This is a genomic window from Petralouisia sp., from assembly GCF_056822245.1.
This window is the reverse complement of the sequence record NZ_JBQIOP010000002.1, coordinates 57,672-115,342: the sequence shown is the minus strand read 5'-3', so window position 1 is coordinate 115,342 and position 57,671 is coordinate 57,672. Positions and strand designations below refer to the sequence as shown.

Sequence of the window (57,671 nt, the reverse complement as noted above, 5' to 3'; positions counted from 1 at the left end):
CTGCCCCAGCAGTTCTTCATGGCTGCCCTGCTCCAGAATATGCCCGTCCTTCATCACCAGGATAATATCTGCCTCCTGAATGGTAGAAAGCCTGTGGGCCACAATAAAACTGGTGCGCCCCTCCATCATCCTTGCAAATGCATTCTGTATCTTCATTTCCGTTCTGGTGTCAATGGAAGATGTGGCTTCATCCAGAATCAACATAGGCGGCAGGCAGAGCATTACCCTTGCAATGCACAAAAGCTGTTTTTGCCCGGCGGACAAACTTCCTCCCTCCTCGCCAATCACCGTATCGTACCCATTAGGCAGACGTTTGATAAAACTGTGGGCATGGGCGGCCTTCGCCGCCGTTATCATTTCCTCTTCTGTGGCCTCCGGTTTGCCCATCACCAGGTTTTCACGGATAGTTCCCGCCTTCAGCCAGGTTTCCTGAAGCACCATTCCATAGCTTTCCCGCAGACTCCTTCTGGTCACATCCCGAATATCCAGCCCTTCCACCTGAATGCTGCCCGCATCCACATCATAAAACCGCATCAGCAGATTAATAATCGTAGTTTTCCCACATCCGGTAGGCCCTACAATGGCTACCCGCTGCCCCGGTTTTACTCTCAGGTTAAAGTTCTCAATCAGCTTCTGTTCCGGTTCGTAGGAAAAACAGACATGCTCCAACTCCACATTTCCCCTGACGTCCGTAAGCGTTTTCACATGCTCAGGCTCCGGAATCTGCGGTTTTTCTTCAATCAGATGAAAAATCCGCTCCGCACAGGCCAACGCATTCTGCAGTTCCGTCACCACTCCGGAAATCTCATTAAAAGGCTTGGTATACTGGTTGGCATAGCTGAGAAAACAGGTCAGCTGCCCTACCGTCAGCACTCTTTTCATGGCCAGAAACGCTCCTACCAGCCCCACTCCAGTGTATACCAGACTGTTGACAAACCGGGTACAGGGATTGGTCAGTGAGGAAAAAAAAGTTGCCTGCAAAGACGCTTTTTCCAGTCTGCCGTTGATTTCATCAAAGGTTTTCAATACATCCTTTTCCTTGGAAAATGCCTGCACTACCTTCTGGTTCTCTATCATTTCATTAATTAATGCGGTCTGTTCCCCTCTGGTGGCCGACTGCAGTATAAACATAGAAAACGTCCTTCTGGCAATAAAACTTGCCACAAAAAGCGAAACCGGCGTTATCAGCACCACCACTAACGTAATTTTCACATTGATTGCCAGCATAAACAGCAGCGTGCCGAGAATCCTTAACACACCTGTAAACAACTGGGAAAATCCCATCAAAAGGCCGTCCGCAAACTGATCCACATCTGCGATGACCCGGCTCACCAGTTCTCCATGGGAATGGCCGTCAATAAATTTCAACGGAAGGACTTCTATTTTGGCAAACGCTTCTCTTCGAATGTCCTGAATCACTTCGTAGGTAATCTTGTTATTGCACACATTCATCAGCCACTGAGCCAGCGCCGCCAATCCCGTAATCACGCCAATTTTGGCCAACAGCCGGAAAATCACCGGGAATTCCACCTGTCCCGGCGCCAGGATATGGTCAATCACATGCCCGGTGGCCACCGGAATGTAAAGGTTGGCTACCACAGCAGCCACTGCCAAAAATAACGATAAAATCAGAAAAATCTTATATTTTTCAATATATTTCAACACTTTTTTCAATGTTTCAGTCTGATGTTTTTTCTTTCTCTGTTCTTTCATGGCTGCCTCCTACTGCTTCTTATACTGGGATTCATAGATTTCCCTGTAAACTTTGCAGGTTTCCAATAATTGCTGATGGGTGCCAATACCGGCCATTTCACCGTCCTCCAATACAAGAATCTTATCCGCATGCTGAATGGAAGAGGTTCGCTGAGAAACGATAAATACCGTAGGACTGCCTTCCATTTCCCGAATGGCTCTGCGCAGTCTGGCATCTGTGGCATAATCCAGGGCCGAAGCGCTGTCGTCCAAAATGAGAATTTCCGGTTTGCGGGCCAATGCTCTTGCTATGGTAAGTCTCTGCTTCTGTCCGCCGGAAAAGTTCTTGCCTCCCTGCTCCACAAAAGCGTCTAATCCGCCCTCTTTTCCTTCCACGACTTCCTTTCCCTGGGCAATTTCCAATGCCTGATACAGTTCCTCTTCTGAAGCATCCCGGTTCCCCCAGCAGAGATTTTCCCGTATAGTCCCTTTGAAAAGCACAGCCCGCTGCATAACGATTCCCACCTTCTGCCGCAGCTCTTCCAGAGAGTATTCTTTCACGTTTCTTCCATTAATTAATACCTCTCCCCGGGTCACATCATAAAACCTGGGAATCAGGTGCACCAGCGATGTTTTTCCGGAGCCGGTTCCGCCGATAATTCCAATGGTTTCCCCTCTCTCCGCCGAAAAGTCAATATCCGACAAACTCTCTCCGCCGGCTCCCCGATACGTCAAGCCCACATGGGAAAATTGGACTGCCGGCATTTTCGTCTCACATCTCTCGCTCCCTGTCCTTTTTCCAGCTCCATCTGCCGGCATACTGCTTTGGATTTCCAACACAGACTCCACACGGTTCCCGCAGGCCACTGCTTTGGTGATAGTTACAATCAGATCGGCAAGCTTAATCAGTTCCACCAGAATCTGGGACATATAATTCACCAGCGCCACCACTTCCCCCTGGGTCAGAACTCCGGTGTCCACCTGAACTGCGCCGGTATATAAAAGAAAAATTGTCGCTCCATTGATAATCACAAAAGTGACCGGATTCATAAATGCACTGATTCTTCCCACATGGTTCTGCATGGAAGTCAGGCTTTCCAGACCTTCTTCAAATCTGGCCTTCTCTTCCTCTTCTTTATGAAATGCGCGGATTACCCGGGCGCCGGTGAGATTTTCCCTGGTAATGCCCAATACTTTATCCAGACGTTCCTGTACGTTCCGGTAAAGGGGAATGCTGACGGCCATCACTCCAAACACCACCAGAGACAGCAGCGGAATTGCAACAACAAAAATCAATGCGGCTTTTACATCAATGGTAAAGGCCATAATCATTGATCCAAACACAATAAAAGGAGAACGCAGAAACAGACGCAGCACCATATTAACGCCGGACTGCACCTGGTTAATGTCGCTGGTCATCCGGGTAATCAGTGTAGAGGTTCCCGCCTGATCGATTTCTGTAAAAGAAAAAGTCTGAATATGCGCAAATAACTGATGACGCACCCTGGTGCCGAATCCTGCCGCCGCTTTTGCCGCAAAATACTGGGCTGTCACAGAACACACAAGCCCAATCAGCCCCAATGCCACCATAACCAGACACATTTTCAAAATGTAGCCGCTGTTCCTGTCCGCAATACCCACATCTATGATTGCCGTTACCACCAACGGCACAATCAACTCAAAAGATGCCTCCAACATCTTAAACAACGGTGCAAGAACGCTTTCTTTTTTGTAATCTTTCAAATAAACCAATAATTTTTTCATAATCTTTTTACCCTGTTTTTTATTTTTTCATACTGCGGTGATTTGCAGGCAGAAGCCCAGTATTACAGCGAACTTTTTATATTTGGGTACGGACAGAACTGCCGGATTGCCCTTTGACACACAAACCAGGCAGCATTCCGGCAGTTCCTGTGTATCGAAATATAGATTGCTGGTTGTAATACTGGAGCGTGTTTGAAAAATGCTTTCCAGATTGCGGAAATGATTTTTCAAACACACTCTAAGCTTCAGATATCAGTTTTCTGCACAAAATCAAATCCTTTTTCAGTATATACAACAGGGTATATGCTGTCAATGGCTTTGCAGGGAAAAACAAAGCCTGAGATTTACTCCGCCCCAATACTTCTCCGGAAAAATCTGCCCTCATTCTGAAAAATTTTTCCAGGTTGCAGGCGGAAATCTGGCATGATATAATTAAATCCATGGAGCATCATCTTCGTCTTGGCAATCTGACAGAAGATGATACGATACATCTTCTGGATTTGGCATCTATGCTGTATCAGTATTTTTACAACAGTCTCTCAAATAAAATGAAAGGAGAAATGCAGAATATGAAACCAATCCCTCCCGGAATTCTTGAACTTCCCCATGACAAATATCTTCGTTATACAGATGAACTGAAAAAAGAAATTGCTAGATATGCAGATACATGAGCCAGAAAAAGGTCAGCCCGGAAATGATCTGTTCTCCGCAATAGATTACTCCGTCGGTTATATGTGATGCGATTTTTCCGTGCCGCAGTAATCTATTGCCAAAAATCTCATTTCCCGGCTGCTTTTTACAACTGACCGGCAGGCAAAATTACTTTGCCTTAATACTCTTTGCTTTGGATGCGCCGGAAACAAAATCGGCTTTCAGGCCGTTGGTTCCGACTGCAACTACTTTGTAGTAGTACTTTTTGCCCTTTTTCACTTTCTTGTCTGTAAAAGAAGTGGAATTCTTCTTGGTTGCGCCAATCTTCTCAAATCCTTTGTTCTTGTTGTCAGAACGATAAACTTCGTATTTGGAAGCGCCGTTTACTTTGGCAATTTTCACCGTAATCCTGCCCTTCTTGGCTGTCAGCTTCGTGATACTGGGACTAACCTTGTAGCAGATGGCTGCCGGTTTACTCAGCCCTGAAATGGTATCCCCGTTTTCACCGAATGCCTGAACATAATAGTAATAGGTTACGCCTGTGCGAAGGTTTCCACGATCTATTGCAGATGTGGCCATGATGGTATTATTTCTGAATTTGTATTCTTTATACAGAACTACATTTGCAGAGATTGATTCGTCGCTGTTGCTCTCTTTTGCAATGGGCTCCACTCTGCCGTTTGTCTCATATGACCTTTTATCTGTATTGTAGAAAGAAGCCGGACTGGTGGAACGCCATACCTTGTAATATTTTGCCCCGGAAACTTTCTTCCAGCTGATTTTTACAGCGGCGGCGCTTGTTCCTTTTGCATTTTTTTCCGTTATCTCCTTAGCTGTGACACTTTGGGCGATTCTCAGCTTCTCATTGCCGTTTTGTTCTGCTGTGGCATACTCGGACCATTTATTGCTGCCGTATGCACGGATGCGAATGGCGACGCTTTCATTTCCTGCAACATTTTGAATGGTATAACTGTTTTTCTTTATATTGTCAACTGTTTTCCAATGATCCTCATATGCGCCATAATATCCGCCGTCATAGTCGTCTCTGTTATCATATTTTCTGTAACTTATTTCGTATTTAGATGCAAATTTGTCTTTATCCCAGGTTACTTTTACATTCTTGCCGATTACACTGGTTCTCACGTTTTTAGGTTTTTCAACCTTCATAACAACAGAATCCACTGCATAAATCTGTTTTGTGAGCTTTTTCGACTGATAACTTGCCACCACCACATAAGTGTAGGAAGCATCCTTCTTCAGCTTTTTGTCCGTCCACGTTACGGTTTTCGCCTTTTTAATGGTCTTAACCAGCTCAAATTTCTTATTGGACTGCTGTTTCGGGTAATTTCCAAATCCATTTGATTTGGAAAAGCTGGTATCTGTGGAGCTGAGGTAAGCACGGTAAATATCATACTGAACTGCTCCGGAAACCTTCGTCCATTTCAGCGTTGCAGAAGTTTTGCTCTTTTTGGTCACCCTCAGGTCAATGTAATTGCTGTTGCCTGTTTCTGCTGAAAAATATACATAATCACTGTATACTTTCTTCGCCTTTGTCTCAGGATTATAGTAATATGCCCTGGCCCTGTAGTCATATACCGTGCTCTCGTTCAGTCCTTCATCTGTATATTCTGTGGACGAAATAGTTCTGATTTTCTTATATTTTTTGCCGTTCTTCCGATAAATTTCATACCCCGTAACCGCAGAATTGGTCTGTTCAAAAATCATTGTAATATTTTTCTTACCGGATTTGGTTGTGGGCGCTTCTATGCCAAGGCCAAGGGCTGCGTCTATTGTTTTGGATGACGCAACATCATTATAATTTACAAAAGTGACCTGCTCTGTTTTGCCGTTGACCACCACATTCGCTTTATAGGGACTGCCTGGCCGTGCCTCATCGTGCCTGGATGCGTCATAAGTTAAAACCACAAAATAATATTTCTTTCCCGGTTCAAGCTCCAGAACATTGCTTGAAATATAATTCTGGCTCGCCGAAACAGGATACTCTTTTACCTGCTTAGCCGCAAGTTCCATTTTATCCTTAAGGGCGGTCACGCTTGTCAAATCCTGGGTTCTTCCCAGGGAATCCACACCTGCGGCATTCAGATATTTATACATATATTCCGGAGATTTGAAAATCCCTTCATTTTTAGAATAAAGCACCACTGCATTTGTATTTACATCTATGGGATTCCATGCCAGGCGAAAGGTGCCGTCCTCCATATGCTCAGCCTTCAGCCCTGTAACTGTCGGAGCATTTATCTGTTTATTGTAAGTAATGACACAGGGCTGGCAATAATTGCCCTCCACATAATCTTCATTGCTGTCTACTACAACTGCACAAACCCTGAAATAAATATAGTTAGCCTCTTTCCGAATCTTGTTGCCTTCCCCGTCATACTTTATGTTGCCGTTTTCGTCACGTTCGTCTACATACTCCGTCTCTCTGTTGGCGCAGTCATAGTAAGTCCTCATTCCGGTTGTTCCTATGTCCGTCCACACTCCCTCTTTCAGCTTTGAGGGATCGACGGGAACTGCCGATTTATAACTCTGCACCTTATAGTTTGACGCCTCCAAAACGGCATTCCAGGAAATTCTTGCGTATTCCGCATTTTTCTGAACCCACTTCAGGCCCTTTACAACCGGAATATACACCTGCTCCTGGGCCCAGTGATAGGTCAATTCCGACCACTCTCCCGCTTTAACAATCTGCTTGCTAATCAGGCCGTTAAAATATTCAGAGGTTTCATCGGCTGCAGCTGCCATCTCTGTGTAATATACCGCTCTTACTTCATATTTCGCTTTATCTCCGGCGGCATAGGATTTGAAATTGTCACTGCAGTATCCTGTTGCTGTCTGAATCGGCTCCAGAACTTTCTGCTCCTGATTCAAAGCAAGATCCCCAAGCTCCGCCCACTGGCCGTCTATCTTCACCTGATAACCCACTTTCAGCAGCCTGCCGCCATTTTCCACCTGGGTTTCATTGGTAACTTTATTCCAGGAAATATTGTGATATTTCCTGTCAAAAGAAATTTCACTGCCTTTATAAGCGTAAATTGTCGCTGTATAAGTGCCGTCTGCATTGCCGGTAACGGTACAGTCCGCCGCTGCCCGCTGCCCGCCGTGCCATTCTTCCTTATAAGCTTTGCCATTGATCAAATAGTATTTCGCGTATTCATCCCCGGATAATTTTTTCTCCCAAGAGGGCAGTAATTTGTTCCAGGCTGCATATGCCGCATCCCAGTCGGCAAAAGGAGAGCCGGGCACTGTGCCCAAAATTTCAACTTCGCTGTTTGCCAGAATATAATATCCCAAAAGCGTTTCGCCTTCTGTAACAATTCCATTGGTATCAATTTTTTCATAGCTTGGATAGCAGTCTGCATACTTTCTTCCATCCACATCATAAAGACCGGCGCCATCCACATTCGGCTCCTGGGAACCTGGATAAAATTTTGCTACTCTGCCATACAAAAAACCATTCTCGCAGTGAAGATAATATGTACTGCCATTTTTATAAAGACCGCTTCCTGAATCATACATTGTATACTTTGTTCCTGTCACTGCAATTCTGTCGTTGTAATACTCAGGATATTTGTCATCCGGATCAGACGTGAGGCTGCTCCTCTGCACCAATACCGGATTTACGTAAGCATAGTCCAATTTCTCTGTACTGTCACTGCTTTGTATCCAGTCTGTACTGTACTTTCCCTCCAGTCCAATCACCTTAGACACACCGTTCACTGCACCCTTCTTGGCAGTTTCCACAGTCAAAGACCCGGCTGCAAAAGCAGGAACCGGAGCACTGACTGCCATTGCCGCTGTCAGAATTGCCGCGGCAATCCGTACAGTCATTCCACCTTTTCTCATACGAAAAACTCCTTCCATAACTGAATCGTTATTCATTATTTGTGAAGAATTTATCAAAAAAAGTCAGGCTTTTATTTACATTTTCACATTGATTTCATCAAATTTTCAACTTTTTTTCACATTTTCTTCACAAATAACTTTTTACATTCTAGTCCTGCAATTTTAAAAAGTCAATTGTAAAATATAATTTTTCTTAATTTTTGTCTATTTTGCACAAAAATATTATGGCAGCAATTTCTGTTCCGGTTCCATAGACAAATCAGCGTGCATCAGGCAAAAAAGAGAGCTGCTGCCCCGCAGGTAAATTACCTGCGGGGCAGCAGCTCCTTTTGTAATTTCAAGTAAAATTATTTTGCCTTAATGCTCTTCACTGCAGATGCGCCGGATGCGAAATCAGCTTTCAAGCCGTTGGTTCCAACTGCAACTACTTTGTAGTAATACTTCTTGCCCTTCTTAACTTTCTTGTCTACGAAAGAAGTAGAATTCTTCTTGGTGGTTCCAATCTTTTCGAAGCCTTTGCTCTTCTTAAGAGAACGATAGATTTCGTATTTGGAAGCGCCGTTTACTTTGTTAATCTTAATGGTTACTTTGCCCTTCTTAGCTGTCAGTTTCTTGATGCTTGGGCTAACCTTGTAGCAGATGCTTGCAGGCTTGCTGTAACCGGAAATTGTGTCACCGTTCTCGCCGAATGCCTGTACATAGTAATAATAAGTTACGCCTGTACGCAGGTTGCCGCGGTCAATTGCAGATGTGGCAACAATGGTATTATTCTGTGCTTTGTATTCTTTGTACAGAACTACATTTGCAGAAGTTGATTCATCATTATTGCTCTCTTTTGCAATGGCTTCTACTCTGCCGTTTGTCTCATATGATTTCTTATCTGCATTGTAGAAGGAAGCCGGGCTGGTGGAACGCCATACTTTGTAATATTTTGCACCGGAAACTTTCTTCCAGCTAATCTTTACAGCAGTAGATTTTACGCCTTTTGCATCTTTCTCAGTTACTTCTTTGACTTTTACGCTCTGTGCAACTTTCAGCTTTTCATTGCCTTCCTGACTTACTTCTACAGGAGCTGACCATTTCTTATTGCCGTATGCACGTACGCGAATTATAACGTATTCATTTCCGGCAACATTTTTAATTGTATAGCTGTTTTTCTTTACGCTGGCAATTGTCCAGTGATCTTCATAGCCACCATAATATCCACCTTCAAAATCACCTTCATAATAATTATTATCGTATTTCTTGTAGCTTACTTCATACTTGGTAGCAAACTTATCTTTGTCCCAGGTAACCTTTACATTTGTGCCGCTTACGCTGGTCTTTACATTCTTAGGTTCCTCTACCTTCATGATAACGGAATCTGTTGCATAAATCTGTTTTGTAACTTTTTTAGACTTATAGCTTGCCACTACCACATAGGTGTAGGAAGCGTCTTTCTTCAGCTTCTTGTCTGTCCAGGAAACTGTCTTTGCTTTCTTAATAGTCTTAACCAGTTCAAATTTCTGATTTGACTGCTGTCTTGCATAATTTCCAAATCCATTGGATTTAGAACGGTTGGTGTCTGTGGATGTCAGGTAAGCGCGGTAAATGTCGTACTGGGTTGCGCCGGAAACCTTCGTCCATTTCAGAGTTGCAGCAGTTTTGCTCTTCTTGGTAACTCTCAGGTCAATATAATTGCTGTTTCCTGTTTCTGCTGAGAAATATACATAATCGCTGTACACTTTCTTAGCTTTTGTTTCAGGATTGTAATAATATGCTCTTGCTCTGTAATCATATACAGTGCTTTCTTTCAGGCCTTCGTCTGTGTACTCTGTGGAAGAAACAGTTTTCACTTTCTTATATTTCTTGCCGCTCTTACGGTAAATCTCATATCCTGTCACCGCGTCATTACGCTCAAAAATCATTGTAATGCTCTTCTTGCCGGATTTGGTGCTGGGCGCGTCAATTCCAAGGGCAAGTGTTGCAGAAACTCTGGTGGATACAGAAACATCATTGTAATTTACAAACTGAACCGACTCTGCCTTGCCATTTACCATTACAGTCTGGGTAGTTAAAGCAGTCCTAATGTCGCCATGTTTGGAAGTATCATACGTCAAAACAGCGAAATAATATTTCTTCCCTGGTTCAAGATCCAAAGCGCTGCTTGAAATATAATTCTGGCCTGCAGGAACATCATAATCTTTTAATTGTTTATCAGCAAGCTCAATCTTATCTTTCAGTGCATTTATAGCAGTCAGCTTCTGGGTTCTTCCTAAAGAATCTTTACCAGTAGCATTCCGATATAAATAAGTGTATTCCTGTGACTGGAAAATCTTATCGCTCTTAGAGTAAAGCACCATTACATTTGCGTTCACATCCACCGGATTCCATACCAGACGGAAAGTGCCGTTATCATTGTTTTCAACTTTCAGGCCAGTAACTACAGGCGCATTTGTGTTTCTGTTGGCTGTAACAGCGCAGGGAGCGCAATAAGCGCCTTCCACTTCATTCTCATTACTGTCGATTACAACTGCGCATACTCTGAAGTAAATATAGTTCACTTCTTTGCGAATCTCTTCGCCTTCTGCATCTACTTTAATATTTCCATCTTCGTCATATTCATATACATATCCAGGGTTTGTATTATCATAATCGTAATAAGTTCTGGTTCCTGTACTGCCTACATTTGACCAGTCACTGTCTTTCAGTGTTGCAGTATTGACAGGATCTGCAGATTTATAACTCTGAATTTTATATTTGGAAGCATCCGGAACTGCATTCCAGGAAATTCTTGCCTTTTTAGCATTTTTCTGAACCCATTTCAGGCCGGTTACAACAGGAACGTTCACCTGTTTCTGAGACCAGTTGTATGTAAATTCAGACCAATCGCCTGTTTTCACAATCTGCTTTGATATTGCTCTTGTCCCATAATAGTAATAATCATCAACGTATTCATCAGAAGCAACAACTGTCTCGGTATAATATACGGCTCTTACTTCATATTTTGCTTTTTCTGCAGCCGTATAAGACTTGGAAGAAGAACTGTTGTAGCTATTCGCTGTCTGAATCGGTTCTACTGTTTTCTTATCCTGGCTCACTGCAAGGTCGCCAAGTTCTACCGCCTGTCCGTCTACTTTAACCTGGTATCCAACTTTCAGAAGTTTTCCGCCGCTTTCTACCTCTGTCTCATTGGTGACTTCATTCCAGGAAATATTATGGTATTTCCGGTCAAAGGAAATCTCAGCGCTTTTCTCTGCATATGCAGTCCCTGTGTATGAATATACATATTCACCAATTGTCTCATCCCATTTTCCATTGTCATTATACTTAATGCTTATTCCTCTATATGTTTTTCCATTTGCCAGATAATAACTTGCACTCGTATCTGCTGCTGCCACTTTCTGTCCATAAGCAGCTTCTACGGCGCTTTGCATTGCATCATAACTTGCAAACGGACCACCTGGAATTGCACCCAGAATTTCCACTTCGTCTCTTTCAAGGAAATAGTACGATAATACGGGTTTATCCCAATCGGTAGTTTCATTACCATATTCATCTTTTATCACTGGACGTTTTTCATAACAGCTATCATACTTTTTACCGTCTACATCATAAAATCCTGCCGTATCTGGCTTGGGCTGAAGCGTAGCCGGATAAACTTTCGCTACTTTACCGCTCAGAGTGCTGTTATCCTCGTCAAAGTATGCATAATACACATCACCCTTCTTATACAGCCCTGTCGCTGCATCCAGCAAAGTCTCCTTGGTGCCTGTTACCAGAACGCTGTCATATCTCAGCGCCGGATTCACATAAGCATAGTCCTTCTCCACCTGCCCGTCATCACTCCGCATCGTGTTGGAACTATACTTTCCTTCCAGTCCAATTATCCTGGACACGCCGCTCACTGCGCCCTTATCTGTGGTTTCCACAGTCACGTTCTCTGCCGCAAAAGCAGGAACTACGTCTGTCATCACCATTGCCGCTGCCAGTATGGCTGCTGCAACGCGTGCGGTCATTCCACCTTTCCTCATAAAAAAACTCCTTTCATAAATGAATAAAATTGTATCATTCTGTGACTCCTTTGCAAAAAGCTGCAGTTTTATCAATCCTACATGACAGATTCATAAAATCTTCAACTTTATTTCACAATCTCTTCACAAATGACCTTTCTCCATTCTAGACCCACTGACAGAAAAAGTCAATTGTTATCTGTTAATTTTTTCTATTTTGTTTATTTTGTATATTTTTACCCCCCCCCTATCACTTTCTGGCTTTATATAATTTTTATAATAATTTTCTGATAATTATTTCCCTTTTTACTTATATCTGATTTTTTAAAACAATATACACATTTCTCACCTTTGTTTCCCATGTTATCTTACAAATCTCCATCGTTGGAATTACACCGTGATACTGCGGGCCGTATTTGCAAATTCACACAGAATCCGAACTGCGCTCTCCCGTTGGGAATCGTCCAGATGATTTAACAGGCCCTGGATCAGTTCCGCCTGAATGCTTTCCTGCTCTCCGAAAATCAGATAGTCCACTGAAACATGGGAGCCTGTGCTGATTTTATAGAGAGTTTTGGAAGTAATACTTTTTTCTCCCCGCTCTACAGCAGCCAGAAAACTTTCTGAAATGCCGCATAATTTGCTGAATTCATCCCTGGTCATCCGAAGGGTTTCCCGCACCCGGCGGATGCGGCATCCCACCGACCGGTTAAAATCTTTCTCTATTTCTACCATAGTTTTCTCCATCATTGGCAATTCCTGTGTTTAAAACGCGCCAGAAGAGCTCTTCTGACGCGTCGGATCATTTCATTATTTCTTTACTGTAATCCTGCAGGCTGCTTTCTTGCCGCTGGATGTTTTTACCGTAATGGTAGCTGTTCCTTTTTTCACTGCAGTTACTTTGCCGTATTTGTCTACTTTTGCCACTTTCTTGTTGGAGCTGCTCCATTTCAGGGTATCAGTAGATTTTGCCGGTTTCATAGTTGCCTTTAAGGTAAGTGTCTTTTTCACCTTTAAGCTGGCTTTTTTCTTATTCAGAGTTACCTTGGTGGATTTCGTCGCTTTAGACGCAACATTTACCTTAACCGTTGCTTTTTTGCTTCCGGCTTTGGCGGTAATCGTTGCGGTTCCTTTTTTCTTTGCGCTGATTTTGCCATTCTTAACAGTTGCTACTTTCTTGTTGGAAGTAGACCATGTTACCTTGTCTGTGGTATTGGAAGGCGTAACGGTTGCTTTGACAGTAACGCTCTTGCCTTTTACCATATAAATTTTCTTGGTGTTTAAAGTAACTTTCTTAGCCGGAACTTTCTTCTCTGTCTGAGGCGCATTTACCGTCACTGTACAGGTTGCAGTTTTATCCCCTGCTTTGGCGATGATTGTGGCAGTTCCTTTTTCCACTGCGGTTACAGTGCCGTTTGATACGGTTGCAACTTTTGCGTCAGAAGTAGACCATGTCACAGTTTTGTTGGTGGCATTGGCAGGCGCTACGGTGGCTGTTAAAGTTTTGGTTTTTCCCTTGTCCAGGGTAATGGCAGTTGCGTCTAATTTGACTTCGGTAACTGCTATGACGGCGGGCGTGGTGGGCTTTTTGGGCGTTACAGTAACTTTACAGGCAGCCTGAGCATCTCCCACTTTGGCGGTGATTGTGGCAGGCCCTGCCTTAACCGCTGTTACAGTTCCATTTGATACGGTAGCTACCCTTGAATCACTGGTAAGCCACTGTACGGTCTGGTTCTTATTTGGCGTTACAGTTGCTGTTAAAACAGCTGTTGTACCTTCTTCCAGGGAAATTTCTTTCTTATTTAATGTAACTGTTGTTTGCTCCACAGGCGGCTTTTCTTCCGGTGTACTTCCGGGTGTGCTTCCCGGTGTGCTTCCTGGCGTACTGCCCGGTGTGCTTCCCGGCGTACTTCCGGGTGTGCTTCCCGGCGTACTGCCCGGTGTGCTTCCCGGCGTACTGCCCGGTGTGCTTCCTGGCGTGCTTCCGGGTGTGCTTCCCGGTGTACTTCCCGGCGTACTGCCCTCAGTTGCTTCCTGCGTCAACGCTGCTTTTCCGGATTCTGTATTTGCTGCTGCAACTACAGTAAAGCTTCCCAACACCATTGTCGCTGAAAGTAAGATTGCTACATTTTTCTTTGACAAAAACTTCATTTTCATTTTGTGTCTTTCCTCCTCTTTCTATTCCAAGTACATTCTGATTTTGTACTTTTGGTAGTTACGATTATATACCCTGTATTTCTTTGTGTCAATTATTTTACGATTAATTTTCATATTTTTTTTGACTTTTTGTATTTATTCATATATTATATGATTGAAAATAGAAACAGTAGGATTCCTGAAAAAAAGATTCACTCAGCAATCCAAACCTGTTCAGAACGAAAGGAATGCATGATTATTATGGAAATTACAACAAAAAATGTTTCAGTGATTTTAATTACACTGCTGTTTGCCGCTTTGTCTGCCTTTTTTTATTTTCTGCTGTTTGGGGAAAAAGAGAAACATCCTTTTTCTGAACCTGTCTCCAAAGAAGGCGCCGGAATGAATCTCCTGCTGATTCTGACAGTGGCATTATTTCTGCGGCTGCCATGTACGGTGCTAAGCCATGACGGCGATTTACGCTACTTTATGAATGCCTCGGAAGAATTTCTCACCCAGGGATTTTTCGGATTTTTTTCCAGATGGCACATTGTCTATCCTCCGTTTTTTGAATATTTACTGTTTCTCATTGGAAAAATCTCCTCTTTTTTGGGAATCACCTTTGTATTCGGCAGTAAACTGACTACTTTTATTTTCAAAATTCCCGGTATTATCTGTGATTTACTGACGGGCTATGCGCTTTATCATATGACGGCGAAGCAGCAATCCAGAGAACTGGCTCTGATCCTGTCACTTCTGTACCTGTTTTGTCCGGTTACAATTTTAGATTCCGCCTATATCGGACAGGTAGACTCTATTTACAGCCTTTTTACGCTGCTGACGGTTTATCTGATTTGTACCAAACGTCTGGAGTTGAGCTATTTTTCCTTTGCTGCAGGATTTCTGTTTAAATATCAGATTATTTTTATTACGCCTGTACTGATTTTTGGAATTGTAACTCAGGTGATTTTAACGGACTTCAGCTGGAAACGGTTTTATCATCATCTCCGGGCAGGTTTGGCCGCCATAGGATGTATTCTGCTGTCCTATCTTCCTTTCCTGTACAAGCCTTCCACCGGCGAATTCCGTCCCGGCGATTTATTGCTCACCTTCGGAAACTCCCTGGGCAGTTATGGAAGGGCCTCCTTGAATGCCTATAACTTCTGGACTTTAGCCGGATACAACCTTATGGATGAACAAACAGCATTCGGGCCCCTTTCCTGCAAAACCTGGGGCAGCATTGCAATCCTGGCCCTGGTCTGCGTTTCCATTGTTCTGTTCCTAAAATACAGGAAAGATACTTCTGCGTTTCCCATGATCGGGGCATTTTTGATTTTCGGCATGTACTGCTTTTCCACAAAGATGATGGGACGCTACCTGTTTCCGGCCCTGGGGCTTCTGTTTCTGGGATTTATTCTAAAGCCCGACAGGAAACGGTTCCTTTGCGCGCTGCTCCCTGCCAACCTGCTGTTTTGCTGCATAGTACTGGATTATCTGTATTATCCTTATTCTGCTTACCGGCCGGAGCTTTTAATGCCCAGAATACTGTCAATTCTGGTGCTCTTGTGCTTCGGATTTCTGATGTTTACGATGGTGGGAGAAATTCGTCATAAGTCTAAAGCAGATTAGAATCCCCGGCAGCCGGAATGAATTTCAAACAGACGGGGCAGTTGGTATTCTCATTTTCCAACTGCCCCATTTATTGCTTAATCATGAAGCACTGTCCGTTCCATGGACTTCACGATCCTATCAAACATCCTCTTCTCTCAGCGCTCCTTCCGTGAAAATATAGCTTCCCTCATAGATGACAAATTCCCCCTGCTTTTTCCCGTAATACTCTTTTCCATCCACTTCAAATTTCCCGGTCTGGCGAATTCCGTTTTTATAATAAAACCTGTAATCTCCAAGCTGATAAAATCCCGTATAGTTCTCCAGGCTTCTGTCAAATCCAAACTTGTATACACACACTAAATTCCCAATTTGATCCACATAATCTATTTTGGTTGCCCCATAGTCCATCAGCGTTGAAAAAAAAGCATCTGTATAACGATCCCAGACAAGCAGCTCCGGCTGATAATCCATCATAAAATATACATTGTCATTTTCAAATGTCCTCATGGACAATTCTTCTAATCCAAACTGTTTCAGTTTTTTATAATAAATATCTGAGCGCCAGTTGCTTCCTCCGAAAAACATGGCATTATTGGGTTTCTCTTCCAGATAAATCTCATCTTTATCCCCAGGCGCATAATTCCAGAGCATATGAATATAGATGTTTTCTTTATGCTCCAGTAAATATTCATTGATCTTTTTCGTATAGCTTTTATTCCATTCTGCCTGGGCAATCCGGCCCGGTGAATAGAGCGTTTCTCCGCAGGCCGTCCCTCCGTACAGCAGCGCGGCCAAAAGAATCAACTGTCCCACGCCTTTGCTTTTCGTTTCCATATGCAGCCAGTACTTAAGCAGAAAAAACCATAAAATTACAATTCCCGGTATCATAATTACACTGTAAACCCGGGTGGGAAGCCTGCCCTGTATACACAGGTACACTGTCAGCGCAATCGTCCCGGCAATATGAAAAACCACAAACACTGATTCCGGTTCGCCTATTCTGGTAAAATACATCAGACTTATCACTATAGCCGTATACATTAATATGGTAATTCCCAGAAAAAAACGGCTTCCATATACCTGTTTTGCCCAAACCAGCCAGATTGGTTCTCTGTTCCATAATTCCTTTCCGCGCTCTTTCGTTTTTTCAGCAATTGCCTGCAGGTTTTCTCCTGTCACCCGTTCATCCAGAAAACACCAGTTGCCCACCGACACTGCCAGCTTGCTGTCCCAGCCGATACTGTCGAAAAATTCTGGATCTTCCCCATACTGCAGGCGGGGATAATCCATATACTGAATCCTTCCCCTGTTAAATTCCCGGAATTCGTCTGTCTCTGTCTGACTGGCAACATACTTATCATATTGATGGCATCCCAAAAAAGACGCGCCGAACACAACCAGGTACACAACCAGGGCCGCAGCCATTTTCCGGTTCCAGCCTTCCTCTCTCACACAATAATAAAACACACACAAGCTCAGATAACAGGCCAGAACCATGCCCGTTTCATACCGGATCAGCGAGCCGAACAAACAGGCAAGGCAGGGAATCAGAATATCCCGAATCCTGATTCTGCCTTTGCCGGGCAGCAGAAGAGACGTCAAAAATCCCAGTGTAAAAATAGCCGGAACCACTGTAAAAGCGCTTCTGGACAAATAATAGGGCCAGAGAAAAAAAGAACAAAAAGCAATAGGAAGATAAGTCATAATCCTGCCTGCATCCTCTGTCCGGCACAAAATCAGCCAATTTCTGTACATATAATAAATTCCGGTCAGCATACACAGAATGCTCATTACATACCACCACTGAATCTGCGGAAGCATCCGGTAGAAAAAAGATAAAAGATACCCCAGAATACAGTTGATAAACTGATGGTATGGATAGGGCGTCCCTGTAGTGAAACCGGAAAGCGCATTCTGTATTCCATGATCATCATTTGTCATGTATCCCATTGGCAGTGCAATAGCTGTAAACAAATAAAGCAGCCCTGTCAAACCAAGGGCTATCATCGACTCTTTTCTATTTTTCTTCATATAAATCCTTTCTCAGTACAAACAAAAAGCAAAAAACGGTCATCAGGTTCAGAACCAGATATAACATTGCGGCCCCAACGATTCCGTAAAGCTTCAGAAGATATTTTCCGCCCAAAAAAGAACACAAGCTGATTAAGAGATAAACAAACGCCATCTCCTTCCTTCTCCCTGTCACAGTAAGCATCACTGTCAAAAAAGATGCTATGGCAAATATTGCCCCTCCTAAAAACAACAGCGAGAATTCCATCCTGTATGGATTTAAATTCACATCATACAAAATATTCAGCGCCGGAAGCCCCAGCCATACCCCTGCCGGAATTGCAGCTGCAGCAGCGCAAAGAATAAAAACGCTCTGTCCCGCTATCAGTTTTTTCAACTGTTTTGTTTCTTTTTTCTGCCATAAAAGTCCAATATCTCTTATCATTGGCTGATATACAAACCGGCTCAACAGTACAATACAAAAGGCCGGCATCATAAGGTATCCGAAAATTGCCTGTATCTCTTCTGTCATATACCAGTCAATCATATATTTTGGAATATTTCCAACGTACATCGACACTGTTCCGGCAATTGCCAGAGGAGTGCATTCCTTTAAAATTCTATTTATATTTGCTCTGCGCCACACTGACAAAGAAACGTTTCCCTTTTGAAATTGACTTCCAAACAGAACCACATCCAATGAAACACTGTAACCCACACTGATTTCCAATGCCGTTATTAAATCTCCCGTCATCAGAAGAACCGCACATAGAAGCCCAGTGGAACTAATCAGGCGGATTGCAGCAATTCTGGCGCCTGCAGACAATTTTCCCTGCTGCTGACAATATCCGATACAAACATCTTCCAACGCATCTGTCAGCTTATAAAGGCATATCATAAATACCGCCTGCGTTTTATATGCTCCGTATCCCAGAAATCGCCGGCAAAACATTAAGTATCCAACAACGCCTGCCAACGAGCCGAAAACCGTTATCACTCTTGCAAAAAAATAATCTGACAGCATACTTCCGGCATTTTTATCTGTCACCTGATAGTTCCGCCCTCCATATCTGCCAATCGTTGCCGCTAAATTTGCCAGGGCATATCCTATGGAAAAGATTCCGGCATTTTCTATCCCAAGCTTATATGCAATTGCACTGAGAATCACCGTGGACTGCAGAGCATCTGCCGAAACAGCAACCGTATTCCACCAGATATCTGCTTTCCTGCTGTATATGGCATTCCTTTTCCCTGTTTTCCACCCTTTTTCAAACACTTCTGCTTTCTTTTATCCTCCTTTGTATCCCAGGATACTTGCCAACTGTATCACACATCTGAATCACTCCCGTCCCCTGATCCGGATTCCCCTCAAGCAGCACAGGCCCATCCTTCGTAATTGCAACATCCCATCCTACAATGTTACGATCTGAAAGCCGCTGGGCGCTGCTTACTGCCAGTTCTTTCGCCTCGTTCCAGTAAGGAACCCGGAATCCCTGAAGCTTTTTCCCGCTGTAGGGATTGGCCTTAAAACGGTTAAAATCACCATCAATTCCCGATGAATTTACAATCCCATGGCAAATCTGGACATTTGCGCAGATTCCTCCAGCACAGAGATTATCCACACATCCCTCTGAAATTCCCATTCGAAGCCCGGCTGCAAACACCTCTGCCTTGCCATTGATGCAAAATGTTCCGATACGGAGCGTATTCACCACATTTGGATTAAATTCCTGCAATAGCTTATGCTGTTGGATACACTCCTCCAGAAGGCATCCTGAAAATATAGTCTCATCCGGCTTTTCGCCTTGATAATAATATTTGTGAACTTCTACCCCCCCCCTTCCAAATTTTGGCTTTACTATTACCATTTGATGTTTTTTCAAAAATTGCTCTATTTCATCTGTATCCGCACTGTCTGCGTCCAGCCATTCCCTCCCCAACTCCTTATTAAAAAATTCATTAAATTTCTGCTTATCATTTAAAATGTTTCTCACTCTCTCGCTGTTGTATCTCCTTTGCAGCTTCGCATGTCTGAGATAAGTCAGAAATGTTTTCCTCTCCTGTCTGTTTTTATGATAAAATTCAAACCAAAGATATTCCTCCGGGCTGCATCCATCTGTCACCACGCACCACAAAAATCGAAAATTCAGCAAAATACATTGACCCAAAGAAAATTTCTCACGCAATTTCTTCTGAAACCATATATAATTCGCAAAAAATTCTCTGATCCATTTCACAATTCTCTTTATCATGAATTTCCTTCCTTCATCCGGTTTATAATAAACCGCAGCTTTCCCGTTTTGTCCGCTTCTATTTCCCTTTTCCAGATATAATGATATACCATATGATAATCAGTAATTACCTTTTCCAGTTTCCCTGTGATCTCTTTTTCCAGGCTTTCCTTATTCACTTCTCTCAGCGGATCTGCCACAAGCTCCAGTTCAATCTCATGGTAATTATTCTGTATCACCCGGAAACTGAGAATTTCTTCTATATGTTCTGTCGCCGCATAAAAGGGATGATAATCATACTTCCTTCCATCTTCCAGCACAATCCAGTCGTTCATACGGCCCCGGATATTGGTAAGATACTCTATTCCATTCCTTCTGGTTATTTCTGCCCCGTCTCCAATGTCATAATTAATAATGGGGAATTCATGCAGAAACAAATTCGTAATCAGCATTCTTCCCTGTTCTGCCAACTGATTTTTTTCATCTACAATATTAATTACATGCGTATCATTTGTAATAATATGCTTCCGAATATTCCCTGCTCTTGTAAACGTACATGCCCCTGTTTCCATAGAGCCAAAGGACGTAAACAAGCGATCCCCCAGATATTTTCGAAAAAGCCTGATGGATGGCTCGGTCAATGTTTCGCTGATACTGGCATATGCTCTGGGATGATGCAGCTTTACATTCTGTCGCCTGGCATATTCCACAGTCTGCATTAATTTTGTACGGTGGGCATACAAAAAATCCGGCTTAACGCGATTAATCTCTTCCGCTATCACTTCTCCCTCTGCCAGAAAAGATACTTTATGCCGCCGTAATATTCCCAATTTTTGCCAAAAACTGTCCTTTCCCTTTGCCACGATTGCAGGATCTTTTAACGCCATTGTCTGATCCACCAGAGGATTCACTCCGTTTTCCATGGCAATTCTCAGCCAGTTTGCCGCAAAATAGGCATTTTCTTTTGGGGACGCGCATAATTTCAATGGCGTTCCGGTAGAGCCGCTGGTGGTATACACATGATAATACTGATATTTCTCCGGATTTTTCTTTAATTCTGCTGTAATCCATTCTTTGATTTCGCTTTTGGTCAAAACCGGAAATTTTATTAAATCCTCTCTGCAGTGAAAATCTTCCGGTACAGCCCCAACCGCCTCAAATTTTTTCCGGTAAACGGGTATTTCATAGGCGCGCTTCATAAGCTGTTCTATCTTGCGGTTCTGAATACGGTAAATCTTTTTCTGTTCCAAATCGTGGCTTTTTAATTCCAGAAGATATTTCAAAACAAACAGATTTTCCAGTTTCCTGTCCATGTACGCAGACATGTTCAATGCTCCTCCTCCACTTCAATCTCAATCTTCCCCAATGCTTCCTCCATCTTAGCCCTGGCTTCTTCCAATGTATCCGCCTTGACAACCACATGTCCAATCCGGTGAGGCCCTACCCGAAAAGCCTGCACCTGCTCTCCAGCCTGATAATCAAACTGAATCTCCACAATCTGTTTATCCTCTCTGTCATTTTTGTTCACAATCTTTCGGATACTTCCGGTTTTTTCACTGCGCAGCAGCATCCCCACATTGGGATTCGCCTCCTGGCTGGCAAAATCCACAGGAAGCCCCAGGGCAGCCTGAATGATTTTTTCATAATAGTTATAGCCGTAATAGAGGGAGACCAGTTCTGCCAGGCAGGTGGCTCCCGCCCTTCCGCCGATTTCCAGCACATAGGGCTTTCCGCCGGAGAGAATAAAGTCTGCGTTTAAAGCGCAGTTGTCAAGTCCCATGGCAATCACCGCCTTCTGCAGCTGCTCTTTGGCGTCCTCAATCACCGACTGCTCCAGTTCATAAGGCGCCCAGTGGCCGATGGGCACTCCGGTATCTCCCTGAAACACATAGTCTCCGTGGGGCAGAATAAACTGGATTTTTCCCTGGGATACAAAAGACTGAGCGCCGAATTCCTCTCCTTCCAGGAATTCTTCCACAATAAAATAATCTTTTCTGGTGTTCTCCCTGACCCTTTGGTAAGCCTCTGCAAATTTACTGCTGTTTTCTGCTTTTACAATTCCCCGGCTTCCGGAAGTATCCACCGCCTTGAATATCAATGGAAACTCCAGGCCTGCCAGTTCTTGTTCCAGACATTTTATGATCTGAAAGTCTTTATTTCCTTCTGCCGCTCCATTTTCCTTAGAATCTTCTTCCAGGGAAATCCTGCGGTATCTTGCGGTCCGCACTCCATGTTTCTCGTAATTCTGCTTCATCAGCATCTTATCTGTGGCCACCTTTCCCGCTTTAAAGGACAGGCCCGGCAGCCCAAGGGCATCACAGACTTTTCCAATGGTCACCACTGCCACATCTGTGCCCGTTGTCACTATTCCGTCTATCTTCTCTGCCCTGGCAATTTCCAGAATTTTTTCATAATCTCTGGTATCCTCATAGCAGATTTTATCCCCGAAGGCAAACCCCGGATAATTCCCCGGAACGCTCACCACCAAAGTTTCGATCCCCATGCGTCTGGCCTGTTGGATCAGGGGAACCTGATACACTCCCGCCCCCAATATCATTAATTTTTTCTTCTGTCTGTTCAACGTCCTTCTCCTTTCCTGTTTCGCACAAATGTCTGTCACTGCCTGTGAGCGCCTGGCGCACCACATACTGGGGCTGGCGGTTGTCCGCTAAAAACATCCTCCCCACATATTCTCCAATCAGGCCCATAAACAAAAGCATAATCCCTGAAAAAAAGCAAATTGCAATCATCAGAGAAGTCCATCCCGCCACGCTTGCCTGAAAAATAATTTTCTTTACAAATACCCCGAAGGCCCCGGCAATCCCAATCAGGGAAAAGCAGAGTCCCAGCCAGATTGCCATACGCAGGGGAACCACCGAAAATCCCAGTACATTAGACCAGAGCCTAATCAATGCTTTCAGATTATAATTGGATGTTCCCTCCGCCCGTTCAAAATGCTCTACCGGAACGCAGGTAATCTTCTGGGTTGTCCGAAGAAACAATCCCTGCAAATAGGCGTACGGGTTCTGGTACTGAATCACGTAATCCCGGACAAATTTCCGGATTACCCAAAAGCTGGAAGTCTTTAAATCTCTGGGCTTGCCAATGAGTTTGCGAACGGTCCAGAAATTAACCGCGCTTCCCACGTTCCGATACCAGCTGTGTTTTTTTCTGGGATAATATGCATATACAATGTCCCATCCCTGTTCCATTTCTTCCAGTAATTTGTGAATCTGACTGGGATGGGTCTGCATATCGTCATCCATTGCGATGATATAATCGCCACGGGCATAATTCAGCCCCGCCATTACCGCATTGTGCTGCCCTGCATTTTTGGCAAGATCAATGACGGTTACATTGTCATAAGTCTCCGTCAGTTCTGAAAGGACACGGAAGGTTGCTCCCCCATCCGGCGATGCATCATTTACCAGAATAAATTCCGCTTCCTTCCCCTGCATTTCCCCCATGGTCAGCTCCACTACTTTGGAAATGGTTTTGCTGGATTTATAACAGGGTATTACAATTGAATATTTCATTTTTTCCACTCACTTTTTCTCCATATTCCAATCAAAGCTTCTGCTGTATTCCGCGAATCGTAAATTTTCCACGGCCCAGCCTTCAGAATTACCGATAGAAATTCTTTATTTCGGAAACCACATAGCGGATCTGCTCTTCTTTCAGCCCATCGTACATGGGCAGACGCAGCAGCCGGTCGCTCTCTTTGGTGGTATGTTTATCCTGGCCGTGGAATCTTCCGTATTTCCGCCCTGCTTCGGAAGAATGGAGCGGTACATAATGGAATACGGCAGAAATTCCTTTTTCTTTCAGATGCTTCAGCAGCGCTGTCCGCTCCTTGAGATCTCCGGCTTTGATATAAAACATATGGCCGTTATGAACACAGCCCTCTGGCACAACGGGAAGCTCCACCGTTCCCGCCTCCTTCAAATCCTGCAGCAATTCATAATACAAGTTCCAGTTTTCCATGCGCCTTTGGTTCACCGCGTCCGCTTCTTCCAACTGAGCCCAGAGATACGCGGCGTTCAAATCACTGGGCAGATAGGAGGAGCCTGCTTCTTTCCAGGAATATTTGTCAATTTCTCCCCGGAAAAACTGGCTCCGGTTGGTGCCTTTCTCCCGTATAATCTCTGCAGCCAGAATTTCTTCCTGATGTTTCAGAAGAATTGCGCCTCCTTCTCCCATACTGTAATTTTTCGTCTCATGGAAGCTGTAGCAGCCGTAATCCCCGATGGTTCCCAAAGGTCTGCCATGGTAGGCGCACATCATGGCCTGGGCTGCGTCTTCAATGATTTTTAACCGGTATTTTTCTGCAATCTGACAGATTTTGTCCATCTCGCAGGAAACCCCGGCATAATGTACCACGGCAATTGCTTTTGTCCTGGATGTAACGGCATCTTCAATGAGCGTTTCATCCAGATTCATAGTGTCTTTGCGGATATCCACAAAGACTGCTTCTGCGCCCCGCAGCACAAAAGCGTCCGCCGTTGAAACAAACGTATAGGAGGGCATAATTACCTCATCCCCAGGCCCGATGCCCGACAAAAGCGCCGCCAACTCCAGCGCATGGGTACAGGATGTGGTCAGTAATGCTCCCGCCGCTTTGGTCCGGGCTTTCATCCACTCTGTACATTTTCCGGTATAAAATCCATCTCCGCATATTTTTTGACGGGCCACGGCGTCCTCCATATACCCGAAGGCTTTGGGATGAAAGGGCGGAATATTAAAATGGACTTTCTGTTCCTCCATGATTCGTCACCTTATTCCTCTAATTTATCTTTTTTGCAAATATAATCCTTATAGTATTCCTAAATTTTATGATTGTCAATGATTAATTCATAAATATTTAGAATTAATTCCCCGGATTTAGGATTTTCAAAGGAAAAATTCACAAATATGGATTTCAATGATTTTATGATTTTTTCATTACTTTTCTACTTAATTGGGATAGTATTCATGATTTTCTACTTATTATCTTTAAAATAAGGATTTTCAATATATTTAGGATTTTTTTGTCTATAATATACTTGCCCGGGTCTTTTGAGCGACAGATTTCCTAATTGCGGAAACTCAGGCGAATCTGCTTTTCTTAGAAATGACACACGATTTCATATACGAGGTATTAACATGCAGCTTGGAGATCATTTACGAAATATCAGAGAATCCAGAGATTTAAAACAAACGGATGTAGCCAAAGCCACCCATATCAGCAATAAAATTTTGTCCAATTATGAGCGGAATATCTGCTATCCTACCATTGATAATCTGATTGAGCTGTGCAGGTTTTATCAGATTTCCGCTGATTATCTGCTGATGCTGACTGATAAGAAAACAGAACCGAAAACGGTGGAGCATGATTTTCCCATCAGTTCTGACGAGAAACGGGTCATACAGTATTACCGCAGGCTGAATGAGGAAAACCGGGACTGTATCCGCGGGCTTATGGTGTCTTATTACAAAGAACAGAAATCGGATGCCCAGTCTCTGCCCCATTTGCGGGAAAATGATTTTATTCCGTGATATTTTTGAACATGAAAAAGGGGCTGTCCCATTAAGAAGTAAACATACAAGATTCTGTAAATAGAATTTATACCATATCTTGTAGTTGTATTTCTTAACGCGACAGCCCCGGTTTTAAATTATTTTTCATCCAGATATCCTTTTAATTCTTCCACCAATTGATACACAGTGGTTCCCGGATCGTATTCCGACGGCTTCTTTTTGTCTTTCTCATAGTCTGCCATTCTTCTTTTTGCATGTTTGATTGCTGTATTTACTCCGTCATAAATATCTACCATCTGATAAATATCTTCATAATTCTTCTTATATTTTTGTTCCCCCAACTGATATTTTCGGAAAATTTCACTCAGCTTTTCATTCCATTCTTCCCGGTGAAGGGCCGAATCACTGTAAGAAAAATGCAGGTACAGCCAATATTCGAAAGACTGATTGCTCCAGGCAATTTTATACCCCTTCCTCTGTCCGGCAGCTACCGCCTGATCAAAATCCTCGAAATCGTCTTTATCAAATACCACCCATATATTCTGGTAAAAATTCCTGGCTTCTTTCACAATCCGTTCTGTAATCTCTATCAGCCTGCCGGTTCCGCAGCCTTCTCCGCGGATTACAATTTCCGGCACCTCCACTACCTCAATATTTCCCCCTATTTTTTCTTCTATCAGCTTCTGCAGTCCTTTAAAATACAGCGGCTCCGTCCTCTCTCCTTCTGTCACAATTAGAAAAGAATTCGTTTTCGGATTCCGGTATTCATACTTTCTCTGCTTTCTGGCCAATTTGCGCTTTTTGAAAAGATCATCTGAGCCCATGTGATTCCCCCGTTTTCATCTCAAACTCTTTTAAAAAAGGAATTCCTCCGTATACACCGGCCAGATAATCTTTTTCAAAAGAAGCGTCCGCCCTGATTTTGTAATCTGACAATGCCGACAACGTGGAATAGCCATATTCATCCTTCTGCACAAACCAAATCTGATCTCTCCGGAAAAACTTTTTATCCATCAGAGTTGTATCATGGGTAGTGTAAATCAGCTGTGCAGACGAATTCTGATCATAAAATAAATCAATGACAAATTTTAACAATAAGGGATGCAGTTTTATATTCAGTTCATCCACAAACATGGATTTATTACTTAAAATGGCCTTCCTTGCCACAATAAAAAGTATAATGCTCTTGATTGTCCCCTCTGATTCAGAGAGCAGATTCAACGTATAATCCTTTCCGTCTCTTCCCTTATGCTCCGTGTAAAATTCCATCTTCTGCCCGTTCTCTTCACAGGTAATGTCCTGAATTCCCGTGTCGATTGCATTTAAAAATTCCAGAAGCTCTTGTTTGCGGGCAAAAAGCATCTCAGGAAGCTCCCTTTCCAAAATACTCTGATTTTCCCAGAATCCGCTGGAAACCACTAACGTATCCATAATACCCGCGTACACTTTTCTGAAAATATCGGTTTTTAATTTCAATTTATTAAAAAACGACATTACCAACGTCTCTGCCGGAATCTGTTCTTTATAAAGATCACACTCCTGTCTGACAACCGGCCCGAACACTGCTGCTTCTGTTGTCCGTTCAAAAATAGTGGTCTGCCTGTTGGTTTTCAGGCTTTTTCTGTACAGCCACTCTGACACAATGCATTCCGCATTATATTCAAAACCATAGGTATATTCAAACTCACCCAGAATCTCAACAATTTGAAATTCTGAATTTTCCTCATCCTCTTCAAAGGAAAACGGGAAATAGTATTCATCTATTGCAGTTTCGGCGTCAATGCCCACATTGTTCAGTGACTTGCGGATAATGCTCTGAAAGTAATCCATAGCCAGATGTAAATTCGATTTTCCGCTTGCATTTGCGCCATAAATTGCCGCTACTTTAAGAAACTTTTCTTTCATTCCAATATTAATCAAATTGCATGGATGTTCTTTATAAGCATTAATTGCCGTCATGTCTAAAATGGTTTCTTCTTTAAAAGACAGAACATTTTTTACCATAAACTGTACTAACATATTTCCGCACCCCCTTTTTCTATATAATATACTGATTTTCTGATTATATGTCAATATTTTAGAGAATTTTTCACAATTTATCCTGTTTTATACTGAGATTTTTAGTTCTTCAAACGCGCTCTAATCATGCATCTGTTTATCCAGCCGTTTGATTACCATTGCGGCCAATATGCCAATCACTGTCCCTGCAAGGGTTCCGGACAGAACCAGAACGGGAAAATAGTACAATAATTTCGCATTTTCCACCACAAGAGCCGCCGCCAGGATTTGTCCCAAATTATGAAACACTCCTCCCAGAACACTGACGCCTGTAACAGAAAACAGCTTTATCTTTTGAGCCGCCGCCATTGCCAGAAGGCTTAAAAATCCTCCGGCCAGACTGTACAGCATGGCTGCAGGAGTTCCAAACGTAAAGCTGTTCAGTACAATCCGCGCCAGAGACAGCGTGCAGGCTTCTTTTATTCCCATGGTATACAGAGCAACGATTGTCACCAGATTTGCCAGTCCCAGTTTCACACCGGGAATTCCAAGATTAATGGGAATCAGAAATTCAAGATAAGAAAAGACAAATGCCAATGCTGTAAACATTCCCATATAAGCTGCTTTTTTTGCCATTTTACTCCTCCTGATTCCGCATTATTTACCGGACGCTTCCGTCCACTTCTGCTTCGCCGCCGTTTTCAATTTCCACCACCAGTTTGTTGGGCAGGCAGACCAGGCTTTCTCCCGGATTCTTTACCGGGCGGTGATTGACACATATTTTATCCGGGCAGGAAGCCTCCGTTATATCGGCTGTTCCTGCCCGGATTTCCAGAATGTTATATCCGTCGGATGCTGACTGTATTTTCACAGACGCATCCTGATTCAGAGGATAACTGCCCTGTTTTTCACCGTCCAGATAGACCACTGCTTCCGGATCTTTGCCGCTTTTAGCTGAAAACAGAGAGATTCCTCCAAAGACTGCCAATGCAGCCGCTAACAGAACCACAATTAAAATCACATCATTTTTTTTCATGAAATTCAAATCCGCTGCTGCAGCGGACTCCTCCGTCTTTCATCACCCACAGGGCCTCTGTTTCCGGCAGTGTTTCCACCAATTCCAGGCCGGTTTCTATCTCCATATTAAACAGGGCCGTTGACCATGCGTCTGCCATGCCGGAATTTTCCGTCAGCACTGATACAGAGGGAACATACTCCGGGGGCATGCCCGTCTCCGGATCGATAATATGACAGTACCGCTTCCCGTCCGCCACATAGAAACGCTGATAATCCCCGCTTGTAACAATGGTCTGGTCTGCAAGCTCCACCGTGCCGATATAAGGCTCAGGGCTTTCCAGATCCGGATTTTCAATTCCTACCCGCCAGGGGGTATTGTCTGCCTTGGCGCCCACTGCGCTGACATTTCCTCCTACGCTGATCAGCAGGTGATCCATTCCCAGTTCTCTGGCATATTCTGAGATTTTCTGCACGGCATAGCCTTTACCAATGCTTCCCACGTCCAAAGACATTTCGCCATCCTCCAGAAAGACTGTCCCATCTCTTATCACCACCTTGGAAATATCCGTATGGGCTGCCTTTTCCTGGATCAGAGCTTTGGGCGGCACTTTCGCATGTTCCGGATCAGCCGTTCCCTGTTCCCGGTATTCATGCCAGAGAGACAATACGCTTCCGTAGGCAATGTTAACTGCTCCATTTGTTTTCCGGTGCATCTCTATTCCCAGTTTCAGCAATTCTATAATGTCCTGATCCACTGAAAGCGGCGATTTGCCGGCAGCGTCATTGATGCTCTTCAGATTATTCATTCCTTCGTAAGTATGATAAATGTCAAAAAGCTGATGGTAATGCATCAGCTTTTCCTGCAGCAGCTTTGTCTGCTCCTCAAACTCTTCCTGGCTTTTTGCATATCCGGTAATCGTTGTTATAGTATCAAAGCTGTCGAAAAATCTTACTTCGTAACGGGTTGGCTGAGTGTTGTTTTGCTGCAGAGCGGCAGCTCCCATCAGGAGTATGACTGCCAGAAGGAGAATTACTGCGTGATGTTTTCTTTTCATAATATTCTACTGTTTTATATTTTGGTGACGGACGGAAATTCCAGATTGGACTTCCTCACATTTGCATGTTTATATTTTGGTGACGGACGGAAATTCCGGATTGGACTTCCCCACGCAAACCGGGCATCGTTGCGGCGAACTAACCGCTAACGGAGATTAAGAAAGTCAGGAAAGCCTTCCTTTCTAAATCTCCGTAACCGGTGGATTTCGCCTGCACGAAAAACGCCCGTGAACTGTTTACTTAGAGGAAGTCCAATCCGGAATTTCCTGGGTATCAAAATATACCGTTTCCGAAACCCTACTCTTCTGTATCTTTGCTGTCTCCGGTTTCTTCTCCGCTGTCCTTAGCAGGATCGCTGTCTCCGGTTTCTCCGCCGTCCTCTGCAGAGTCACTGTCTTGGGCTTCTTCTCCGCTGTCCTCGGCAGGATCGCTGTCTCCGGTCTCTTCTCCGCTGTCTTCGGCAGGATCACTGTCTTCGGCTTCTTCTCCGTTGTCCTCGGCCTCTGCCTGTTTAATGGTAAACAGATCGTCAAATTTTACTTTGGCCCATTCTTTTTCATTTACTTCATATTTGACGCCTTCTTTATAGCCGTCGCACACTTCTTTGTAATGGTCGCTCTGGCGTTTTTCCACAATTTCTGTTTTCTTCTTTTCGGTGGCTTCTTTATCGAAGGTACTGTCCATACGGGCTACGAAAAAGGCTTCTTCGCCTACAAGAACCGGGCTGATTTCTCCTTCTTTCAGCTTATCTGCTCCTTCGGTCAGGGCTTTATCCAGGGTTTCATCGTCTTTGCCGTAAGATCCTTCGGAAACGGTATAGCCTGCCGTCTCTGCCGCAGCCTTAAAATCATCTTTGGCGGAGGCTGCAAATGCTTCCACTTCTTTTTTCAGATTTTCTTTCTCTTCTTCGGTATACTCCTTGGTTTTCCCTTCATCGTCCGTGGTGGATTTGCTGTTTACCTTCACATAGCTGATGGTCTTTTGGGCTGCTTCCTCATCGGAAACCTCTGTATCCGTTTCCGCTTCAATGGCTGCCTGCATTTTGGCCTGAATGGTATTCAGCCGAAGCATTTCTTTTACATATTCCTGGGTTGCGCCCATCTGGCTGATGGCTTCTTTGGTGTTATCCTCTATAAATTTTGCGGCTGCCTTATCCATTTCTGCAATCTCTTCTTCTGTGATTTCCACATTGTAATCTCCCATATGGTCCTCTAAGAGATACAAAATCTCGATATTTTCCGCCACATTTTTTTTGACAGAGGTGACCATATCCGTGCCCTCTCCGAACAAATCCTGAGACCAGAAGCCAGTTCCGAACATGCCGGTAAACTGTCCGTCATAGATGGCCTGCTGATACCGCGCCATAAAATTCATAAATCCAAGGGAAATTTCTTCCCCCTCTAAGGTTGCTCCTGTTTTCTTCCCATCTATGGAACCGCCGCATCCGGTCAGAACAGATACGCCCATTGCTGCTGCAAGCAATAAGGGAACTAATCGTTTTGCTTTCATATTATCCTCCTGTGTATTCTCCTTTTTCAGACATACTGTTGATATTATAATTCTTTTTTTCTCCGGTATCAACTATTTTCACAAGATTTTCAAGTTTCCTCCCCAGACTGTCATCATTCATTGTCCGGGGGTTTTCTCCACCAGCAGCTCCAGGGTATCTTTTAAAACCCGTTCTGTGATTTCCAGTGCGCCGACATTTTTCTGCCTGGTGCTGTGGGCCTTCTGATACTCAAAGCAGGGCGCTTTTGCGTCCCTGATAAACTTAAGGGCGCCCTGATAGTTCTCTGTGATCCTGGCAATGTTTGCCGGATGGATCTTGGCCTGATAATAAAAGGTAAACCGAATCTTATCTGCCAGTTCCTTGATTTCCGTATAATAGCACTGATGGGCTCTGGCCTTTAACAGCGCAATCTCCAACAGATTTTCCACGGATTTGGGGGGCTCTCCGAAACGGTCAATCAGCTCCTCTAACATCTCTTCTTTTTCTTCCTGGTTCTCAATCACTGCAATCCGCTTGTAAATGTCCAGCTTCTGGAATTCATTGGGGATGTAGGAGGGAGGAATAAACGCGTTGACATCCAGCTCCATAGTGGTGTCAAACTGCTCCGGAGGCGCTTCTCCTTTCAGGGATTTCACGGCCTCATTCAGCATCTTGCAGTACAAGTCATAGCCTACCGCCTCCATATGGCCGTGCTGCTGCGCGCCCAGCAGATTTCCGGCTCCCCGGATTTCCAGATCCCGCATGGCAATCTTAAATCCGCTGCCCAGCTCCGTAAATTCCCGGATGGCGGACAGCCGTTTTTCCGCCACCTCTTTGAGCATTTTATTCTGCCGGTACATCAGAAATGCGTAAGCGGTGCGGTTGGATCTTCCCACCCTTCCTCTGAGCTGATACAGCTGGGAAAGGCCCATGTTGTCCGCATCCTGGATAATCATAGTGTTGACATTGGAGATATCCAGGCCCGTTTCAATAATGGTGGTGGATACCAGAACGTCAATTTCTCCATTGATAAACTGATACATAATATTTTCCAGCTCCCGCTCCCGCATCTGCCCGTGGGCAAAGGCGACGTTGGCCTCCGGCACAAATTCCGCAATTCTGGAAGCCACTTCCGCAATCTGATTGACCCGGTTAAATACGTAATAGACCTGCCCCTCCCTGGCCAGTTCCCGGTGAATGGCTTCCCGGACAATTTCTTCGTTGTATTCCATCACATACGTCTGAATGGGCATCCGGTCCATGGGCGGCTCTTCCAACACGCTCATATCCCGAATTCCAATCAGGCTCATATGAAGGGTTCTGGGAATCGGAGTGGCTGTCAGCGTCAACACATCCACATTTTTCTTCATCTGCTTGATTTTTTCCTTATGCGCCACCCCAAACCGCTGTTCCTCATCTATAATCAAAAGTCCCAGATCCTTAAATTCCACGTCCTTGGACAGTACCCGGTGGGTGCCGATGACAATATCCACGATCCCCCGTTTTAAATCCTCCACGGTCTTTTTTACCTGTCCGGGGGTGCAGAACCGGCACATTAAATCCACCCTTACCGGAAAATCTTTCATCCGCTGGACAAAATTATTATAATGCTGCTGGGCCAAAATAGTGGTCGGCACCAGATAAACCACCTGTTTGCTGTCCTGAACAGCCTTAAAAGCCGCCCGGATGGCAATTTCCGTCTTGCCGTATCCCACATCCCCGCAAATCAGCCGGTCCATAATTTTCCTGCTCTCCATATCCCGCTTGGTGGCTTCAATGGCAAGTTCCTGATCTTCTGTTTCTTCAAAGGGAAACAGCTCTTCAAATTCCTTCTGCCACACCGTATCTTCTCCGTAGGAAAAGCCTGCCGTCCGCTGTCTTTCTGCATAAAGCTCCACCAGTTCTCTGGCGATCTCTTTGACGGCTCCTTTCACCCGGTTTCTGGTTTTCTTCCATTCCGGCCCGTCCAGCCGGTTGATTTTGGGCTTTTTCGCATCCGCTCCGGCATATTTCTGAATGGCTTCCAGCTGAGTGGCAAGCACATAGAGGGTGCTGCCCTTATCGTATTCAATTTTCACATAATCTTTGGCTGTTTTCTGAATCTCAACCTTTTCAATGCCCCGGTAAATCCCCACGCCGTAACGCTCATGAACCACATAATCTCCGATGCTCAGATCTGTAAAGCTCTGGATCTTTTCTCCCTCATAGATTCTGCGCTTTTTCTTCCGCTTCTGCTGGCCGCCGAAAATGTCGCTTTCTGAGATTACCACAAATTTAATATCCGGATATTCAAACCCCTTATTCAGTTTGCCGTAAGCGGCCATCACCTCGCCCGGCTGCACCGGATGATCATAATCCTCACTGTAAAAACAGTTCAGTCCCTCCTGCTGCAAATCCTCCGCCAGATGGACAGCGCGGGTTTTCGAACCGGATAACAGAATCACCTGGTATTTATTTTTCCGGTACTGCTGCAAATCTTTAATTAAAAGCTCAAAGCTGCGGTTATAGGAATTCACCGGCCTTGCGGAAACGTTATAGCGATGTTTGATTTCCAGTTCGCTGAATTTCATGTCAAGCGTGGTCAAAGCCACACCCTTCTGACGCTGAATTTTACCAAAAATCTCTTTCCCGGTACAGAGGGCCTGCATCTGGCCCGGCAGAAGATATCCTTTTTCCAGGCGGTGGGCCATGCTTTCAGAAAATTCCTGCTCCACCACCCTGCCTTTTTCCGCCAGGCGGGCCGGCTCATCCAGAAACAGAAGGGTCTGCCCCGGATCAAAGTAATCCAGAAATGAAACAGCCGTCTCTATAAAATACATCAGATAGCTTTCCAGATTTGTACTGTGCTCCAGCTCTGTAAGCTCTTCCTCCAAAGCCTTTACCATTGTTTTCAGGCGGTGGGCCTCTTCTGTTTTCATCTCTTTCCGGAAGGTTTCGTACAGCTCTTTTTCTTCTTTTTTCAAAGCTGCAAGACCCCGCTCTAACATTTCCGGAAGCAGCACCAGTTCACTGGCAGGATAAATCCGCACCTGCTCCAGATTTTCAATGGAACGCTGACTCTCCACGTCAAAGCTGCGCATGGAATCAATCTCGTCGCCCCACAGTTCAATCCGGTAAGGATTGTCCTCCGTCAGCGGAAAAATATCCAGAATTCCGCCCCGGACGGCAAACTGCCCGGCAATCTCCACCTGATAATTCCGCTCATATCCCATCTGCACCAGACGTTTCCGAACCTGCTCCAAATCCAGAACATCCCCCAGGGCATATTCCAGAATGGACTCCCGGATATGGGAAAGGGGCACAATCCGGTCCATCAATGCGTCAAAGGTGGTAATTACCGTGACCCGCTCCTGTTCCAGAATCGACTTCACGGCCGTCAGCCGTTCTCCTGTCAGCAGATTTCCCCGGATGTCCGACTGATAAAACAGAATATCCCGGGCCGGGTAATAGACTGCCTGGCGGTCAAAAAAACGGTAGCTTTCATACAATTCTCTGGCTTTTTGCTCCTGAAAGGTCACAATCAGGCAGTTTCTTTCCGTTCCTGCAAGACTATAGATGAAATGAGGCTTCTGGGTATCAATACACCCGGAAACCTGCACCACTTCCTTTCCATTCTTTAATTGTGCCTTTAAGTCCGAATATTCTTTCAGTCCGGATAAAGGCTCTGTAAAGCTCTTCATAGTTTCCTCCATTACTGAGATAAATTTATCACATGATAACGCTGCTGAAAATAACCTATGGGTTGGATACGAACGGAAATACAGGATTGCCCTTTGGCACACAAACCGGGCTGCGTTCCGGCGAACTAACTGCTAACTTCGCCTAAGAAAGTCAGGAATGCCTTCCTTCCTAAGTCTCCGTAAGCAGTGGATTTCACCTACACGAAAAACGCCCATGAATCGTTTGCTTAGCCAAAGGGCAATCCTGTATTTCCTGTGTATCGAAGTAATAGTTCTTTACTGCATCAGTTAAACAGGTTCATGGCCCGATCCGTTTCGCCCTTTACCATCAGGGCCGCTGCATCGCAGGCTTTCTCAAAGGCTTCCTCTGCCAGTCCTCTGTCCTCTTTGGAAAAACGTCCCAGTACATAGTCTGCCAGATCGCTGCCCTGGGGCTTTTCTCCCACGCCGATTTTAATCCGCAGAAATTCCTGGGTGCCTGCATGGCTGATAATGCTCTTTATGCCGTTATGCCCTCCGGCGCTGCCTTTTTTCCGGATTCTGAGCTTTCCCGGGGAGAGGCTGATATCGTCATAAATCACAATCAGATTGGTCTCCGGCTCCAATTTATAAAAATGCAGAATCGCCCCGATGCTTTCTCCGCTTAAATTCATAAAAGTCTGGGGTTTTGCCAGAAGCACCTTCTGCCCTTCTATGATTCCTGTTCCGCACAGCGCTTTATGCTTTTTCTCTGTTACTCTGATATTATATTTGTCCGCCAACCGGTCAATGACATCAAATCCCGCATTATGGCGGGTTTTCTCATACTTGCTGGAAGGATTGCCCAGCCCTGCAATGATAAACATGATGTTCTCCTCTTCTTTTTCCCTCCGTAATTTCTGAAATAATCTTATCATGCCGCAATCACGCCAAAATACAGCAGCACCACTGCGCCAAGAACAATCCGGTACCATCCGAATACTTTAAAATCATGTTTCTTAATATACCCCATCAGGAAACGGATTACCACAATAGACACCACAAAAGATACAATCATTCCGGTAAACAGAATTCCAAGCTCCATGCCGGTGAAAACAAAGCCGAACTTTAATAATTTCAGAAAACTTGCGCCGAACATCACAGGAATTGCCAGGTAAAAGGTGAATTCCGCCGCCACGGTACGGGACACCCCAATCATCAGCGCGCCGATAATGGTTGCGCCGGAACGGGAGGTTCCCGGAAAAACTGCCGCTGCCAGCTGAAACATTCCGATGAGAAGAGCCACTTTGTAATCCAGCTCATCGGTGGTGCGGATCATGGGCTTCACGCCGCGGTTGTGGTTTTCTACCAGAATAAAGATAATTCCCACCGCTATGAGCATTACTGCAACCACCCAGAAATTATACAGATGTTCCTCCAGCCAGTCGTCAAAAAGCACGCCTACAATAGCCGCCGGGATACATGCCGCAACAATCTTGCCCCACAGATTCATAATATCCCAGTCAATCTTTAACTGCCTTCTCCGGTTTCTCTTCAGAGGAAAAATTTTATTCCAGAACAGCAAAACCACCGCCAGAATCGCCCCCAGCTGAACCACCACAAGAAACATGTTCCAAAAGTCCTGAGAAACCTTCATGGGCATGATTTCCTCCAGCAAAATCATATGCCCGGTGCTGCTGACCGGAAGCCATTCAGTGATGCCCTCTACAATTCCGTATACTACCGCTTTTAAAATTTCTAACATAATCCTTTATCCTTTCTGGAAACCTATCCAAAGCTTCTTTGGACAGGTTCAAATAAAACTCCGTTACAGTATATCACACTATGGGAGAATTTAGGAATAAATATGTTCAAAATTTTATTAAATTTTTATTTTAGATGGAACTATAAATTGTTCCCTCTCACTCCCTATCCCCTGATATTCACATCAATCTTCATTTCCATTTCCAGTTTCATCACCCTGGGGTTTGTTACAGCTTCTAATTTGGAAAAATTATGCAGCGCCAGCTCTTTCACCTGTGAATCAACCTCCTGGGCCTCTTCTTCATTCACCAGGTTTCCGTTTTCCGGTTTGAGAACATTATCAATGACCGCAGAAGTATTTTTCGGTATCTCTAACTTATTTTGGCTCTCTTCGGAGCTGTTCACCTTATGATCCCGGTAACATAAATACCCCAAAAATCCCACCATAGGCCCTGTTACCAGTAATGCGATCAGCACCGGGCTGTTTTTGGTTATCTGCCTTAACCGGATCTGGGTATTTGATTCCTCGCCGTTTTTAAACATCTGATCCGCATTTATAATTTCTATGGCATGTCCGTCCTGATGGTAAACACCCACAACCGGCCGCTCCAGTCTGTTGTATATACTGGAAAAAAACGTTTTGCTCTCTTCCTTTGCTTTTTCAAATTTCTTTCGGTCCCTTTTTAAAGAATTCTCTTTTTGTCTCCTGAGCTCCTCAAGCATTTTATTGTATTTTTCCATTTCATCAGCGCCGGCTCTTTTGATTCTTTCCCAGACTTGTTCCAATACGCCGTCCAGCAGCGTTTCAAAAGCAGTCTCCAAAGATTCCTGAAACAACACGGAAAAACTTTCAGCTAAATAGCGCCCCCGCACCCTGCATCTTAAATTATGATTGACAATGGAATTTATTTTTTTATAAAACTCAAAAAGACAATTGATTTTAAAGATATCCTCGTTTGGCTCCATCGTATATAAACGTCCCAGACTGCACATTTTCAGTATATCCCACCGGTTTGCAGAAAGCATGTTTCCTTCTTCGAAGTAAGTTTTATAACTGGTGGAAATCAGAAAAGATCGGTCGGCTATAAAGATATTCTTCTTGTCCACCCCATGTTCCAACAGCCTGTTAATTTCAGACAAAATGACGAATTTATTATTCACCATCGTCATCAAATCTACTGTTTTTGTGATCTGCCAGTTTGACATATTGATATCCGCTGTACTTTCCAATGTTACTTCATATGTTTTATCATTTGAAAACATTTTAATTCCCCCCGTTTTTTTTCATATCCTTTATCTTTATTTCTGCAGCCCATTGTCCTGCAAATGTAAAAAATAACGCCAGCAGCAACAGCACATTTGTATCCAGTACGTCCATAATTTTTTGGAGAAAACTGAAATCTTTCAGGTTTGGGAGCAAAACCACCGACAATAATGCCAGAAACTCCAGAATAAAAGAAATACGCTCTGCTGTTTTATTTTCGCCTGCAAAAGTATCCACTGTCATTGCCATGCTGAATATCAGCGCAGCCAGCGTAAATGCAAAATTCGTGGTATCTGAAATCTCTACCACGCCCATCATATACATAAACAGCATGACAATCAGAACTATCATAACTGACAATCTGTACTTATTTTCCATTCCTATTATCTCTCCTCATTCTTATCCGCGGATCAGCGACGCACTTATTTCAATATATGGCTAAAAAGATTTACGGTTCATACAGGAAAGGCAGGAGTGTCCTTTTTCTCCTGCCTTTGCCTGTTTGTGTATTTATACTAGCATATTTTGACTGCAAGCGCAATCGTTTGATGATGTGATTTTAAGGTTCTTTTTTCTTAACCAGCGCAATTTTACACCGCCGAACAAATCCCCTTATTTCATGATTTTCTCTATCTGTTTTTATTCCCGACAGACAGGCTCCGTTTGTTTCCATCACCTGCTGATACCAGTAAGCGGAATCCTTAGGGATACGTTTCTGGGTGGCAAAATCCACATACACCAGTCCGAACCGCTCGTGATAGCCCTTCTCCCATTCAAAATTATCCATAAATGTCCAGGCAAAATATCCGCGCAAATCCACGCCTTCCTCAAATACGTGAGACAGTCTGCTCAAATATGCATCCAGAAAATCAGTCCGTAAAAGAAAAACAGAAAACATCTGGAAGAAACGCAGGCCGCATGCTATAATTATACCAAGCGTCGAAAAAACTGACGTTTCGTATAACAATACGCACACAGCCGCACAAAAGAAAATTGCCGCTTTGCGGCGTGCGGCCGGCGCAGCTGCACGGCAAATCTTTTTACCGTGCAGTATACTTCAGACAGAATGGCAAAACAGAAAGGAATGCAGGAATATGGGAATATTTTTAAACAGCAAAGCTCCCTACGAGGCATATAAAAAATGACACAGAATCCTTATTTTGTTGATAAGTCTCTGCTGCTGACAGAATTAATCCCTTCTTTCGGCAGCGTAAACTGTTATTGCTGCATCACCAGACCCCGCCGCTTTGGGAAAACAGTCATGGCGAATATGATTGGCGCATTCTTTGGAAAAACGGACAAATCAGACTGTATCTTCCAGCATCTTGCTGTTTCAGAACATAATGCATCCCGTACCCACCGAAACAGATATGATGTTATCTATATTGATTTCAGCAGGGCCCCAAAAGGCTGCAGCAGCTATGTACAGTATATCCGGCGTATTGAAAACAGTCTTGTCAGGGACTTGCTGAACGCCTTTACAGACTGCGGCGTCAGTGCAGATGATTCTCCCTGGGACGCCCTGCAGAAAATATATGAGGAAAAAGAGCATAATTTTCTATTTGTATTAGATGAATGGGATGCGGCTTTCCACATGCCCTTTGTTTCTGCCTAAAATCAGAAAGAATATCTCCTGTTTTTAAAATGCCTCCTCAAGGATCAGCCTTATGTAGAATTTGCATATATGGCAGCCTCAGAGAAATTCAGCGAATATTTCGGTTTTTCTGATACGGAAGTAGATAACCTCTATGAAATCTACAAGAAAAACACGGAGTTCCCAAAATTCACCCGCCAGGAACTCCGTATCTGGTATGATGGTTACTATACCGCTGCCGGAACCCGGCTCTATAACCCGCGTTCTGTTGTTTTGGCCCTGACAGACAATCAGCTTCGGAATTATTGGATTAGTTCCGGACCCTATGATGAATTATTCTATTATATCAGGCACAATGTTGAAGATGTAAAAGACGACTTAGTCCTAATGATTTCCGGAGAACGGGTTTCTGCAGACATTGGTCAATTTGCCGCTTCCTCTATGGAAATACATTCCAGAGAGCATATTTACTCCGCTATGGTAGTTTATGGACTTCTGACTTATGAGAACGGAAAAATTGCGATCCCAAATAAAGAACTGATGGATAAATTTAATGAACTGCTGCTGACCAAAGATTCTCTGGGATATGTTTACCAGCTTGCCAGAAAATCAGAACAAATGCTTCAGGCAACCATAGCAGGCAATACAATGCAAATGGAAGAAATCCTTGAGTTCGCACACAATACAGAATCTCCCATCCTGTCATATAACAATGAAATTGAACTGTCAGCTATTGTAAACCTGTGTTACCTTTCCGCACGCAATAAATACCGGATAGAACGGGAAGATAAAGCTGGAAAAGGATTTGCAGATTTTATATTTTATCCTGAACGGAAAAGAGAGGCCGTATACCGGACGGATACTGGCTGTAGGCATTAGCTACAGTAAGCAGACCAAAGAACATCACTGCAGGATAGAGTTATTGAAATCATAAAATTCAGCATTTATATCTACCGGCTAATCAAAGGGAAAAACGGCATAGCCCGCAAGTTATGCCGTTTTTTCCGTAAACCCGTCCTAAATTTCCTATTCCACTTTCACCAGTGAAAAATCTGACAGCGTAATCTCAGAAGCCGGAGTAGAAACTTCATTTCCTTCCCCATCTTTGATAAGCCCCATGGAAACCACCAGAGTAGCTGCTGAATCTGTTTCTTCTCCCATGGTAAATTCAACGGCAACCTCTTTCTCCTGATTTTCCTCCAGTAAAATATCCTCTCCTCCGTACCATGTATAGCTCTGGCTTAACATAGCCAGCTTAATGGTGCGGGCTTTCGTGGAAGCTGCCCGGAAGGTGATACGGTATTTTTTGCCCTGTTCCAGAGTGATTCCTTCCTGCTTTAACTGTACATTCCAATCCTCTGTTCCAACATTTTCAATGTGATACACTGCTTTATTCTCTGCAAAAGATACTTCGGCTTCTCCCGGAGCGGTAACTGCCTTCACCCATCCTTCTTCTCCGGAAGCAAAATCGCCGTTTACCATCAGATTTTCTCCGGCCGGTTTTTCCGGTACTGCAGGAGCCTCTATTTTCTCCAGATTGATATTGTCGATGCAGATACGATGTTTTTCTGTAATCTGGACATCTCCCACTGCGCCCATAGAAATGCTGAGCACTGCTTTGGAATCTGAGGGATTCTTCATCTGAAACTGGATTTCATAGGTATTATAACCATTTTCCAGTTCTACGATTTTTTCCCCGGAATAGGGAGTCCAGTCATCATCGCTGGTTCCGTCCCTCTGGATTGCAAACATCAGTTTTCTTGCCAGGCTTGATTTAGCGTCAAGGGTAAGTTTGTACCATTGATCCTTTTCAAGCTCAATATTGTTCTGTTTCAATTGAATCTTCCAGGCCGCATCTCCAGTGTTGTTGATGGTAAAGTCTGCCGCATTGTCTTCGGTCAGGCTGTCCACCACATAAGAAGCGTCCGCACTGCTGTCTACATATGCCTCATATCCGGCAAACCCGGCGTTAAAGCTTCCGTTTTTAATTAGGCTGTCTTCCTCGATCCGTACATCATCAATGTAAAATACTCCCGGCTCTTTGATATAAAATGCAAGATTGGTATCCGGCAGTTCCTGCCCCAACACAAGCTTGTCACTGTATTTCTTCTCTTCGCCTGTCATTGGGAACTCAAAGTTCTGTCCGGCTGCTATCAGGCTGACGCTTTTTCCGGCTTCCCCTTCCGCCGTAAAGCTCAAGGCATAGGTCTGTCCTCCGGTCAATGCCAGTTCCTCCTGAGAGACAATCACCGGATTTTCTGCAGTGGTTCCCTCCGGAGCCTTTATCATCAGCCGCCGGATATTATCCTCATTTGTCACCCTGACTTCGGAACCCTGATTCCCGGTTACCGTCCAGTAGCCCAAACGTCCCTGGCCTTCCTGGAAGCTGCCGTTATAGACATAATTTCCATCCGCCAGAATCCCCTTTTTATCCTCGGTAATGTCAATTTCCTTTGTCTTTTTCAGAACTACATTGCTGATCTTGATTCCTGCCGTTGATTCCGCGTCGCCCATATTGAATTCCAGGCGTCCGTTGGCGTCATCGCTGTCTTTCATGGTAAATTCATAGGAGTATGTCTTCTTTTCCGTTGTAAGCTCTACCACTGTATCGTTAAGATACCGGCGGTAAGATCTGTCCGGAGCCGACACATCCACCTTCATTGTCCTTGCGCTTTCCGCAGACGCGTCAAAGGAAAGCTGATACACTCCGCCTTTTTTCATAGGCAGATTCGGCTGCACAAGCTGAATGCTGTAATCTGCAGTTCCGGCTTCTTCTGTGGCAATGGTTATCTCATTGTTTTGAATCGCTGCCGTTCCCTTTCCTCCAAGGGCAGTCAGGAAACTCCAGTCTTTGCCGTCTGTAAGATCTTCCTGTACTGCGAAGTCTCCGTTTATCACATAATTTCCATTTGCATCCGGCTCCCTTAAAACAACGTCTTTGACAGGTTTATCCACATTTTCATCATAGCTGCTTTTCTGGTACGCTTTTACATAATCCACATAAAATGCTGAATTTGCAATATCTGTCGTCTCATCGGGGTTTCCCGGCCAGCTTCCGCCAACAGCCAGATTCAGAATCATATAAAATGGCTGATCAAACGGCGCCGGATAACTGATTTCTCCCTGCCCTTCTGTGGCAGAATACCAGTCATTTTCTGTATGAATAAGCTTTCCGTCTACATACCAGCTGATTTTTCCTGGTATCCATTCCACTTGAAATACATGATATTCTTCTGAGAAATCCCCGCTGGGTAAGGTATATTTTCCCTGGCTCTCGCTGTGGGGATTCCCATAATGGATGGTTCCGTAAGAAGTGTTTGTCTCATGTCCAAGCACTTCCATAATGTCGATTTCCCCGCACCGGGGCCATTGGCCGTACAGGTTCTCATTGGCGGGCATCATCCAGAATGCAGGCAAGAACCCCTGTCCTTTGGGAACCTTCACCCTGGCTTCAAACAGGCCATATTTAAAGTTATGCTTATTCTGCGTATTAATGCGCCCGGAAGTATAGGATACGGTTCCGTCTTCCTGCTTCGTTTCCACAGGCTGTATCACCAGGTTTCCGTCTTTCAGGAAAATGTTTTCTTCCGAATCCACATATGCCTGCAGCTCGCTGTTTACCCATCCGGGATCGTGGGTTTCCACATTCCAGTCTTCCCGGTTCAGGGACGTTCCGTCGAAGGAATCTTCCCATTTCAGCTCATATCCGTCATAGGATAAATCCGGCTGTTCCGCTGCAGGTTCTTCTACCACCGTCAATGTCACATCTGCTGTTTTGCCATTTGCGGATTTTACGGTTATTTTAGCCGTACCGGCACCGATTCCTGTCACTTTTCCTGTGCCGTCTACAGAGGCCACAGATTTGCTGCTTGTGGAATAAGTAAGAGTTTTTTGCGTTGCGTTGTCCGGTTTTACCACCGCGCGTACCTGAGCTGTTTCGCCTACTTTAATGGATGAAGGCGAAACGGTTGCTGATATGCCGGATACAGGAATCTCATTTGACGGATTCTGATCCGGATTCTGATCTGGATTCTGATCATTTTTAGTTTTTACTGTCAAATAAATATATTTTTTTGTTTTCTTTTTATTTTTTCCGGTAACTGTCACTGTAATTTTGGCAGTCCCGGCAGATCTTGCGGTAATTTTGCCGCCTTTATCCACTGCCGCAACCTGTGCCTTGCCAGATTTAAAGGTTACGCTCTTTTTCGCCGCCTTAGGCGTAACTGTTACATTGACTTTCGCCTCCTGGCCAACTGTCATGGCATAGTTCTTATTTGTAACTGCCTTTGATCCGATCTTTAACTTAACGCTTTTAACTGCCGTTGCTTTTTTTACCACCAGATTAATATATTTCTTCGTTTTCTTCTTATCCTTTCCGGTAACAGTAATTGTTATCTTTGCCTTTCCAGCCGCTTTTGCTGCAATCGTTCCCTTTTTGCTCACTGTTGCAATCTTTTTTCTGCTGGATTTGAAGGTGACGCTTTTGCGGGCCGCTTTTGGCGAAGTTATGACTTTTATTTTCTTTTTCTGGCCCGCTGTCATAGTATACTTTTTGTTTGTTACCGTCTTTGCTCCAATTTTCAGTTTCACGCTTTTTACCGTTTTCCCTGACGCCGCCTCCGCCGGGACAGACGGTATCGTTACAGAAGTAACCGCCATGGCAGCTGCCATTGCAAAAGTCAGCATTTTTTTCTTCATCGAATTCTTCATTTTGCTTTCCCTCCTTATGAAATATAATTTAGTAAGGGAATTATATACAATTTTTAATCCTGCGTATATTAACAATCTAGAAAAAATATCAGATTTATGACTGTAATTTCTACAATTTTTAGGCACTCAGATTTCAGGGAACGCTTGAAAAAAAGGCGCCGTATACCGGACGGACACTGGCTGTGAGAATCTGCTGCAGCAAGAATACAAAAGAGCATAGATGCAAAATAGAAATATTGGAATTGTCCTGATATAAATCAGCAATTTCTAAAAAGCAGTTGAGGTATCACCGTTTTCCTGCCAGAAAAACAACGGACGGTAAAGCAGAAAAGCTGTCCTCATTATCCGACAGCTTTTCCTGATTCAGCATTTTTTATTTTTCCATTATCAAACTTTGCTGATACTTATTCTCAGTATCATAGCCGAGTTTATACCCTGTGTCCAAATACCACTCTACTGCCTCTGCAGCGTTGTCACGCTCACTGACAATTAGAACAAATCCCATGTCGAAGCCTTCATTTGTATATCTTTTTTCGCTATCTGGTATTGTATAATACCAAAAATGCTGCCAGTATGCAATAGCATTGGTTTTGGCATCCCCATACGCTTCCAAAAGATCCCCATTTTTGTCCGCAAATCTTTCCGCATGAAACATTTTGTGAAGCGCTGCCGCACTGTCACTGGAAGATGCTACTCTGGATTCAGCACATCCCCAATTTACATAATGGTATACTAAATCTGAAGGAGTTTTTCCTTGTAAATCTTCGTAAGATTCTTTGTAATACAAAAGATTCAAAAAAGGACTGACGTCACGAAATTCATTCCCATGTAATACATAATTCACCCAATGACAGTACGCTTTCACATAATCATTTCCGCATAATTTTTTGATATCGCTATTTGAAGAAACATTTAAGTAATATACCGGATCAAATGCTGCAGAACAAGCATAACCTTTGGCAAGTCCCCTGGTATACCAATCTTTTATAAGTTTTCCATAATTTCTTCCTATGGACTTCACCGTAGCATCGGACGAACTGTAACGCCCATAATAAAAGGCTGCATCAAACAAAGGCGCATCCATTTTTACCGCACTGAAATTCCCCTTATAAATTTCCTTATATTCATTTGATGAGGTGTATGCCCTGACAATCAACTGGTTGCTCCCATGCATAACCTGTGTAGGATCAATCCTGAGGCGGAATCCGGCTTTAGAAGTGTCATAGGCAGGATAAACCTTTTTTACATCATCTCTCTTAAATCTTTCTGGTTCATATTGTTTTCCATTAATGAGAATCACAACTTTTTGCGGCGTATCTGTAATCACCCAGCCTCCCACCGTCCCATCTGTCACCAAATTGTTAGGCAAATATTCCATGTTGGAAATTAATGGTTTCTTCGGTATATGATTTATTGTTCGATGTCCAAAATCAGTAATTATCTGGGTATTATGATTTGTATATGCCCGGAAAAAAATCTGGTTCTGCCCGTCCCGCAAGAGACTTTCACTTATTTTACAGCGGAATCCCTCGTTGCCAGTGGGATAACCAGGAAATGCACTCGCAACATCACCTCTTTTAACTCTTTCACAGTTGCAGACAGGAACTCCATTCAAATATGTTACCACTTCCGAAACTCCATTTCCATAAATTGCCCAGCCTTCTATCTGAAGATCGCCTGATTGCCTTAAACCATCCGCGGGCTTCTCCACATTTGCCTGAAAAGCTTTCACATCTGCCCTGGTCAACGTACCTGACTGATTCACTGAGCTTGATTCTGCTTTAACGTTTTTCACAGTTCCCGTCATCCCAAAGACGATTACCATTCCAATTACCAGTAAAACATATCTTTTTAATTTTTTCAAAATACTTCCCCCTTCTTCACTAAAAATTATTTTTATCCTGCAAGCGTACAAAACATATTATAATACTTTTAGTATAACATCTCTTTTTGTCATTTTATGAGGAAAATTGTCATCTTAATATCTGCTTTTCCAATCTGTCAAATAAACAGATGCATTTCAGCAGTTCCTATTCCAACACTTGCTTGCTGTCAAAACCCCATAGAAAAAGCCAGCGCAAAGGTTCAATTTCACCCTCTGCACTGGCTTTGCCGCTTCTTTTTCTTTCTCCTAACACATCTTATGCACCAGCTCTCTTATCAATCTGCTGTAGGCTCGGTTTCCATTCGATATTTATCCAGAATAATCTGCTGAATCGTCTCTCGGGTCTGCGAATTGATTGGATGTGCAATGTCCCTGTATTCGCCGTCTGCCGCTTTTCTGCTTGGCATTGCGATAAACAGGCCCTTTTCACCTTCAATCACTTTTATGTCATGAACAACAAATTCTTCGTCAATGGTAATGGATACCACCGCCCTCATCTTACCTTCTTTCTCTACTTTTCTGATTCTCACATCTGTTATCTGCATAAATTCCCTGCCCCTTTCATAGCCACCTAACCTGAAGGTTAAATTACATATCTTTCGTTATGTTCATATACTACTTTAATTCCATCGCCGCCGCTGAAGTAAGTATTGGCACGTAAGGTATCACGGCTTTCTACAATACAGTTTTCTATATGTGTGTTATCTCCTATGTATACGTCATTCAATATAATGGAATTCTTGATCACACAATTCTTGCCTACAAATGCTTTCTTGAATAAAATGGAATTCTCCACCTTGCTGTTAATAATGCAGCCGCTGGAAATCAGGCTGTTGCGCACTTCTGAACCCACATTATACTTGGCTGGAGGAAGATCATCCACCTTGGAATAAATCTTCGGCTCATTGCTGAAGTACTTGCGAACTTCCGGCCTCAGGAAATCCATGTTGGTCCGGTAATAGGATTCCACTGTGGCAATATTGCTCCAGTATTCCTCCATCTTATAGCCGTAAATGCGTTTCAGGTTCTTATAGCGGATTAAAATATCCGTTACAAAATCATGCCGGTTCTCTTCTGCACAGCGTTCCAGCATCTCAATTAACTGCCTTCTGCGGACAATGTAAATTCCTGCTGAAATGGTATTGGACTGAGCAACCATCGGCTTTTCCTCAAATTCCACAATTCTGGAATCCTCATTCATCCGAATAACTCCGAACCGGCTCACATCCTCGCCCACCGGCATGTCCTTGCAGACAATGGTGATATCCGCCTTCTTCTCAATATGGTACTCCAGAATCCGGTTGTAATCCATCTTATAAACACAGTCTCCCGCCGCGATAATCACATAGGGCTCATGGCTCTTTTTCAGGAAATCAATGTTCCGGAACATAGCGTCTGCCGTTCCCCGGTACCACCAGGCATTGTCTGAAGTAACCGTGGGGTTAAATACATATAAGCCGCCCTGTTTTCTTCCGAAATCCCACCATTTGGAGGAACTCAGATGTTCATTCAGGCTTCTTGCATTATACTGGGTCAGCACTGCCACTTTCTGAATATGGGAATTGCTCATATTGCTGAGAGCGAAATCAATGCACCGGTAACTTCCGCCAATGGGCATTGCTGCAATTGCTCTCTTACTGGAAAGCTCCTGCATCTTGCTGTTGTTGCCGCCTGCTAAAATTATACCTAATGCCTTCATATTATGTCACCTGCCTTAATAATTGATTCCCCGCTTGCCAGAATGCCTTCTGGATAATCCCCTGGTTCCGTGTCGCCGGATATGGCCGTATTCTTGCCTACCTTCACTCCGGACGGAATCACCGAGTTCTCCCCGACGGTCACAAGTCCGAAGGAATAAACGCTTTCATTCAGTTTATTCGGGGCTTCTTCACCGATTCCCAGTTCCACACGGTCGCCAATCTTCACGTTCTCAGCGATGATTGACTTATTGATGGTAACGTTGTCCCCAATCCTGGTATTCTGCATGATAATGGAGTCCCGCACCACCGAATCCTTACCGATAATTACGCCGGGCCCTATAACAGAGCCATAGACCTTGCCGTAAATCCCGGCTCCCTCACCGATAATGCAACGCTCTGTCACTGCTTCCGCTGCAACATACTGAGGTTCTATTGCCTCGCTCTTGGTGTAAATCTTCCAGTATTCTTCATACAGGTTAAATTCGGGAATCAAATCAATCAGTTCCATATTTGCTTCCCAGTAAGAACCAAGAGTTCCCACATCCTTCCAATAGCCGTTGTACTCATAAGCAAACAGCCGTCTGCTGTTCTCCCGGCAGTAAGGAATGATATGTTTTCCAAAATCGCAATTGCTCTGCTCTGACATAGTTACCAGGGCTTCCCGCAGCACGCTCCAGTTAAAAATATAAATACCCATGGAAGCCAGATTGCTTCTGGGATTCTCGGGCTTCTCCTCAAATTCCAGAATCTGCTTATTCTCATCGGTAATCACAAGACCAAAGCGGCTTGCCTCCTCCCAGGGTACCGGCATGGCTGCAATGGTAACATCAGCATTATTTTCTTTGTGGAAATCAAGCATTACTTCATAATTCATCTTGTAAATGTGATCTCCTGAAAGAATCAGGACATATTCGGGATGGTAGCTTTCAATGTAATTCAGGTTCTGATAAATCGCATTGGCCGTCCCTGTGTACCATTCGCTGTTGTCACTCTTCTCATATGGCGGCAGCACCGTCACCCCGCCGTGGTTGCGGTCTAAATCCCACGGAATTCCAATCCCGATGTGAGTATTTAACTGCAGCGGCTGATATTGTGTCAATACACCTACCGTATCTATCCCAGAATTCACGCAGTTGCTTAATGGAAAATCAATAATTCGATACTTGCCGCCGAATGCAACTGCAGGCTTAGCCACTTTGGAAGTCAGTACTCCCAGGCGGCTTCCCTGTCCGCCTGCCAGAAGCATGGCAATCATTTCTTTACGAATCATGTCTCTCACCTCTCGTCAATTAATTTCTTGTTCCTTGTAGACCAATTATATCATAAAAGAATCTTTTAGTACACATTTTTCACAATTTTTTTCGCAGATTTTAGGTTTATTTGTCATTTCATACAATATTTTTCCCGAATCCCCTTTTTTCCGCTATTATTTTCTCCTGTTCTCACTCATTTTCAATTTGCAAAATACTGTATCTTGTTATAAAATGAAAGTAATAATCAATATAGAGTGGGCAGGTAATATGATATGTACAAAATTAATTTCGAAAAACCAATTCATCTTCATTTCATCGGCATCGGCGGCATCAGCATGAGCGGCCTGGCTGAGATTCTGCTGAAGGAAAATTTCCGCATTTCCGGCTCTGACGCAAGAGCCTCTGAACTGACCGACAAATTAACCAAACTGGGAGCCTCCATTGTGTTCGGACAGCGGGCCTCCAATATTACCGACGACATTGACGCCGTAGTATACACGGCAGCTATCCACCCCGGCAATCCGGAACTGGACGCAGCTTTGGACAAACAGCTTCCAACCCTGACAAGGGCGGAGCTTTTAGGGCAGATTATGGAAAACTACCGGGAATCCATTGCCGTTTCCGGCACCCACGGGAAAACCACCACAACTTCCATGATCACCCAGATTCTGCTTCAGGCATGTACCGATCCCACGATTTCTGTGGGAGGTATTTTAAAGTCCATTGACGGAAACATCCGTGTGGGCAGCTCCGATTTCTTTTTGACGGAAGCCTGCGAATACACCAACAGCTTTCTGCACTTTTATCCGAAATATGCCCTGATATTAAATATAGAAGAAGATCATCTGGATTTTTTCAAAGACCTGGACGACATCCGGCGCTCCTTTCAGCAGTTTGCCGGCAATGTCTCCCCCGGCGGCACATTGATTCTGAACGGTGAAATCGAACGCTTTCAGGAACTCACCGAAGGCCTTTCATGCAAAATCTTAACCTACGGCATGTCAGGTTCTAATTCATATTATGCAGACAACATTACTTTTAACACACAAGGCTGCGCAGACTTTACATTAATGCATGAAGGTTCTCCCCTGGGAGACATCAGCCTGAAGGTTCCGGGCATGCACAATGTAAGCAACGCGTTGGCTTCCTGCGCCCTGGCACTGGAAATGAACCTGGACTTTACACACATTCAGCAGGCTTTGGCGGAATTTGAAGGCCCCAACCGGCGGTTTGAGCATAAAGGCGAGCTGGGCGGCATTGCCGTGATCGACGACTATGCCCATCATCCGGCGGAAATCACGGCAACCTTAACTGCAGCCAGAACTTGCGGAACCCACCGGATTGTCTGCGTGTTTCAGCCCCATACCTATACCCGCACCAAAGCTTTCCTGGATGAATTTGCCGAAGCCCTCTCTCTGGCGGATGTGGTTGTGCTTGCAGACATTTATGCTGCCCGTGAAACAGATACGTTAGGAATAAGCTCCAGGGATCTGCAGAAAAAACTACAAAATTCCGGGTGCGAATGCCATTATTTTCCATCTTTTGACGAAATTGAAAATTTTTTATTAAATAAATGTATAAACGGTGATTTGTTGATAACTATGGGCGCCGGAGACATAGTGCAAGTAGGGGAACACCTTCTTGGGAAGTAGTTATCCACGTTATCCACATTCAAATGGGGAAAACTTTCCATTTTGGATGTGGATTTTTATGTTTACATAAGATAATTTTTTCCACAGACTGAATTTCCTGGTTTTTTCCGATTTTATCGGACGCCGTGACCTTTCCATAAGTTTCAGGAACCTTTTTATCAACATTATCCACCCTTTCCACATTCCCCTGATCCCTTGATTTTACTGGATTTTCAGGAAAAATTTTGCTTCTCAATTTGATTTTTATGTGCTATACTTTAATCCACATTAAGAATTGCTGTGGGAGCTTTCACCTTCACAGTACGGATGGCCGCACGGCCTGCCGGTTGGCCGGCTGCGCAGAACGCAAGTTTACCGAACAGATAGTTCACTGGAGGATATTATGGCAGACATTACATTACACAAAGACAACGGAAATTCTACAACTGAAATTCCCAACCGCTTTATTGACGAATACATGACGAATGCCAACGGGGAATTTGTCAAAATATACTTATATCTTCTTCGCTGTATGAATTCCCCGGACTGCAGTTTTTCTATTTCAAGGACTGCGGACAGGTTCGATCATACGGAAAAAGACATCCGGCGGGCTTTAAAATACTGGGAAAAAATGAACCTGTTAAAATTAGAATATAACGAGGACAAGTCCATCTGCGGCATTTATTTCCTGGAATCCGATACCGTTTCCCCCAAGGACGATACCGTTCCCCTGAAAAAAGCAGAATCCGCAGCTTCTCCTGCCAAAAAGAAATCCGGCGTTTCTGAAAAGCCTGTCTACACTGCCGGCGACATGGCGGCATTTAAAGAGAAGGAAGAAGTGCGGGAGCTGTTATTCATCGCAGAAAGCTATCTGGGGAGACCTTTGACTGCCACAGACGTTCAAAGCCTGCTTTACTGGTACGACGGCCTGAACCTCTGCGCAGACCTGATTATATACCTGATGGAATACTGTATTGCAGGAGGCCATTCCAGTCTGCATTACATGGAAAAAGTTGCCATCAACTGGAAAGAAGCCGGCATTGAGACAGTGGAACAGGCCAAACGCAGCGTAAATACCCACAGCAAGCTGCACTATGCAGTAATGAAGGCTCTGGGCATCCACGGACGCAGCCTGATTCCCGCTGAATCCGCTTACATAGAAAAATGGAGTAAAGAACTGGGATTTGGGCAGGATATGATTACTGAGGCATGCAGCCGCACCATACTTACCATCCATCAGCCCAACTTTGAGTATGCCGACCGCATCCTTTTGAACTGGAAAAAACAGAACATCCGGACATCTGCCGACATCCGCAAAGCGGATGAATCCTTCCAGGCGGCAAAAACTGCTGAAAAAGCTGTCCGGCCTGCTGTACGCTCTGCCGCAGCAAACCGCTTCAACAGCTTTCCGCAGCGCACCTACAATCTGGACCAATTGAATCAGCTGGAAGCGGAATTACTAAACAGCGCACACTAATGCCCGCTTGAGATTCGGGCCTATTGATGGAAGGAGGCATTCATGGCTTTAAGCAACACTCAGTATAATACTTTAATCCGAAGCTATGAGGCAAAACAGCTTGAAAACCGCCATATTGTGATGAAACGGAAAGATGAGCTTTATCAGAAGTTTCCCCGGCTTACGGAGATTGATGAAACCATTTCCTCCGTCTCTGTGGCGCAGGCCAAGCGTCTGGTGGACGGAGACAACAACGCTCTTGGCCGGTTAAGGGAGATCCTTTCTGCGCTGACAGCTGAGAAAAAGCAGATTTTAACCGTCCATGGATACCCTGAGAATTATTTCGAACCCCCTTACCGCTGTCCGGACTGCAAAGACACCGGATATATCGGCAGGGAAAAATGCCATTGTTTTAAACAGGCCGCCATTGATCTGGTCTATACCCAGTCCAATCTGCGGCAGACCTTAGAGCAGGAGAATTTTCAGCATTTCTCCTTTGCTTACTATTCCGATTCCCTGAAGAATCCTTCCACCGGATTAACCAGTCTTGCAACTGCAAAGCAGGCGGTTTCTCTCTGCATGGATTTCGCAGGCACCTTTGATACAGAATTCAAAAATCTGTTTCTGTACGGCGATACAGGCATCGGCAAAACCTACCTTTCCAACTGTGTGGCGAAAGAACTTCTGGATACCGGGCACTCAGTCATTTATTTTACCGCTTCTTCGCTTTTTCATATTTTTGAAAAAAATATTTTCGGAAAAGAAAAGGATTTCAGCGAAGACTATCAGAATATTTTTGACTGCGACTTACTGATTATAGATGATCTGGGTACGGAGCTTTCCAATTCCTTCACCACCTCCCAGCTCTTCCTTTGTCTGAATGAACGTATCCTGCGGCGGAAATCTACAATTATTTCCACCAATCTGAGCCTGAGCCAGTTAGTGGATACATATTCTGAACGGACGTTTTCCAGAATTTCCAGCAATTATACAATGATTAAGCTGTTTGGAAACGATATCCGGATTCAGAAAAAACTGGGAGTTTCTAATGAGACTGCAACAAGCAAACACTTTTAATTTATATTTATGGAGGACATTTTAATGCAGCGTAACGAAAGAAATTATGAAACTATTCCTGCCGGCGCTTTGGGTGTGATTGCACTGGAAAGCTGCCGGCCTCTGGGGGAAATGGTGGACGAGTACCTGGTGCGGTTCCGTGCGGAACGGCAGCATGAGCATGAGAATGATATTGCTTTCCGGGGATACCAGAGAGATACCTATCTGATGGACTGCAGCGCCCCGCGCTTCGGCACCGGAGAAGCCAAGGGCAGCATCCGGCATTCCGTCCGGGGCTATGACCTGTTTTTGATGGTGGACGTTACCAACTACAGCATGACTTACACCGTTTGCGGTCACGAAAACCATATGTCTCCCGACGATCACTATCAGGATTTAAAGCGTATTGTAGCAGCAGCAGGAGGAAAAGCCAGGAGAATCACCGTCATTATGCCGTTCCTCTATGAGAGCCGTCAGCACAAACGCACCGGCAGGGAATCCTTAGACTGCGCCATTGCGCTGCAGGAGCTGGTGAACATGGGCGTGGACAATATTATCACCTTTGACGCCCACGATCCCCGCGTGCAGAACGCTATACCGCTCCATGGCTTTGAAACAGTGCAGCCTGCTTACCAGTTTATCAAAAGCATCCTGCGGGAAACCCCGGATTTGCAGATCGACAGCGATCATATGATGGTAATCAGCCCGGACGAAGGCGGTACCAACCGCGCCGTTTATTTCGCGAATGTTCTGGGACTGGATATGGGAATGTTCTACAAACGCCGGGATTACAGCAAAATCGTAGACGGCCGCAATCCCATTGTTGCCCATGAATTCCTGGGCTCTTCCGTAGAAGGCAAGGATGTGTTCATCATTGACGATATGATTTCTTCCGGAGACAGCATGATCGATGTGGCCACGGAACTGAAAAAGAGAAAGGCCAACCGCATCTTCGTAATCGCCACCTTCGGGCTGTTTACCAACGGTCTGGAAAAATTTGACAAGGCTGTGAAAGAAGGCATTATTTATAAAGTAGTGACCACCAACCTCACATATCAGGCGCCGGAGCTGCTGCAAAGAGATTATTATATCGACTGCGATATGAGCAAGTATATTGCATATATCATTGATACGTTAAACCATGACACCTCCATCAGCGATCTGCTCGATCCCTATGAGAGAATTGAAGGTCTGGTGAAACGGTATAAGGCGGGGGAAAAGGTAAAATAAGCCTCTCTGCCAAAAAGGACTGTTGGAAAAACTTGTGCAATCATACATCTAAACTTCTTTCCAACAGTCCTTGTTCTTTACGGTTTGGTACAGGCTCTTTATTTGCCCAGCTCTTTCCTTCGCAGTTTGGTACAGGCTCCTTAATCAGCCCCTGCTTTTCTCTCCTACAATCCGGTAATAAGCCCTGGCCGTAATCCCAAATACGATTCCGTAAATTACTGCAAAAATTCCAACCACGCTTACCGTACAGGCCGCAAACAATCCTGGATTTTTCATATTAAATAACAGCAGCAGCCGGTTCATCATGGGAAAGGCCATGGTAAGGTGCACGCAGGCCATCACCAGGGGAAGGAAAAATACCTTCAATATCTGGCTGTGGATGGCGGCTTTTACTTCTCTGGGGCTCATGCCCACTTTCTGCATAATTTCAAACCGCTCTTTATCCTCATACCCTTCAGAAATCTGTTTGTAGTAAATAATCAGCACTGTGGCCATCAGAAATACAAATCCCAGAAAGATGCCCAGGAACAGAAATCCGCCGCAGAAAATCATAAATCCTTCCCTCTGTTCTTCCTTCACAGCTAACCGTACAGCGAGATGCTCCTCTTCGGCCCTGCCCTGGTTATACCCGTCCACCAGTTCTTCCAGACGGACGGCGCAGTTTTTCAGCTGTTCGTCTGTCCCTGAAACATCTGCATACATATGGTAGTCTCTGCTGCTTGCCGAACTGCCATAGATTTCCCTCTGCATCTCATTCAGTTCTTCCAAAACCTGTATATCTTTTACTACCACAAAATACCCGTCATAAATCACATTGCCGTCCAGGCCCTCCATATCAAAATCCTTCAGGTATTCTTTGATACGGAAATTCCTTCCATTTATACTGTAAGCCTGCTCATTTTCATCTCCCTGTCTGACAGACACGAATATTTCATCCTCCGCCAGTTCTCTCTGCTGATTTTCCTGCCGGTTATACTCATCTAGCGTGATCATTTCCAAAATACTGATTTCCCCTTCCGGGGTTGCCATGGCTCCTGGCTTTTCAATCCGCAAAACTTCTTTGGATTTCCACACAGTGACCGCCAGCGAAGTATATTCCACCGAATCCTCCACCGCCAGGCCGTTTTCCTCCAGGGACTGCAGAAACATCCCTTTTAACGCCTCTTTTTCTTCCTCTGAACGGACGCCGTATTCTGTCAGGGCAAAATCTTTGGGATACCGGTTATTGATGATATCCTCCACTCCCGCATACAAAGCCACCGTGCCTGATACCATAACCAGCACCATTGTGCTTAAAATACAGATATTGGCAAGTCCCACCGCATTCTGTTTCATACGGTAAATCATGCCGGAGACAGAAATAAAATGCTTGGTGCGGTAAAAATACTTCGTGTTTTTCCGCATGATTTTCAATACTGCAATGCTGCCTGCCGTAAACAGGAAGTAGGTGCCGAATACCACCAGAAGCACCGCCACAAAAAACAGAAGCAGCGTGCTCACCGGATCTTCCGTTACAATGGCAATCCAGTAGCCAATTCCCAGCGCAGCCACACCCAAAAGCGCCAGAATCCACCGGGTTCTGGGTTCTTTTTCCCCATGATTTGCACTGTGAAGCAGTTCAATGGCATTGGCTTTTCGCACCTGAAACAGATTATAAACCAGGGTCATTGCAAATACTATGGCAAAGCAGACAGCCACATTTGCAATTCCCGCTCCGGAAACAGTGAACCCAAAAGGCACATCCAGGCCGGTAATGCGAAGCAGCGCCAGAACCACCAGTTTATAGAGAAGGATTCCCCCTGCCAGACCGCCTGCAATGCTTAAACTTCCCACCATGCAGGTTTCCCAGAACATCATTTTTCCAATATGCTTTTTCTCCATTCCCAGGATGTGGAACAGGCCGAATTCCTTTTTCCGCCGTTTCATCAGAAAGCTGTTGGTGTAAAATAAAAAGATCACCGCAAAAATCATAATTACGACGCACCCAAGGCCCATAATCATTTTCAAATCCCCGCCGCCGGGCATTTTTTCAATTCCCTTATCCCCGGTCAGGGCCACCATAATATAATACATGGCTCCGATTCCTACGGCTGCCAGGATGTAAGGCAGATACAGCCTGCCGTTTTTCCTTAAATTGCCAAAAGCAAGTTTTCCATAGAAAAATTTATTCATGTTTTCCACCCCCTGTTGTGATCACGGTAAGGGTGTCGGAAATTTTCTGGTACATTTCCTCATTGGTGCTGCTTCCTTTATAAATCTGATGAAATACCTGTCCGTCCTTGATAAACAGCACGCGTTTGGCGCGGCTGGCCGCCTGGGTGGAATGGGTTACCATCAGTATGGTCTGGCCCGCCCCGTTGATTTCCTGGAACTGGGACAGCAGGCTTTCTGCCGCTTTGGAATCCAGCGCTCCGGTAGGCTCATCTGCCAGAATCAGCTGCGGATTGGTAATCAATGCCCGGGCTACGGCTGCACGCTGTTTCTGGCCGCCGGACACCTCATAGGGATACTTTCCAAGTATTGCCTTGATGCCCAGTTTTTCCGCAATAGGCATCAGACGCACCCGCATTTCGTTGTAATTTTTCCCGGCCAGAACCAGTGGAAGAAAGATATTGTCCTGGATATTAAAATTATCCAGCAGGTTGAAATCCTGAAATACAAAGCCCAGGTTCTCTCTCCGGAAGGCCGACACCTCCGAATCCCGCAGAGCCGAAAGGTTTTTGCCGTTTAGCATCACCAGTCCCGAGGTGGCTTTGTCCAGCGCTGCCAGAATATTCAGCAGAGTGGTTTTGCCGGAACCGGATTCTCCCATAATTGCCACATATTCTCCTTTTTCCACGGAAAAGCTTACATCAGTCAATGCCTGTACCTGGTTGCCTCCGAATCTGGTGGTGTATATTTTCTTTACATTGTTTACTTCTAAGATTGCCATGATCGTCCTCCTTGTTTTCTGTTGTTCTGGTTACAGTATACTGGAAGAAGAAAAGAAATGCCTTAGTTTTAGCTTACATTTTCCAGGGGATTCCTTACGGTTTTGTAAGATTTTCCTGATTTGCCTGCTCTGGAAACGCTCCCCGATATGGAAGCGCATTTTTCTGAATACTACTTGATTTAATTCCAATCCCATTGTATGATTGACGGATACAGGCCAATACTCCTGTACGATTGTGAAATTAAAAGATTTATCTTATTCAACCAAGGAGGTTATCTTATGATATTAACAAACTGCACCGCCGAGACGCAATTCGCAAATTTAGAACGGCTGTATCTGAAAACATTTCCCGAATCTGAGCGCAAACCTTTTTCCCTTATGCTGCAAAAAAGCAGGGAAGGCATTATGGAACTATTGGCAATCGAAGAAGAAACCGGCGCCTTCCTGGGACTTGCCATCACCATTTTATACAAGGATTTAGTTTTACTGGATTACTTTGCCGTTTCTCCAACTATGCAGGGACAGAATAT

Annotated in this window: 42 protein-coding genes (2 of these 42 cut by a window edge); 10 read left to right on the top strand and 32 right to left on the bottom strand. The window is 44.4% G+C overall.

Going from position 1 to position 57,671, the window contains the following annotated elements:
* Both ACTO17_RS01420 and ACTO17_RS01415 read right to left on the bottom strand, forming a co-directional pair.
* A protein-coding gene (locus ACTO17_RS01420; protein ID WP_482556616.1) for an ABC transporter ATP-binding protein crosses the window boundary here: on the bottom strand, positions 1-1,713 show its 5' portion. It extends 45 nt beyond the left edge of the window; 1,713 of the gene's 1,758 nt are visible here — the first part of the coding sequence; the start codon lies at positions 1,711-1,713; its stop codon lies beyond the left edge, outside the window.
* A gap of 9 nt (positions 1,714-1,722) precedes the next feature.
* Entirely contained in the window at positions 1,723-3,456 is a 1,734-nt protein-coding gene (locus tag ACTO17_RS01415; protein WP_482556615.1) for an ABC transporter ATP-binding protein, read from the bottom strand.
* Positions 3,457-3,896: 440 nt separating this feature from the next.
* Between ACTO17_RS01415 and ACTO17_RS01410 the strand changes: the two genes are divergently transcribed.
* Positions 3,897-4,127 (top strand): hypothetical protein, encoded by a 231-nt coding sequence (locus ACTO17_RS01410; RefSeq protein ID WP_482556614.1) that lies wholly within the window; start codon positions 3,897-3,899, stop codon positions 4,125-4,127.
* Positions 4,128-4,275: 148 nt separating this feature from the next.
* Here the strand turns inward: ACTO17_RS01410 and ACTO17_RS01405 are convergent, their stop codons facing one another.
* From ACTO17_RS01405 to ACTO17_RS01390, 4 genes are all read right to left on the bottom strand, one after another.
* The gene (locus ACTO17_RS01405) at positions 4,276-7,971 is read right to left on the bottom strand and encodes a fibronectin type III domain-containing protein (RefSeq protein ID WP_482556613.1); all 3,696 of its coding nucleotides are present in this window, start codon (positions 7,969-7,971) and stop codon (positions 4,276-4,278) included.
* Positions 7,972-8,318: 347 nt separating this feature from the next.
* Positions 8,319-11,984: a fibronectin type III domain-containing protein gene (locus ACTO17_RS01400; protein ID WP_482556612.1), complete on the bottom strand. Its 3,666-nt coding sequence runs from the start codon at positions 11,982-11,984 to the stop codon at positions 8,319-8,321.
* A gap of 369 nt (positions 11,985-12,353) precedes the next feature.
* Positions 12,354-12,698 (bottom strand): helix-turn-helix domain-containing protein, encoded by a 345-nt coding sequence (locus tag ACTO17_RS01395; protein ID WP_172539250.1) that lies wholly within the window; start codon positions 12,696-12,698, stop codon positions 12,354-12,356.
* Between the two features lie 75 nt (positions 12,699-12,773).
* A complete protein-coding gene (locus ACTO17_RS01390; RefSeq protein ID WP_482556611.1) occupies positions 12,774-14,120 on the bottom strand; it encodes an Ig-like domain-containing protein in 1,347 nt (448 codons plus the stop codon).
* Between the two features lie 240 nt (positions 14,121-14,360).
* Between ACTO17_RS01390 and ACTO17_RS01385 the strand changes: the two genes are divergently transcribed.
* Complete coding sequence (locus tag ACTO17_RS01385; RefSeq protein ID WP_482556610.1) at positions 14,361-15,728, top strand: glycosyltransferase family 39 protein; 1,368 nt, start codon at positions 14,361-14,363, stop codon at positions 15,726-15,728.
* A 120-nt stretch (positions 15,729-15,848) separates the two neighbouring features.
* On the opposite strand, the gene ACTO17_RS01380 is transcribed toward ACTO17_RS01385, so the two are convergent.
* From ACTO17_RS01380 to rffA, 7 genes are all read right to left on the bottom strand, one after another.
* The gene (locus ACTO17_RS01380) at positions 15,849-17,741 is read right to left on the bottom strand and encodes a hypothetical protein (RefSeq protein WP_482556609.1); all 1,893 of its coding nucleotides are present in this window, start codon (positions 17,739-17,741) and stop codon (positions 15,849-15,851) included.
* Positions 17,728-18,996 (bottom strand): lipopolysaccharide biosynthesis protein, encoded by a 1,269-nt coding sequence (locus ACTO17_RS01375; protein ID WP_482556608.1) that lies wholly within the window; start codon positions 18,994-18,996, stop codon positions 17,728-17,730. Before ACTO17_RS01375 ends, ACTO17_RS01380 begins: the two co-directional genes overlap by 14 nt.
* Positions 18,989-19,972, bottom strand: a complete 984-nt coding sequence (locus ACTO17_RS01370) for a sugar-transfer associated ATP-grasp domain-containing protein (protein ID WP_482556607.1) — start codon at positions 19,970-19,972, stop codon at positions 18,989-18,991. Before ACTO17_RS01370 ends, ACTO17_RS01375 begins: the two co-directional genes overlap by 8 nt.
* Entirely contained in the window at positions 19,969-21,276 is a 1,308-nt protein-coding gene (locus tag ACTO17_RS01365) for a phenylacetate--CoA ligase family protein (RefSeq protein ID WP_482556606.1), read from the bottom strand. Before ACTO17_RS01365 ends, ACTO17_RS01370 begins: the two co-directional genes overlap by 4 nt.
* A gap of 2 nt (positions 21,277-21,278) precedes the next feature.
* Entirely contained in the window at positions 21,279-22,454 is a 1,176-nt protein-coding gene (locus tag ACTO17_RS01360) for an ATP-grasp domain-containing protein (RefSeq protein ID WP_482556663.1), read from the bottom strand.
* Positions 22,390-23,487, bottom strand: a complete 1,098-nt coding sequence (locus ACTO17_RS01355; protein ID WP_482556662.1) for a glycosyltransferase family 2 protein — start codon at positions 23,485-23,487, stop codon at positions 22,390-22,392. The genes ACTO17_RS01360 and ACTO17_RS01355 overlap by 65 nt, the downstream gene beginning before the upstream one ends.
* An 88-nt stretch (positions 23,488-23,575) precedes the next feature.
* Complete coding sequence (gene rffA, locus ACTO17_RS01350) at positions 23,576-24,715, bottom strand: dTDP-4-amino-4,6-dideoxygalactose transaminase (protein WP_482556605.1); 1,140 nt, start codon at positions 24,713-24,715, stop codon at positions 23,576-23,578.
* Between the two features lie 378 nt (positions 24,716-25,093).
* Between rffA and ACTO17_RS01345 the strand changes: the two genes are divergently transcribed.
* The gene (locus tag ACTO17_RS01345; RefSeq protein WP_172539240.1) at positions 25,094-25,486 is read left to right on the top strand and encodes a helix-turn-helix domain-containing protein; all 393 of its coding nucleotides are present in this window, start codon (positions 25,094-25,096) and stop codon (positions 25,484-25,486) included.
* A 119-nt stretch (positions 25,487-25,605) separates the two neighbouring features.
* Here the strand turns inward: ACTO17_RS01345 and ACTO17_RS01340 are convergent, their stop codons facing one another.
* The 12 genes from ACTO17_RS01340 to ACTO17_RS01285 all read right to left on the bottom strand — a co-directional run bounded on the left by ACTO17_RS01340 (position 25,606) and on the right by ACTO17_RS01285 (position 38,592).
* Entirely contained in the window at positions 25,606-26,292 is a 687-nt protein-coding gene (locus ACTO17_RS01340) for an RloB family protein (protein ID WP_172539241.1), read from the bottom strand.
* Positions 26,279-27,487: an AAA family ATPase gene (locus ACTO17_RS01335; RefSeq protein ID WP_482556604.1), complete on the bottom strand. Its 1,209-nt coding sequence runs from the start codon at positions 27,485-27,487 to the stop codon at positions 26,279-26,281. The genes ACTO17_RS01340 and ACTO17_RS01335 overlap by 14 nt, the downstream gene beginning before the upstream one ends.
* A gap of 120 nt (positions 27,488-27,607) precedes the next feature.
* Positions 27,608-28,102, bottom strand: a complete 495-nt coding sequence (locus ACTO17_RS01330; protein WP_482556603.1) for a Gx transporter family protein — start codon at positions 28,100-28,102, stop codon at positions 27,608-27,610.
* Between the two features lie 25 nt (positions 28,103-28,127).
* The gene (locus tag ACTO17_RS01325) at positions 28,128-28,502 is read right to left on the bottom strand and encodes a NusG domain II-containing protein (RefSeq protein ID WP_482556602.1); all 375 of its coding nucleotides are present in this window, start codon (positions 28,500-28,502) and stop codon (positions 28,128-28,130) included.
* Positions 28,489-29,538: an FAD:protein FMN transferase gene (locus ACTO17_RS01320; protein WP_482556601.1), complete on the bottom strand. Its 1,050-nt coding sequence runs from the start codon at positions 29,536-29,538 to the stop codon at positions 28,489-28,491. Before ACTO17_RS01320 ends, ACTO17_RS01325 begins: the two co-directional genes overlap by 14 nt.
* 298 nt (positions 29,539-29,836) lie before the next feature.
* Positions 29,837-31,048 carry a peptidyl-prolyl cis-trans isomerase gene (locus ACTO17_RS01315; protein ID WP_482556600.1) on the bottom strand — a complete coding sequence of 404 codons (1,212 nt, stop codon included), beginning with the start codon at positions 31,046-31,048 and terminating at the stop codon, positions 29,837-29,839.
* A 117-nt stretch (positions 31,049-31,165) separates the two neighbouring features.
* Positions 31,166-34,708 carry a transcription-repair coupling factor gene (gene mfd, locus ACTO17_RS01310; RefSeq protein WP_482556599.1) on the bottom strand — a complete coding sequence of 1,181 codons (3,543 nt, stop codon included), beginning with the start codon at positions 34,706-34,708 and terminating at the stop codon, positions 31,166-31,168.
* Between the two features lie 284 nt (positions 34,709-34,992).
* Positions 34,993-35,553 carry an aminoacyl-tRNA hydrolase gene (pth, locus tag ACTO17_RS01305; protein ID WP_482556598.1) on the bottom strand — a complete coding sequence of 187 codons (561 nt, stop codon included), beginning with the start codon at positions 35,551-35,553 and terminating at the stop codon, positions 34,993-34,995.
* Between the two features lie 47 nt (positions 35,554-35,600).
* On the bottom strand, positions 35,601-36,431 hold the full coding sequence (locus ACTO17_RS01300) for an undecaprenyl-diphosphate phosphatase (RefSeq protein ID WP_482556597.1): 831 nt from the start codon (positions 36,429-36,431) through the stop codon (positions 35,601-35,603).
* Positions 36,432-36,595: 164 nt separating this feature from the next.
* Positions 36,596-37,693 carry a hypothetical protein gene (locus ACTO17_RS01295; protein ID WP_482556596.1) on the bottom strand — a complete coding sequence of 366 codons (1,098 nt, stop codon included), beginning with the start codon at positions 37,691-37,693 and terminating at the stop codon, positions 36,596-36,598.
* A 1-nt stretch (position 37,694) separates the two neighbouring features.
* Positions 37,695-38,072: a hypothetical protein gene (locus ACTO17_RS01290; RefSeq protein WP_482556595.1), complete on the bottom strand. Its 378-nt coding sequence runs from the start codon at positions 38,070-38,072 to the stop codon at positions 37,695-37,697.
* Positions 38,073-38,253: 181 nt separating this feature from the next.
* The gene (locus tag ACTO17_RS01285) at positions 38,254-38,592 is read right to left on the bottom strand and encodes a family 1 glycosylhydrolase (RefSeq protein ID WP_482556594.1); all 339 of its coding nucleotides are present in this window, start codon (positions 38,590-38,592) and stop codon (positions 38,254-38,256) included.
* Positions 38,593-38,835: 243 nt separating this feature from the next.
* Here ACTO17_RS01285 and ACTO17_RS01280 point away from each other — a divergent pair, with 243 nt between their 5' ends.
* Together ACTO17_RS01280 and ACTO17_RS01275 are read left to right on the top strand one after the other, a co-directional pair.
* A complete protein-coding gene (locus ACTO17_RS01280) occupies positions 38,836-39,309 on the top strand; it encodes an AAA family ATPase (RefSeq protein WP_482556593.1) in 474 nt (157 codons plus the stop codon).
* A 69-nt stretch (positions 39,310-39,378) separates the two neighbouring features.
* Positions 39,379-40,167: a P-loop NTPase family protein gene (locus ACTO17_RS01275; protein ID WP_482556592.1), complete on the top strand. Its 789-nt coding sequence runs from the start codon at positions 39,379-39,381 to the stop codon at positions 40,165-40,167.
* Between the two features lie 147 nt (positions 40,168-40,314).
* Here ACTO17_RS01275 and ACTO17_RS01270 read toward each other — a convergent pair whose 3' ends face one another.
* The 5 genes from ACTO17_RS01270 to ACTO17_RS01250 form a co-directional block, all read right to left on the bottom strand.
* Complete coding sequence (locus ACTO17_RS01270; protein WP_482556591.1) at positions 40,315-43,998, bottom strand: carbohydrate binding domain-containing protein; 3,684 nt, start codon at positions 43,996-43,998, stop codon at positions 40,315-40,317.
* A 373-nt stretch (positions 43,999-44,371) separates the two neighbouring features.
* Positions 44,372-45,862 (bottom strand): hypothetical protein, encoded by a 1,491-nt coding sequence (locus ACTO17_RS01265; RefSeq protein WP_482556590.1) that lies wholly within the window; start codon positions 45,860-45,862, stop codon positions 44,372-44,374.
* Positions 45,863-46,158: 296 nt separating this feature from the next.
* Entirely contained in the window at positions 46,159-46,428 is a 270-nt protein-coding gene (gene spoVG / locus ACTO17_RS01260) for a septation regulator SpoVG (RefSeq protein WP_172538384.1), read from the bottom strand.
* A 38-nt stretch (positions 46,429-46,466) separates the two neighbouring features.
* On the bottom strand, positions 46,467-47,582 hold the full coding sequence (gene glgD / locus ACTO17_RS01255) for a glucose-1-phosphate adenylyltransferase subunit GlgD (RefSeq protein WP_482556589.1): 1,116 nt from the start codon (positions 47,580-47,582) through the stop codon (positions 46,467-46,469).
* Positions 47,579-48,853, bottom strand: a complete 1,275-nt coding sequence (locus ACTO17_RS01250) for a glucose-1-phosphate adenylyltransferase (protein ID WP_482556588.1) — start codon at positions 48,851-48,853, stop codon at positions 47,579-47,581. The genes glgD and ACTO17_RS01250 overlap by 4 nt, the downstream gene beginning before the upstream one ends.
* Before the next feature lie 255 nt (positions 48,854-49,108).
* Between ACTO17_RS01250 and murC the strand changes: the two genes are divergently transcribed.
* From murC to ACTO17_RS01230, 4 genes are all read left to right on the top strand, one after another.
* On the top strand, positions 49,109-50,488 hold the full coding sequence (murC, locus tag ACTO17_RS01245; RefSeq protein ID WP_482556587.1) for a UDP-N-acetylmuramate--L-alanine ligase: 1,380 nt from the start codon (positions 49,109-49,111) through the stop codon (positions 50,486-50,488).
* A 382-nt stretch (positions 50,489-50,870) separates the two neighbouring features.
* Complete coding sequence (locus tag ACTO17_RS01240; protein ID WP_482556586.1) at positions 50,871-51,944, top strand: DnaD domain protein; 1,074 nt, start codon at positions 50,871-50,873, stop codon at positions 51,942-51,944.
* Positions 51,945-51,986: 42 nt separating this feature from the next.
* Positions 51,987-53,000 carry an ATP-binding protein gene (locus ACTO17_RS01235; RefSeq protein ID WP_482556585.1) on the top strand — a complete coding sequence of 338 codons (1,014 nt, stop codon included), beginning with the start codon at positions 51,987-51,989 and terminating at the stop codon, positions 52,998-53,000.
* A gap of 24 nt (positions 53,001-53,024) precedes the next feature.
* Positions 53,025-54,209 (top strand): ribose-phosphate pyrophosphokinase, encoded by a 1,185-nt coding sequence (locus tag ACTO17_RS01230; RefSeq protein ID WP_172537133.1) that lies wholly within the window; start codon positions 53,025-53,027, stop codon positions 54,207-54,209.
* 144 nt (positions 54,210-54,353) lie between these two features.
* Here the strand turns inward: ACTO17_RS01230 and ACTO17_RS01225 are convergent, their stop codons facing one another.
* Together ACTO17_RS01225 and ACTO17_RS01220 are read right to left on the bottom strand one after the other, a co-directional pair.
* The gene (locus tag ACTO17_RS01225) at positions 54,354-56,381 is read right to left on the bottom strand and encodes an ABC transporter permease (RefSeq protein ID WP_482556584.1); all 2,028 of its coding nucleotides are present in this window, start codon (positions 56,379-56,381) and stop codon (positions 54,354-54,356) included.
* Entirely contained in the window at positions 56,374-57,141 is a 768-nt protein-coding gene (locus tag ACTO17_RS01220; RefSeq protein WP_172537135.1) for an ABC transporter ATP-binding protein, read from the bottom strand. Before ACTO17_RS01220 ends, ACTO17_RS01225 begins: the two co-directional genes overlap by 8 nt.
* A 279-nt stretch (positions 57,142-57,420) precedes the next feature.
* Between ACTO17_RS01220 and ACTO17_RS01215 the strand changes: the two genes are divergently transcribed.
* Positions 57,421-57,671 carry the 5' portion of a GNAT family N-acetyltransferase gene (locus tag ACTO17_RS01215; protein ID WP_172537136.1) on the top strand. Its footprint extends 283 nt past the window's final position, so the window shows 251 of its 534 coding nt (coding positions 1-251); it begins with the start codon at positions 57,421-57,423; the stop codon falls past the right edge of the window.

Bases quoted from the DNA above. Each gene is read 5' to 3' on its own strand.
- ACTO17_RS01225 (WP_482556584.1), bottom strand. From the start codon at position 56,381: ATGAATAAATTTTTCTATGGAAAACTTGCTTTTGGCAATTTAAGGAAA.
- ACTO17_RS01290 (WP_482556595.1), bottom strand. From the start codon at position 38,072: ATGGAAAATAAGTACAGATTGTCAGTTATGATAGTTCTGATTGTCATG.
- ACTO17_RS01295 (WP_482556596.1), bottom strand. From the start codon at position 37,693: ATGTTTTCAAATGATAAAACATATGAAGTAACATTGGAAAGTACAGCG.
- ACTO17_RS01285 (WP_482556594.1), bottom strand. From the start codon at position 38,592: ATGTTTTCTGTTTTTCTTTTACGGACTGATTTTCTGGATGCATATTTG.
- spoVG (WP_172538384.1), bottom strand. From the start codon at position 46,428: ATGCAGATAACAGATGTGAGAATCAGAAAAGTAGAGAAAGAAGGTAAG.
- ACTO17_RS01250 (WP_482556588.1), bottom strand. From the start codon at position 48,853: ATGATTCGTAAAGAAATGATTGCCATGCTTCTGGCAGGCGGACAGGGA.
- ACTO17_RS01370 (WP_482556607.1), bottom strand. From the start codon at position 19,972: ATGATAAAGAGAATTGTGAAATGGATCAGAGAATTTTTTGCGAATTAT.
- ACTO17_RS01410 (WP_482556614.1), top strand. From the start codon at position 3,897: ATGGAGCATCATCTTCGTCTTGGCAATCTGACAGAAGATGATACGATA.
- ACTO17_RS01395 (WP_172539250.1), bottom strand. From the start codon at position 12,698: ATGGTAGAAATAGAGAAAGATTTTAACCGGTCGGTGGGATGCCGCATC.
- ACTO17_RS01360 (WP_482556663.1), bottom strand. From the start codon at position 22,454: ATGGGGATCGAAACTTTGGTGGTGAGCGTTCCGGGGAATTATCCGGGG.
- ACTO17_RS01400 (WP_482556612.1), bottom strand. From the start codon at position 11,984: ATGAGGAAAGGTGGAATGACCGCACGCGTTGCAGCAGCCATACTGGCA.
- ACTO17_RS01240 (WP_482556586.1), top strand. From the start codon at position 50,871: ATGGCAGACATTACATTACACAAAGACAACGGAAATTCTACAACTGAA.
- ACTO17_RS01340 (WP_172539241.1), bottom strand. From the start codon at position 26,292: ATGGGCTCAGATGATCTTTTCAAAAAGCGCAAATTGGCCAGAAAGCAG.
- ACTO17_RS01315 (WP_482556600.1), bottom strand. From the start codon at position 31,048: ATGAAAGCAAAACGATTAGTTCCCTTATTGCTTGCAGCAGCAATGGGC.
- ACTO17_RS01365 (WP_482556606.1), bottom strand. From the start codon at position 21,276: ATGTCTGCGTACATGGACAGGAAACTGGAAAATCTGTTTGTTTTGAAA.
- glgD (WP_482556589.1), bottom strand. From the start codon at position 47,582: ATGAAGGCATTAGGTATAATTTTAGCAGGCGGCAACAACAGCAAGATG.
- mfd (WP_482556599.1), bottom strand. From the start codon at position 34,708: ATGAAGAGCTTTACAGAGCCTTTATCCGGACTGAAAGAATATTCGGAC.
- ACTO17_RS01270 (WP_482556591.1), bottom strand. From the start codon at position 43,998: ATGAAGAATTCGATGAAGAAAAAAATGCTGACTTTTGCAATGGCAGCT.
- ACTO17_RS01335 (WP_482556604.1), bottom strand. From the start codon at position 27,487: ATGTTAGTACAGTTTATGGTAAAAAATGTTCTGTCTTTTAAAGAAGAA.
- ACTO17_RS01385 (WP_482556610.1), top strand. From the start codon at position 14,361: ATGGAAATTACAACAAAAAATGTTTCAGTGATTTTAATTACACTGCTG.
- ACTO17_RS01330 (WP_482556603.1), bottom strand. From the start codon at position 28,102: ATGGCAAAAAAAGCAGCTTATATGGGAATGTTTACAGCATTGGCATTT.
- ACTO17_RS01405 (WP_482556613.1), bottom strand. From the start codon at position 7,971: ATGAGAAAAGGTGGAATGACTGTACGGATTGCCGCGGCAATTCTGACA.
- pth (WP_482556598.1), bottom strand. From the start codon at position 35,553: ATGTTTATCATTGCAGGGCTGGGCAATCCTTCCAGCAAGTATGAGAAA.
- rffA (WP_482556605.1), bottom strand. From the start codon at position 24,715: ATGGAGGAACAGAAAGTCCATTTTAATATTCCGCCCTTTCATCCCAAA.
- ACTO17_RS01230 (WP_172537133.1), top strand. From the start codon at position 53,025: ATGCAGCGTAACGAAAGAAATTATGAAACTATTCCTGCCGGCGCTTTG.
- ACTO17_RS01415 (WP_482556615.1), bottom strand. From the start codon at position 3,456: ATGAAAAAATTATTGGTTTATTTGAAAGATTACAAAAAAGAAAGCGTT.
- ACTO17_RS01280 (WP_482556593.1), top strand. From the start codon at position 38,836: ATGACACAGAATCCTTATTTTGTTGATAAGTCTCTGCTGCTGACAGAA.
- ACTO17_RS01345 (WP_172539240.1), top strand. From the start codon at position 25,094: ATGCAGCTTGGAGATCATTTACGAAATATCAGAGAATCCAGAGATTTA.
- ACTO17_RS01235 (WP_482556585.1), top strand. From the start codon at position 51,987: ATGGCTTTAAGCAACACTCAGTATAATACTTTAATCCGAAGCTATGAG.
- ACTO17_RS01320 (WP_482556601.1), bottom strand. From the start codon at position 29,538: ATGAAAAGAAAACATCACGCAGTAATTCTCCTTCTGGCAGTCATACTC.
- ACTO17_RS01390 (WP_482556611.1), bottom strand. From the start codon at position 14,120: ATGAAAATGAAGTTTTTGTCAAAGAAAAATGTAGCAATCTTACTTTCA.
- murC (WP_482556587.1), top strand. From the start codon at position 49,109: ATGTACAAAATTAATTTCGAAAAACCAATTCATCTTCATTTCATCGGC.
- ACTO17_RS01325 (WP_482556602.1), bottom strand. From the start codon at position 28,502: ATGAAAAAAAATGATGTGATTTTAATTGTGGTTCTGTTAGCGGCTGCA.
- ACTO17_RS01300 (WP_482556597.1), bottom strand. From the start codon at position 36,431: ATGTTAGAAATTTTAAAAGCGGTAGTATACGGAATTGTAGAGGGCATC.
- ACTO17_RS01220 (WP_172537135.1), bottom strand. From the start codon at position 57,141: ATGGCAATCTTAGAAGTAAACAATGTAAAGAAAATATACACCACCAGA.
- ACTO17_RS01380 (WP_482556609.1), bottom strand. From the start codon at position 17,741: ATGAAGAAAAATAGAAAAGAGTCGATGATAGCCCTTGGTTTGACAGGG.
- ACTO17_RS01355 (WP_482556662.1), bottom strand. From the start codon at position 23,487: ATGAAATATTCAATTGTAATACCCTGTTATAAATCCAGCAAAACCATT.
- ACTO17_RS01275 (WP_482556592.1), top strand. From the start codon at position 39,379: ATGGCAGCCTCAGAGAAATTCAGCGAATATTTCGGTTTTTCTGATACG.